General features: G+C 67.8%; 36 protein-coding genes (1 of these 36 running past the window's edge). 13 read left to right on the top strand and 23 right to left on the bottom strand.

Annotated elements, in window-relative coordinates; translation table 11 throughout:
* Nucleotides 1–302: 302 nt before the first annotated feature.
* Complete coding sequence (locus V2S85_RS18080) at nt 303–1205, bottom strand: LysR substrate-binding domain-containing protein (RefSeq protein WP_330704234.1); 903 nt, start codon at nt 1203–1205, stop codon at nt 303–305.
* A 135-nt stretch (nt 1206–1340) separates the two neighbouring features.
* Here V2S85_RS18080 and V2S85_RS18075 point away from each other — a divergent pair, with 135 nt between their 5' ends.
* A complete protein-coding gene (locus tag V2S85_RS18075) occupies nt 1341–2093 on the top strand; it encodes a glucose 1-dehydrogenase (RefSeq protein ID WP_330704233.1) in 753 nt (250 codons plus the stop codon).
* Between the two features lie 165 nt (nt 2094–2258).
* Here V2S85_RS18075 and V2S85_RS18070 read toward each other — a convergent pair whose 3' ends face one another.
* A complete protein-coding gene (locus V2S85_RS18070) occupies nt 2259–3185 on the bottom strand; it encodes an AraC family transcriptional regulator (protein ID WP_330704232.1) in 927 nt (308 codons plus the stop codon).
* 136 nt (nt 3186–3321) lie between these two features.
* Between V2S85_RS18070 and V2S85_RS18065 the strand changes: the two genes are divergently transcribed.
* The 4 genes from V2S85_RS18065 to V2S85_RS18050 are packed head-to-tail and all read left to right on the top strand — an operon-like array spanning nt 3322 to nt 6055.
* Nucleotides 3322–4065: an SDR family NAD(P)-dependent oxidoreductase gene (locus V2S85_RS18065; RefSeq protein WP_330704231.1), complete on the top strand. Its 744-nt coding sequence runs from the start codon at nt 3322–3324 to the stop codon at nt 4063–4065.
* Nucleotides 4066–4078: 13 nt separating this feature from the next.
* Nucleotides 4079–4474, top strand: coding sequence for a VOC family protein (locus tag V2S85_RS18060; protein WP_330704230.1), 396 nt, complete (start codon nt 4079–4081; stop codon nt 4472–4474).
* A gap of 1 nt (nt 4475) precedes the next feature.
* On the top strand, nt 4476–5465 hold the full coding sequence (locus V2S85_RS18055; protein WP_330704229.1) for a saccharopine dehydrogenase family protein: 990 nt from the start codon (nt 4476–4478) through the stop codon (nt 5463–5465).
* 20 nt (nt 5466–5485) lie between these two features.
* Nucleotides 5486–6055, top strand: a complete 570-nt coding sequence (locus V2S85_RS18050; RefSeq protein WP_330704228.1) for a DNA-3-methyladenine glycosylase I — start codon at nt 5486–5488, stop codon at nt 6053–6055.
* 4 nt (nt 6056–6059) lie between these two features.
* Here V2S85_RS18050 and V2S85_RS18045 read toward each other — a convergent pair whose 3' ends face one another.
* The 9 genes from V2S85_RS18045 to V2S85_RS18005 all read right to left on the bottom strand — a co-directional run bounded on the left by V2S85_RS18045 (nt 6060) and on the right by V2S85_RS18005 (nt 21524).
* The gene (locus V2S85_RS18045) at nt 6060–6806 is read right to left on the bottom strand and encodes a glucose 1-dehydrogenase (protein WP_330704227.1); all 747 of its coding nucleotides are present in this window, start codon (nt 6804–6806) and stop codon (nt 6060–6062) included.
* 35 nt (nt 6807–6841) lie between these two features.
* Complete coding sequence (locus V2S85_RS18040; RefSeq protein ID WP_330704226.1) at nt 6842–7318, bottom strand: nuclear transport factor 2 family protein; 477 nt, start codon at nt 7316–7318, stop codon at nt 6842–6844.
* Nucleotides 7319–7432: 114 nt separating this feature from the next.
* A complete protein-coding gene (locus V2S85_RS18035; RefSeq protein WP_330704225.1) occupies nt 7433–8320 on the bottom strand; it encodes a LysR family transcriptional regulator in 888 nt (295 codons plus the stop codon).
* A 212-nt stretch (nt 8321–8532) separates the two neighbouring features.
* Nucleotides 8533–14805: an Ig-like domain-containing protein gene (locus tag V2S85_RS18030; protein ID WP_330704224.1), complete on the bottom strand. Its 6273-nt coding sequence runs from the start codon at nt 14803–14805 to the stop codon at nt 8533–8535.
* A 42-nt stretch (nt 14806–14847) separates the two neighbouring features.
* The gene (locus V2S85_RS18025; protein ID WP_330704223.1) at nt 14848–16035 is read right to left on the bottom strand and encodes an HlyD family type I secretion periplasmic adaptor subunit; all 1188 of its coding nucleotides are present in this window, start codon (nt 16033–16035) and stop codon (nt 14848–14850) included.
* Nucleotides 16032–18116 (bottom strand): type I secretion system permease/ATPase, encoded by a 2085-nt coding sequence (locus V2S85_RS18020; protein ID WP_330704222.1) that lies wholly within the window; start codon nt 18114–18116, stop codon nt 16032–16034. The genes V2S85_RS18025 and V2S85_RS18020 overlap by 4 nt, the downstream gene beginning before the upstream one ends.
* Entirely contained in the window at nt 18113–19390 is a 1278-nt protein-coding gene (locus V2S85_RS18015) for a TolC family protein (RefSeq protein ID WP_330704221.1), read from the bottom strand. Before V2S85_RS18015 ends, V2S85_RS18020 begins: the two co-directional genes overlap by 4 nt.
* 251 nt (nt 19391–19641) lie before the next feature.
* The gene (locus V2S85_RS18010) at nt 19642–20661 is read right to left on the bottom strand and encodes an aldo/keto reductase (RefSeq protein ID WP_330704220.1); all 1020 of its coding nucleotides are present in this window, start codon (nt 20659–20661) and stop codon (nt 19642–19644) included.
* Complete coding sequence (locus V2S85_RS18005; protein WP_330704219.1) at nt 20658–21524, bottom strand: amidohydrolase family protein; 867 nt, start codon at nt 21522–21524, stop codon at nt 20658–20660. Before V2S85_RS18005 ends, V2S85_RS18010 begins: the two co-directional genes overlap by 4 nt.
* Nucleotides 21525–21592: 68 nt before the next feature.
* Between V2S85_RS18005 and V2S85_RS18000 the strand changes: the two genes are divergently transcribed.
* Genes V2S85_RS18000 through V2S85_RS17985 form a run of 4 tightly spaced genes read left to right on the top strand, consistent with a single transcriptional unit; the run spans nt 21593 to nt 28459 of the window.
* Nucleotides 21593–22441 carry a fumarylacetoacetate hydrolase family protein gene (locus V2S85_RS18000; protein ID WP_330704218.1) on the top strand — a complete coding sequence of 283 codons (849 nt, stop codon included), beginning with the start codon at nt 21593–21595 and terminating at the stop codon, nt 22439–22441.
* Nucleotides 22442–22500: 59 nt separating this feature from the next.
* A complete protein-coding gene (locus V2S85_RS17995) occupies nt 22501–23229 on the top strand; it encodes an SDR family oxidoreductase (RefSeq protein ID WP_330704217.1) in 729 nt (242 codons plus the stop codon).
* Between the two features lie 35 nt (nt 23230–23264).
* Nucleotides 23265–25274 carry a right-handed parallel beta-helix repeat-containing protein gene (locus tag V2S85_RS17990; protein WP_330704216.1) on the top strand — a complete coding sequence of 670 codons (2010 nt, stop codon included), beginning with the start codon at nt 23265–23267 and terminating at the stop codon, nt 25272–25274.
* Nucleotides 25271–28459 carry an alpha-L-rhamnosidase gene (locus V2S85_RS17985; RefSeq protein ID WP_330704215.1) on the top strand — a complete coding sequence of 1063 codons (3189 nt, stop codon included), beginning with the start codon at nt 25271–25273 and terminating at the stop codon, nt 28457–28459. Before V2S85_RS17990 ends, V2S85_RS17985 begins: the two co-directional genes overlap by 4 nt.
* A 186-nt stretch (nt 28460–28645) precedes the next feature.
* Here the strand turns inward: V2S85_RS17985 and V2S85_RS17980 are convergent, their stop codons facing one another.
* The 11 genes from V2S85_RS17980 to V2S85_RS17930 form a co-directional block, all read right to left on the bottom strand.
* Entirely contained in the window at nt 28646–30700 is a 2055-nt protein-coding gene (locus tag V2S85_RS17980) for a glycoside hydrolase family 2 protein (protein ID WP_330704214.1), read from the bottom strand.
* Between the two features lie 10 nt (nt 30701–30710).
* A complete protein-coding gene (locus tag V2S85_RS17975) occupies nt 30711–32336 on the bottom strand; it encodes a glycoside hydrolase family 28 protein (protein ID WP_330704213.1) in 1626 nt (541 codons plus the stop codon).
* 213 nt (nt 32337–32549) lie between these two features.
* Nucleotides 32550–33680, bottom strand: a complete 1131-nt coding sequence (gene lldD, locus V2S85_RS17970; protein WP_330704212.1) for an FMN-dependent L-lactate dehydrogenase LldD — start codon at nt 33678–33680, stop codon at nt 32550–32552.
* Entirely contained in the window at nt 33677–34477 is an 801-nt protein-coding gene (locus V2S85_RS17965) for a kinase (protein WP_330704211.1), read from the bottom strand. The genes lldD and V2S85_RS17965 overlap by 4 nt, the downstream gene beginning before the upstream one ends.
* On the bottom strand, nt 34461–35420 hold the full coding sequence (locus V2S85_RS17960; RefSeq protein WP_330704210.1) for a D-glycerate dehydrogenase: 960 nt from the start codon (nt 35418–35420) through the stop codon (nt 34461–34463). Before V2S85_RS17960 ends, V2S85_RS17965 begins: the two co-directional genes overlap by 17 nt.
* A complete protein-coding gene (locus V2S85_RS17955; protein WP_330704209.1) occupies nt 35417–36583 on the bottom strand; it encodes a fumarylacetoacetate hydrolase family protein in 1167 nt (388 codons plus the stop codon). The genes V2S85_RS17960 and V2S85_RS17955 overlap by 4 nt, the downstream gene beginning before the upstream one ends.
* Before the next feature lie 3 nt (nt 36584–36586).
* Entirely contained in the window at nt 36587–37357 is a 771-nt protein-coding gene (locus tag V2S85_RS17950) for an enoyl-CoA hydratase/isomerase family protein (protein ID WP_330704208.1), read from the bottom strand.
* A complete protein-coding gene (locus V2S85_RS17945; protein WP_330704207.1) occupies nt 37354–38475 on the bottom strand; it encodes an extracellular solute-binding protein in 1122 nt (373 codons plus the stop codon). Before V2S85_RS17945 ends, V2S85_RS17950 begins: the two co-directional genes overlap by 4 nt.
* A complete protein-coding gene (locus V2S85_RS17940) occupies nt 38472–39662 on the bottom strand; it encodes a CoA transferase (protein WP_330704206.1) in 1191 nt (396 codons plus the stop codon). Before V2S85_RS17940 ends, V2S85_RS17945 begins: the two co-directional genes overlap by 4 nt.
* 14 nt (nt 39663–39676) lie before the next feature.
* On the bottom strand, nt 39677–40423 hold the full coding sequence (locus tag V2S85_RS17935; RefSeq protein ID WP_330704205.1) for an SDR family NAD(P)-dependent oxidoreductase: 747 nt from the start codon (nt 40421–40423) through the stop codon (nt 39677–39679).
* Complete coding sequence (locus tag V2S85_RS17930) at nt 40420–41598, bottom strand: aldose 1-epimerase family protein (RefSeq protein WP_330704204.1); 1179 nt, start codon at nt 41596–41598, stop codon at nt 40420–40422. Before V2S85_RS17930 ends, V2S85_RS17935 begins: the two co-directional genes overlap by 4 nt.
* A gap of 73 nt (nt 41599–41671) precedes the next feature.
* Here V2S85_RS17930 and V2S85_RS17925 point away from each other — a divergent pair, with 73 nt between their 5' ends.
* Nucleotides 41672–42031: an L-rhamnose mutarotase gene (locus V2S85_RS17925; protein ID WP_330704203.1), complete on the top strand. Its 360-nt coding sequence runs from the start codon at nt 41672–41674 to the stop codon at nt 42029–42031.
* A gap of 4 nt (nt 42032–42035) precedes the next feature.
* Here V2S85_RS17925 and V2S85_RS17920 read toward each other — a convergent pair whose 3' ends face one another.
* The gene (locus V2S85_RS17920; RefSeq protein WP_330704202.1) at nt 42036–42773 is read right to left on the bottom strand and encodes a FadR/GntR family transcriptional regulator; all 738 of its coding nucleotides are present in this window, start codon (nt 42771–42773) and stop codon (nt 42036–42038) included.
* Nucleotides 42774–42925: 152 nt separating this feature from the next.
* Here V2S85_RS17920 and V2S85_RS17915 point away from each other — a divergent pair, with 152 nt between their 5' ends.
* From V2S85_RS17915 to V2S85_RS17905, 3 genes are all read left to right on the top strand, one after another.
* Entirely contained in the window at nt 42926–44080 is a 1155-nt protein-coding gene (locus tag V2S85_RS17915; protein ID WP_330704201.1) for a mandelate racemase/muconate lactonizing enzyme family protein, read from the top strand.
* Entirely contained in the window at nt 44080–45336 is a 1257-nt protein-coding gene (locus tag V2S85_RS17910; protein ID WP_330704200.1) for an MFS transporter, read from the top strand. Before V2S85_RS17915 ends, V2S85_RS17910 begins: the two co-directional genes overlap by 1 nt.
* Before the next feature lie 81 nt (nt 45337–45417).
* Nucleotides 45418–46933: the 5' portion of a TonB-dependent receptor gene (locus V2S85_RS17905; protein ID WP_330704199.1), read on the top strand. The gene runs 1226 nt beyond the window's last position; only the first 1516 of its 2742 coding nucleotides appear in the window; it begins with the start codon at nt 45418–45420; its stop codon lies beyond the right edge, outside the window.

Here is a 46933-nt window from a genome sequence, read left to right as displayed (position 1 = left end):
CGGGGCGTTCGTATCGAAACATGTTTCGAAATCAGTTTCATCTCTCACTGGTAACCTCGCCATTCATTGCGGCGAAACTTAACAACCTCGGAGCATCTGAAAATGTGGGGGATCTTTACCGCTTACGGTTCATCGACATCCGTTGACGTAAATCCGCATCAATAAATTCGAAATGTAGAACTTCGAAAGACCAGCATCGTTTCACTCCGGATTGCCGTTCCGCTCAATTCACCGGACCTGCCTGCGATCCGAAAACATCCTTGCGCATGTCTCGCGTAACATCCCAGCAGGAAGTCGTCCGGTCAGCGCGCGCTGTCGAGGGTGCGGAAGGTCGCGGCGATATGGTCGATGAACAAGCGGACGGCGGGGGGCAGGCCGCGCCGCGTGGTGAAGACCAGATGGACGATGCCCGTCTGCCCACCCCATTCAGGCAGGATGCGCACCAGCCTGCCTGCGGCGAGATCCTCGCGGCAGGAATGATCGGGCAGCAGGGCGACGCCGATGTTCGCCATGGCCGCTTCACGCAGGGCCGCGAAGTCCTCGCAGGTCATTCGCGGTTCGTGGCGATGATCGATGACCGTGTTGTCGGGCCCGGCAAGGTGCCATGTGATCTCGCCGATCTCGTCGCTCGACCCGAGCGTCGGCAACAGCTTCAAACCTTCCATCGTGGTGTCCTGCAGCCTTGCGGCCAGTGCTGGGCCGGTCACCAGAATACGCCGTGACTGCCCCAGCGTGCGCATCGTCAGCGAGGCGTCGCTGTCGAGCGTCACGCGTACCCGCAGGGCGACGTCGATACGCTGGGCGATGAGATCGACCGGCCGATCCGTCGCGATAAGTTGCAAGGCGACCTTGGGATAACGGGCCAGAAACGCGGGCAGGTGGGGCGAGAGCACTTCCACCAGGCCGCGCGGGCAACTGAAACGCACCCGTCCCTGCGGCTCGGCCTGTGCCTGCGCGACGAGCGCCTCGGCCTGCTCGGCTTCCTCCAGCATGGCGCGGCAGCGGGCATAGAACGCCTCGCCGACTTCGGTAACGCGAAAGCGCCGCGAGGAACGCTCGATCAGCCGAGTGCCGAGGCGCTCCTCCAATGCAGCGATACGGCGGCTGAGCTTCGATTTCGGCGTGCGCAACGCGCGCCCGGCCGGGGCGAAGCCGCCGTGCTTCACCACCTCGGCGAAATAGGCATAGTCGTTGAAGTCCGCCATGGAGCGCTACTCATCGTTCCTCTGATGGAACGATGAGTAGCGATTTTGCCGACTACAGCCAAGATCGTTCCGGATGCATTTGTCTCTCCAGCGGCAGGCAACGGTGCCAGCCGGACACGAGAATGGAGAAATGACATGGCTAACAGGTTCGAAAACAAGGTCGTCGTCGTCACCGGTGGAACGACCGGCATCGGTCTGGCGACGGCAAAGGCGTTTGCCGACGAAGGGGCATCGGTGTTCATCACCGGCCGCCGCCAGGAGGCGCTCGATGCAGCGGTGAAGGCCATTGGCGGCAAAGTCACCGGAGTGCGGGCCGACATGAGCAAGCTGGCCGATCTCGACCGCCTTTACGATGCCGTCCAGCAGCAGCATTCCGCCATCGACGTGGTCTTCGCCAATGCCGGCGGCGGCGAGTTCGCTCCGCTTGGCGCCATTACCGAGGAGCACTACGAAAAGACTTTCGACACCAATGTGAAGGGCGTGCTGTTCACCGTCCAGAAGGCGCTGCCGCTGCTGCGCGATGGCGCCTCGGTGGTGCTGACCGCATCGACTGTGAGCATTTCCGGCACGCCTGCGCTCAGCGTCTACAGCGCCAGCAAGGCGGCGGTGCGCAGCTTCGCCCGCAACTGGATCCTCGACCTCAAGGATCGCGGCATTCGCGTCAACGCGGTCAGCCCCGGCGTCACCGACACCCCCGGCGTCGATGACCTGTTCGGCGGCGGCGCGGATGCCCAGAACACCAAGGCCTATCTGGCCGGACTGATCCCTGCGGGGCGCATCGGCCAGCCTTCGGAGATCGCCAAGGCCGTGCTGTTCCTCAGTTCGCAAGAAGCCAGCTTCGTCAACGGCGTCGAACTCTTCGTCGATGGCGGGCAGGTCCAGATCTGAAGGCGGCTCTTCCCGAACCATCCGGTGCTCCAAGCGCCCGCCCGCCGGTCTCCGGCGGCGGGCCCCGGACCGGGCCCTCTGCTCGATCATACCTGCGGATGAGGCTGTCACCTGCACGCACGAGGTTATGCGCCGCGATGGCGGGCATCAGGAAGTTCCATGATCTTATTGGGCGAGCGAAGGCAGGGCCGATCGATGATTGAACTGCTGCGCCTGCCGCCGCCGCGCTGAAACCAGGGATTCCTTCGACGGCGGTACTCCGAAATAGCGGGAATACTCCCGGCTGAACTGGGTCGGGCTTTCGTAGCCGACGCCGAACGCAACCGAGGTCGCATTGCCTTCTCCCGCGATCAGCAGCGACCGGGCGTGAAGCAGCCGGATCCGCTTCTGATACTGAAGCGGACTGAGCGCCGTGACCGCCTTGAAGTGCCGGTGAAACGCGGAAACGCTGAGCGCCGCCATCGCGGCCAGGGTCTCGACCCTTAGCGGCCTGGTGAAATTCTCACGTATCCACTGGATGGCGATGCTGACGCGCGAGAGCGCAGTACCCGGCGCGGCGATGTCGCGCAGCATCCAGCCATGCGGCCCCTGGAGGACGCGGTAGAGGATTTCGCGCTCATAGGCGGGAGCCAGCGCGGCGATATCGGCGGGGCGCTCCATCAGGCGCAGCATGCGCACCCAGGCGTCGAGCAGTTCCTCCGTCACCGGCGCGATCGAGAAACCGGGGCTGTAGATATCCCCTCCGGCAGGTTTGGGCAGGTCGGCCAAGAGGTTTGCAACGATCGTCGGCTCCAGCGTGAGGCTCACTGCCAGATAGGGCTCGCCGGTCTCGGCCGGGTGAACAGAGCCCACGGCGGGCAGATCGATCGACATCACGAAGTAAGTGGCCGGATCGTAGCGCAGCGTGCGGTCTCCGACCGTCATCGTCTTCGATCCGGTGAGAATGAGGTTGATCATCGGATCATAGACCGCTGCAAGCTGATGTTCGGGAGTTTCGCCCTGCACCATCGCGACCCGAGGTATGCCTGTGTCGGTGCGCCGGTTTTCGGCATGCGCGGCCAGGCGGCGCAGTTCGGTGAGGTTCGCGTTCATGCGGATGACCATCTCACGCGCAGTTCACCCGGCCAAGTCAAAAGCAGAAATAGGCATGGATCGAAGAGGATCCGGTGAGCGCCGTCTGGCCCATCGGCGTAGTTCAAGGCTCGACAACATCGCGAGGAACTACCCAATGAAAATCGTCATCATCACCGGTGGGAGCCGGGGCATCGGTGCCAGCGCCGCCCGCCTCTGCGCCAGGGAAGGCATCGGGGTCATCCTCACCTACAATAGCAACCCCGCCTGTGCCGAAGCCGTCGTCGCCGGGATCGAGGCGGATGGCGGCAAGGCGGCCGCACTGAAGCTCGACGTCGCTGACACCTCCACGTTTCCCGCCTTCCGCGATGCCGTCGGCGCCGCGCTGAAGACCCATTGGGGCCGCGAGGATTTCGACGGCCTCGTCAACAACGCGGGTTACGGCGTCTTCAATCCGATCGCGATGGTCACGGAAGCGGAGTTTGACGGCCTGTTCGCCGTGCACCTCAAGGGACCGTTCTTCCTGACGCAGACGCTGCTGCCGCTCATGGCCGATGGCGGGCATATCGTGAATGTCGCCAGCGCCACCACGCGTGTCGCGACCGCCGGTGTTGCCCCTTACGCCAGCTTCAAGGGCGGGCTCGAAGTGCTTACCCGCTACATGGCGAAGGAGTTCGGGCATCGCGGCATCCGCGCGAATTCGATCGCACCGGGCGCGATCCGCACCGACCTGGGCGGCGGTCTCGATGACGAGTTCGAGGCCATGCTGGCCGGGCAGACCGCGCTCGGCCGGGTCGGCGAACCGGATGACGTCGGCGGCGCCATCGCGGGGCTGTTTTCCGATCACAATCGTTGGGTCAATGCGCAGTCGATCGAAATCGCCGGCGGCTACATCATCTGAACGGGAGAGCCACATGCTCGATCACGTCTTCCTGTCGGTCAGCGATCTCGATCGCTCGGTCGCCTTCTACACCGCCGCACTGACGCCGCTGGGGATCACGCAGCGGATCGATTACGATGGAAAGGACGGCCCTCCCGGGCATCCGGACCTCAAGGGGTTCGGCAAGGACAACCGGATGGCTTTCTGGCTGCGGCCGGGCACCGTCGAGGGCGGTGCCGCGCATGTCGGCTTCATCGCCGGTTCGCGGGCGGAGGTTGATGCGGCTTATGCCGCCGCCATCGCTGCGGGCGGGACCGACAACGGACCGCCCGGCCCCCGGCTCCATTACGACCCGCGCTATTACGCCGCGAACGTGCTCGATCCGGACGGATACAGCCTCGAATTCACCTACAAGAACTGGCAGCACTGACATGTCGAAACTGATCATATACGGCGCGGCCGGATACACCGGGCGCATGGTCTGCGCCAACGCGAAGGCGCACGGGCTTGACTTCGTCATCGCCGGAAGAGTGAAGGACGAAAGCAGGCTCGGCCTGCTCGCCGCGGAACTGGGGGTGGAGTACCGGTTGTTCGCGGCCGACGATCGCGCCGCTGCCAACGCGGCAATGGACGGCATCGGCGTGCTGGTGAACTGCGCCGGGCCTTTCATGCACACGGCTGAGCCGCTGATGCGTGCGTGCCTGGCGAGCGGAGTCCACTATCTCGACATCGCGGCCGAGATGGACAGCTACCGGCTTGCCGAGACGCTGGATGCTGAAGCCAGGGCGGCGGGCGTCATGCTGCTGCCCGGAAGCGGCGGCAGCGTGGCAATGCTCGGATCGCTGGCCGGACATGCGGCGAAGCGGGTGGCCGCTCCCATCAAGGTCAGCATCGCGCTGCATGTCACCGGCGGCTTCTCGCGCGGGTCGGCGGTCAGCGCCAGCGAGAACGTGACGGCGCAGACGCTCCACCGCGTCGACGGGGCGCTGGTCGGCCGCAATGCGGATGAGGTCCGCGCCTTCGATTTCGGCAAGGGCCCGGCCATGGCCTTCCCGGTGACGCTGCCCGATCTCATCGCGATCTGGCATGCGACGGGCATCCCGAACATCGAGACGTTCGTTCACGTGTCGGAGGGCGCCTTCCCCGAGGGCGATCTGGCGCAGATGCCGGATGGCCCGACGCTGGAACAGCGCGAAGCCAATCGCTATCAGGCGGCAGTGGAAGTGACGGGCGAGGACGGCACGGTGGTTCGGTCGCTGCTCGATACCGTAAACGGCTATACCTTCACGACGATCGCGGCGGCGGAAGCGGCGCGGCGGGTCTTGGGTGGCGAAGCCCGGCCGGGCTTCCAGACCCCGGCCACGCTGTTCGGCAACGGCTTTGCCGGGACGATCGCCGATACCCGGATCGTCGATCAGTGAGGCGACAGGAGGAACTGACTATGGACGACAAGCACCGCTGCGGCTGGGCGGGATCGAACCCGCTCATGCAGCAGTACCACGATACCGAATGGGGCTTGCCGGAACGCGATTCCCGCATGCTCTGGGAGACGCTGATGCTGGAAGGCTTCCAGGCGGGACTTTCCTGGGAGATCATCCTGCGCAAGCGCGAGGCGTTCCGCGCAGCCTTCGCCGGGTTCGATCCGCAGACAGTCGCCCGGTTCGACGGGCAGGATATCGAACGCCTCATGGGCGATCCCGGCATCGTCCGCGCCCGGGCCAAGATCGAGGCGACGATCCGGGGCGCGCAAATCTACAACGAGATGCAGGATCGCGGCGAGGATTTCGCGGCTTATTGCTGGTCCTTCACTTCGGGCAAGCCGATCGAAGGCAAGGTCACCGACGCGCAGACCGCGCTGTCGGCGACCATCTCGAAGGATCTGAAGACCCGGGGCTTCAAGTTCGTCGGACCGACGATCGTTTACGCCTGGATGCAGGCCGTCGGCATCACTAACGACCATGTCCCGGCCTGCTTCCGCAAGGCGCAGATTTCAGGCCGGGACCAGCCCTGACACTTCAGACGCCGCGCGCCCCGCCGGTGGCCCTGATCGACTCGCCGCTGATCCAGTGGGCGTCGTCCGATGCCAGGAACAGCACGGTCGGCGCGATGTCCTCCGGCTCGCCGAAGCGCCCCAGCGGCGTCTCGGCGAGCAGCCTTTCACCCAGTTCGCCCGCGAAATTGCCTTGGGTCGCGCGGGTGTTGGTATAGCCCGGCATCACGGCGTTCACCCGGATGCCGCGCGGGCCCAGTTCGCGCGCCAGCGCATAAGTCATGGTGTCGACCGCGCCTTTGGTCGCGGCATAGATGCTGGTGCCGGGAGACGGATGCGTGCTGAGGATCGAGCTGATGTTGACGATGCTGCCACCGTCCTCGCCGAAATGTCTGACCGCCTCGCGGATGGCCAGGAAATAGCCGAGCACGTTCACGTTGAACTGCTTGTGAAACGCGTCTTCGGTCAGGCTCTCCGCCGTCTCGAACTGTGCGACGCCGGCATTGTTGACCAGGATATCCAGCTTGCGGTGCCGGGCGATGACGTCCTTGAAGAGGCGCACGACGTCCGCCTCGCTGGACATGTCGGCCTGCATGGCCGTGGCGGTTCCGCCCTCGGCTTCGATCGAGGCCGCCACCGCTTCGGCCTCGTCCCTGCTGGCGGCGTAATTCACGATCACCGCCGCCCCCTCGGCGGCCAGGGCACGTGCAATGCCCGCGCCGATGCCGCTCGACGCGCCTGTGACGAGCGCGACTTTTCCATTCAGCTTCATGAGAATCTTTCTTTTTGGCGAAAGCCGCCCGGTATTCAGATGTCGGAGAGCACTGCGGGATCGCCGGAGCGCCAGAGGTTATCGATCGTGACGCGCTGAATAACCCACGCATCATCGTTTCGGACCAGTTCGACATCGTAGCGGTTCTTCATGAGATAGTGCCGCGAAGGGTCGGCCGCGGGCACATGCTGTGCCTCTACCAGTGCATCCAGCCGAGCCCGGTCGCCATCGACGGTGACGCGCGGGTTGCTGACCGAATGCGTGGTGGCGAGCGACTTGAGCGATCCGGACAGGGCGGCGACGATATTCTCCCGCCCCTGCAGCACCGGATATTCGAAACCGGCCTTGGCGGCGGCAGGCCCGAAGTCGGACACGGCATCCGCCGCGAAGGCCGATGCGAGAAGATCGGTATCCTTGAGGTCGATCCCGGCGGCGAAGCGGTAGAGAGCTTCGACCGCTGCGAGGCTGTCTGCGGTATAGCTCGGGTAGGTTGGCTGGTCGGTCTTCAACATGATGCGATCCTGATCCGGTTGGCGTCGCCTTGGCGACATCAAGCGAACTTATGCCCGGCACCCCGAACGCTGTAGGTGGCAAGCAAGCATGGCAATCAATCCCTGAAGGAATGCTTAGATCATCCGAAGGCCGGGTTCGCTGGCGAAGGTCGCCGCCAGAAAGTCGATGAAGACGCGCACGCGATACGGCATCTTGCGCCCGCCCGACGTGACCAGATGGATCGGATCGGCGTCCGCTTTATAGGCTTCGAGAACCCTGACGATCCTGCCGGCTTCCAGATCCGCATGGAATAGCGCGCTCGGGCCATGCAGGATGCCGAGCCCGGCGAGCACGGCGGCCCGCAAATCCTCGCCGTCGTTCGACCGGAATGCGCCCGTCGGCATGATCGCGGCAGTGCCGTCCTCGCCGCGCAACCGCCATTCGACGGCCCGCCCGCCGGTCTGGGCGGCAATGAGCTTATGGTGCGCCAGATCCTGCGGTTTCGCCGGAACGCCGTGCGCGGCGAGGTAGGCGGGTGAGGCGACAGTCATCATCTGCATCTCGCCGATCTTGCGGGCGATCAGCGCCGAAGAACCAAGTTCCCCGACGCGCAGTGCAACGTCCACGCCATCCCTGACCAGGTCGGCAAGTGGCTGGCCTGCGGTAAATTCGACCTCGATCTCCGAGAATTGTGCAAGGAAGGCGGGAAGGCGCGGAATGATGTACATGCGGCCAAGGGCCGGAGGTGTGGCAACGCGGACCAGGCCACTCGGCGCTGTGGAGCCATCGCGGATGCGTGCCTCGGTTTCTTCCAGGTCGCTCGTCAGGCGTAGCGCCGAATGATAGAGGTCCAGACCCGCTGCAGTCGGCCGGAGTCCGCGAGACGTGCGCTCCAGCAACCGCGTGCCCAGATGCGCCTCGAGGGCGGCGATCTGTTTGCTGACCGAGGGCTGCCCCAGGCCAAGCTCGTGCCCGGCCTGGGTGAAGCTGCCCAGTTCGACGACACGGGTAAGCAACTTCAAGGTTGATAGTCGATCCATATCATCATTCCCTTAGGGAATGTCAGTATGATCGTGGCTCGACGCCCGCACAAGCGGAGGTCGAATGTATCTTCCGGCAAAATGTCAGATTCCAGCTTCCGCGGGGGCGCGGCCGGCCTTGCGCGAGCCTGTGCAGCGATGGCCCTGAAGCAGTCGCCCCGCCGACCCGCATCTAGCGGGTCGGCGGGGGCAGATCAGGCGAAAGAGGCCTGGGTCAGCGCCTGGGCCTCGGTATTGGCGAGCACCGCGAGCACGTCGCCGCTGGCGGCATGGATGACCAGGCTGTCGCTTGCCGCAGCGCCGTTGCCTGCGGGATTGCCCTGGGCGATGGTCACGTCCTCGAAGCTGATGCCGCCCGGCAGGCGCAGATGGTCGGTGCCGATCTGGAAGTCGGTGACGAGATCCGTCATCGACAGCGTCTGTCCGTCCGGGGCGTCGAGGACGAAGAGGTCCGCGCCGTCGCCGCCGGTCAGCACGTCACGCCCCGCACCGCCGATCAGGGTGTCGTTGCCCGCAAGGCCGGAGAGGACATCGTTGCCCTCGCCGCCGATGAGCAGGTCGTGCCCGGCAGTGCCGGTGAGGTGCAGGCTGTCGCTGACGAGGTGCCCCTCGGCGTCGTAAGTCTGCACGAACAGGCCTTCCTGCGCGGGGGAGGGCACGCGCACGTCGATCGTCGCGTCCACCGTGTGGTTGGCCGGGATACCGCCCAGGATCAGCGAGATCTGCGCGTCGCGGCTGCCGAGCTGGTCGAGGATCGTCTCGGGCACGCGGTAGACGCCGTCCGCATCGGCGGTGAGGCCGGTGATGCGGATGATGCCGTTCACGGTCTCGGTGACGGTGACGCCCGGAATGTCGCCGAGGTAGAGCGAGTGCGGCTGTCCCGGGATGATCTGCAGCGTCACGCTGGTCGGGACGGCGCCATGGGTATCGACGTGGAACGCCTCTGCCCGCAGCCCGGTGGTGCCGTCGGGCAGGCGCCCGGCGTTGAGGCCGACGCCGGTGACGGTGTCCCCGGTGGTGATCGACCGCTCGATCTGCTGCAGCGCCGAGTCCGGATCGTAGACCACGTCCATGATCCCGTTCACATAGAACGAGAAGGTGCCCGGCAGGCCCGATGCGACCAGCGTGAAGCGGTTGTCGACCGCGAACTGGTCGAGCACGTCCTGCGTCACGGCGAACATTCCGTTCTCATCCGGGGTGATCGTGAGCTGATACAGGAACCCGTCGTTGCCGGTGCCCGAGAGCAGGAAGCTGGCATTGGCCGGAGCCCCGCCGAGGTAGATTTCAGTCGGCCGTCCGACGATGTTGTACAGGTTGCCCGCGCTGCCGCCGAGCATGATCGAGGCGCCGTACTGCTCGGCCGAGGTGCCGTAGCTCAGCACGTAGCCGCCGTTCTCCAGCGCTTGCAGGTCGAACGGCAAGTCCTCGTCCTGCAGCGCGACGGCGGGCAGGCCCTCCAGCAGGGTGACGCCGCCCTGCTTCGTGCCGTCCGCTGCGTAGCGCTGCACGGCCACACCGTCCACCTGGCCGTCCTTGTCGGCATCCACCGCCCAGTTGACGACATAGCCGCCATTGGTCAGCGGAGTGACGTGGACGGTGTTGTCGGTATCGTCGCCCGAGATCACGGCGCTGCCGGGGCCGTCGATGCGATCGCTCGAACCCGGCAGCATGACGCCGTTGGCATCGAAGGTGTGGACGAAAACGCCCTCCTGTGCGTCGGTGCCTGCGCGCACGCCGACGGTGCCGGTGAGGGTGCTGTTCGCGGCGAGACCGCCGACGATCAGCAGGGCCTGGAAGTCGTGGCCGTAAGTCTGCGCGAGGATGGCGTCCGGCACCGCATAGTCGCCGTTCGCGTCCGCCTGCAGGTTGGCGATCGTGATCGTGCCATTGGGCAGGCGCGTGGCGCCCGGTACGCCGGAGATGTCGACGTAGCTGCCGCCCGCGATCGTGATCTGCATGGTCACGAAAGTCGGCGTGCCGCTGGCGCTGTCGATGTGGAACACTTCCGAACGGGTGCTCGGCAGGTTGAGCACGCCCACGCCGCTCGATTGCACCGTGGCGGTTGCGGTCGTGTCCACGAGTGCGGCGTCGAGGTCGAAGATCCGGTCTGCCGACGACACCGCGAAAGCATAAGTCTGCTGACCCGAGGTGAAGCCGCTGGCCACGAGGGTCAGGCGGTTGTCGACCGCGAACTGGTCGAGGAGCGCCTGCGTGACCTCGATCCGCCCGTCGGACGAAGGCGTCACCGCGACGTTGATCAGCACGCCGCTCGCGTTGAGCCCGCGCAGCATGTAGCTCACGTTGCTGAGCGAGGCATCCACCTGGATGCTCGACGGAATGCCGATGATCAGCATCGTGGGCGCCGCCTGCGACAGCGAGACGTTGGTGCCGATCTGCTCCATCGACAGCGAATAGGTCAGCACGTGGCCGCCGTTCGCCAGCGCCTGCAGGTCGTAGGAGCCGACTTCGTCGATCTGGTCCAGCAACTGCTCGGTCACGCCCTGGAGCAGGGTGATGCCGCCGACCTTGGTGCCGTCCGCGCCGAAACGCTGGAAGGCAAGGCCGTCCGCATCGCCGTTGCCGTCGGCATCGACGACCCAGTTGACGGTATAGCCGCCACCGGGAAGCGCGGTGATCTTCGCCGCGCCGTCATCGTCGCCATCGCCGAGGAACGGGGCATTGCCGCCGTCCACGCGTTCACCCACCGGGCCGGTGGCGACGCCGTCGGGGCCGAAGGTCTGGACGAATACGCCCTCGACCGTGTCGATGCCCTCGCGCACGCCCGCCGTCGCGCTGACGGTGGTGCCGGCGGTCAGGCCGGTGACGACGAAGACCGACTGGAACGAGTCCTCGCCGAAGAACGTCAGCACCTCCTGGGGGATGCTGTACGTGCCGTCCGCCCCGGCGGTCAGGACCATGGTGAAGGTGCCGTTCGGCGTGGCCGTCAGCCCTTCGATCCCGGCGAAGTTGGGCACGGGCTGGGTATTGAAGGGCGCGATGTCGATCGTCGAGGTGATCGTGACCACGACGGCGCCCGGCGTGCCGGTCACGCTGTCGAGGTGCAGCGTCTCGACCCGGCCCTCGGGGCTGCCGAGCACGGCGATGCCGCCCTGCTGCACGGTCGCGGTGAGGGTGGTGCTCTCCAGCGACGCGGCGGGGTCGTAGAGTGCATCGATCTTCGCTTCGATCGCCACCATGACGGGCTGCTGCGGAGCCACGCCGCTCACGGTCAGTGCGAGGCGGTTGTCGAACGCGAACTGGTCGAGGATCGCCTGCGTGATCTGGATCCGGCCACCGTCAACGGTGAGCGCCACGGTACGAACCGCCCCGCTCGCATCAAGGCCCATCAGCGCGAACGTCGCACCGGTGGGGGCGTCGTAGACGTAGATGTCGGTCGGCTCACCGACGATCGGGGCCACCGGCGCCTGCGCCGAGAGCACGATGTTGCGATAGGACGTGTCCTGCGACAGTGTGAACGCCAGCGCATAGCCGCCGTTCGCGAGGGCGGTGAGGTCGTAGGCGGAATCGTCGCCCGCATCGGCTACCAGCTGCTCGGACAGGCCCTGCAGCAGGGTGATGCCGCCATCCTTGGCGCCGTCCGCCGCGAAGCGCTGCACGGCGATGGCGTCGGGCGTCTCGTCGTGGTCGAAATCGACCAGCCAGTGGACCACGAAGCCGCCGCCCGCGAGCGGGGTGATGCCGATCGTGCCGCCGTCGTCATCGTTCAGCACCGGCGCGCCGAGGCTGTCGATGCGCACATCGGGCGCGACGATGGGCTGGACCGAATAGACGTACTGGCCGGTGAGCGAGGGTGCGCTGGCATTCCCGGCGGCATCGGTGGCGACGGCCGAGTAATGCACCGCGCCTTCGCCCAACTGCGCGAGGTCGGCGGCGCTGAGCGCCACGGTGAAGGCGGTGCCGCTGACGGTCGCCACTTTCGTCAGGGTCACGTCGCCATTGGTCAGCGTAAGGGTGACGGTGCTGCCCGCCTCGGTCGTGCCGGTGATGGTCGTGCCGTCCGCCCCGCTGATCGCGGTGATCAGCGTACCCTCGGGCGTGGCGAGATCGCTCGGCGCGGCGGGCGCGATAGTGTCGGCGGTATCGAGGGTGATGACCGCAGGCAGGGAAGCCGGCCCGACCACGCCTGCAGCGCTGACGAACAGGGCCGTGAGCGACTTGGCGCCGTCCGCGCCGAGTTCAGCCGCCGAAAGCGTGAAAGTGATCGCGCCGGTTGCGCCTGCCGCCGGAATGTCGGCGGCGGTGAGGACGACGGATTTCACGTCGCTGCCGCCGATCATCAGCTTGAGCGTATCGCCCGCCTTGGCGCCGCCGACCGGATCGAAGGCGACGGTGACGGTGATGCCGTCCGCCACCTCGGCCGCCGTGACGCGCGCGCCGTCGTCGACGACGGGACGCTCGGGCGGCGCTATCCAGCCATCCGCGGGTGACTGGGGCTGGCCGACGGTGCCCACTTCACCGGCGGCGGTGTCGAGCTTGTCGGTGAGGGCGGCGCCTTCGTAGGCTGCCGGATCGACGGCCGCGCCGCCGCTGACCGCCGTGCCGGCCTGCGTGGCGAGGGTGTCCTGCGCGACGATCTGCGCGGCGGTGGCGGCGCCCAGCGTGCTGACCGCATCGCTGCCGCTGGCGCTCTGCACCGCGCCGTTGACGCTGGCCAGCGCCTCGCCGATCGCACTCGCCTGCGTGCCGAGGGCAGTGCTGCCGGTGGTGGTCGCCGCGCTCTGGATCACTGCGCTGACGACGGCGGCGTCGGACAGATCGGTATGGCCCGCTGCGATCTGGGCGGCGATGCCCTGGATTGCGGCCTGCGATCCCGTGTTGGCCCCGCCCGCTACGCCTGCCGCCTCGCTCGCCGAAGCGACTACGGAAAGAATATTGGCGACCTGGATCGCCGCCTTCTGCGCGGCCACGGCATTGGCCAGCGTCGCCGCGTCGGTGGAGGTGGTGATCGCGGCGAGGGGATCGAAGCTGGTGAGGTTCACCGAGGCATCGATGCCGAACGCGGCCTTCACTTGCGCCTCGGCGGCGGCAAGCTGCTGCGCGGTGGCATTGGCCGGGGTGAGCGCGGCGATGAGCGTGGTCAGCGGGGTCACGACGCTGGACCCGGCGGGCGCGACGAACATGCCCGTAAAGGCCTTGCCGGTCGCGATGTCGGTGGTGAGGTTGGTCCCGTCACCCGCGATCAGCGCAGTGGCGACGATCCGGCCGTTGCCGAGCAGGTCGTCGAAGTTGCCCAGGGAGTCCGTGGTGGTGTATTCCTCGGCGGTGAAGAAACCGTCGCCGTTGGCATCGACGAATGCCTCGCCGCTGTCGCGCACGCCGTTGTTGTTGGTGTCGGTAAAGCTTTCGTGGTCCCACACGCCGTTGCCGTCGGTGTCACGGAAGACGAGGGCATTGGCGAGGTAGCCGTCGACGACCTGTCCGCTCGTGCCCGGATCGAAGGCGATGGCGATCGGCGTCGCGGCACTCGAGGCGTTGCCCGCCGCATCGGTGAAGGCCGCGCCCGCGACCGCAACGTTGATCGTGCCGGGCAGGGTCGTGCGGTCCGGAGTAAGGGTGGCGGTATAGACCTTGGGGTCGCTGGCCGAGACGGCGAAATCACTGATGGCGCCGCCGGTTACGCTGACGTCGGCGGCGGTGAAGCCCGCGGGCGTTTCGCTGAACGTGAAGGTCAGCGTGGTCGTGAGGTAGCCGGTCAGGGAAGTGTCGGCGGCGGTGATCGCGACCGTTGGCGCCGTGGTATCCACCGTGATGCCGAGCGCCGAAGAGGCAGCGCCGACGTTGCCCGCCGCGTCGGTCGCGGTGGCGGTCAGGCTGTGCGCGCCTTGCGCCAGCGCCACGTCGATGCTGAAGGCACCGCTGGCGTTCGCCTTGCCGGTGCCGACGGTGGTGGCGCCGTCCTTGATGGTGACGGTCGCGTTGGCTTCGGCGGTGCCGGTGATGGTGAGGCCCGAGGTCTGGCTGGTCACGCGGTCGGAATTCGAGGTGCCGGTGTCATCGGCCGCCGCAAGCGCCAGCGCGGTCGGCGCGGCGGGCGGGGTGGTGTCGGTCGGCGTAGGGGTGGGCGTCGGGGTGGAACCACCGCCACTGCCGCCCGCAGCCGCCGCGACGATGCCGCCGAGTGCACCCGCACCGAGCAGGCCATAGAGCAGCCCGTTGCCGCCGCCCGTCTCCGCTGCGGGAGCCGCCGCCGCGTCGGTCGCAGCCGGAGCCGCCGCACCCGCTTCCGGCGCGTCCTGCATCGCCGCAAAGTAGGAATCGGGCGCCGAAACGCTCACTTCACCGTCCTTGTGGACGACCTTCGCATGATCGACGGTCAGTCCGGTCGCGTCATCGACCACGGTGACGACGGCGTCGGCATCGGCCGCCAGCACGTTGACGCCCTTGCGCAGCTTGATCGAGCGGATGGTCTTGCCGGACTTCGCGGAAATTCTCGCAACCAATGCCATCTGTAGTCACTCCATGGAAACGGGTTGTTCGGGATGCGCGGCTCAGTGCTCTCTGAAGGCTTCCTCGATCTTCAGGACGGGCCGCAGGAAATAGTCGAAGACGGTGCGCCGACCGGTCAGGATGTCGACGCTGCCGGTCATGCCGGGGATGATGGTGAGCGGCCTGCCCTGATGGACGAGCCGCGACTGCCCGGTGCTCACCAGCACGCGGTAGAAGGTTTCCTCGCCGCTCTTGCGGTCTTCGCGCAGGGTGTCGGGGCTGATGTTCTCGACCCGGCCCTTGAGCGATCCGTAGACGAGGTAATTGTACGCCGCGAGCTTGACCGTCGCGTCCTGTCCGGGGCGGATGAAGGCGACGTCGGCGGGGCGGATCTTAGCCTCCACCAGCAGCACGTCGCGGAACGGCACGATCTCCATGACCTGAGCGCCGGGCTGGACGACGCCGCCGATGGTGGTGACCTGCACGTTCTTGACGGTGCCCTGCATCGGCGCGCGCAGCACCGTGCGTTCCACCGCATCGCGGCGACCGGCGGCGACTTCGGAGACTTGCGCCAGTTCGCCTTCCATCTTGGACAGTTCGGTGCCGGCATCGGCGCGATAGCGGTTGGTACGCTCCGAGATCGCCGCCTGCGCCTCGTTGATCTGGCGGCGCAGGCGCAGCACGTCGACTTCGGGGACGAGGCCGCGCGCGCTCATCGGCTCGGTGATCGCCAGTTCGCGGCGCATCAGCGCGATCGAGGCGGTCAGCGCGGCGACCGCCTGATCCACCGCCTGACGGCGCACGTTGTAGGTGTCGGTCTCGTAGCGGACGAGTTCGGCGTCCCCCGATATTTCCCCGGGGAAACGCAGCGGCTGCGCGCTCGCCTCGGCCCGCAGGCGCGCGGCCGCGGCGATGAGCGAGCGGCGGCGCTTCTCCATCTCGTTGAACGAGGATTCGGCCCGCTTCGGATCGATCACGATCAGCGGCTGCCCGGCCTGCACGAGATCGCCTTCCCTGACCTTCACGGCCGAGACGATCCCGCCCTCGAGCGACTGGATGACCTGGATCTTGCCCGAGGGCACGATCTGCGCGGAGCCGGTGGTCACTTCCTCCAGCACCGCGAAGCGCGACCAGACGATGAGGCCGATCAGCGTCGTCAGCAGCACGACCGCGAAGATCAGCCATGCGGGGTGGCGATCATGGATCGTCGCCAGCGACAGAGGGGAGCGCAGGGCACGGGTATCGGTCATGACGCGGTCCTCACCTTGCCGTCGGAGAGCGCCTGCACCACCGCGTCGCGCGGTCCGTCGGCGACGATACGCCCGGCATCCATCACGATCAGGCGGTCCACCAGCGGCAGGATCGAGTGCTTGTGCGTGACGATGACGAAGCCCGCGCCCTTGTCTCCCAGCGCGGCAAGGGTGCGCAGCATCTCGGCCTCGGTCTGCTGGTCCATGGCCGAAGTCGGCTCGTCGAGCAGGTACATCGGCGCCCCGGCCATCAGCGCGCGGGCGAGGGCGACGGCCTGCCGCTGCCCGCCCGAAAGCGTGTCGCCCCGCTCGCCGACGCCCCGGTCGAAGCCGAGCGGATGCGCGGCGGCGAGTGCGGTGACGCCGGTGGCCTGCGCCACTTCCAGCATCCGTGCGTCGCCGGTGTCGGGCGCGGCCATCAGCATGTTCTCACGCAGCGAGCCATGGAACAGCCGCGCGTCCTGCCCGACGAGCAGCAGGGCGGCGCGGATGTCGGCAGGCTCGATCGCGGTCATGTCGACGCCGTCGAGGAAAGCCTGCCCCTCCTGCGGCCGATAGAGCGCGGCCAGCACGCGCAGCAGGGTGGACTTGCCACTGCCGATGCGGCCGAGAATGGCGATCTTCTCGCCCGGCGCGATCTTGAGCGAGACGCCGTCGAGCGCGGGCCTTGCGTCCTTCTCGTAGGCGAAGCTGACGCCGCGCAATTCGATTTCGCCGCGCCATGCATCGCTGGAAAGCAGGCGGCGCGCGGGATCGCGGTCCACCGGCAGGGCCATGATCCGGTTGAGGCTGGCGAGCGCCGAGCGCACCTGCTGGAAGCGCACCGCCAGCGAGGACAGCGTCACCAGCGGCGCCAGCGCGCGCGAATTGAGCTGCACGCAGGCGACCAGCGCGCCCGCCGTCGCCTCGCCGGTGCTGGCGAGGTAGACGCCCCAGGCCAGCATCAGCGCCGCCGCCGTCTGCTGCAGCGCCACGGTCACGTTGGTGACGAGGGTGGACCAGTGCTGGCTCGTCATCGCGCGTTCGGCGATGTAGCCGCTCGACATTTCGTGGCGGCGGCGCATCCGGCCTTCGGCGCGCAGGGCTTTCAGGGTTTCGAGGCCCTCGAGGCTCTCGATCACGGTGCCGTGGCGCACGGCGGCTTCGCGCAGGTTCTCGTTCGCGAGGCGCGACATGGGGATCTGCACGAAGAGTGAGAGCGCCATGACGACAAGGAAGGCGAGCAGCGGCACCGCCACCAGCTTGCCGCCGATCAGCGCGCAGACGCCAAGGAACAGCAGCGCGAAGGGCAGGTCGGCGATCGCGACCAATGTGCCCGAGGTGACGAAGCCGCGCACGGATTCGAATTCCTTGAGCACATTGGCGAAGGCGCCCGAGGACTGCGCCCGCGCCTCCATGCGGGTGGCGAGCACGCGGGAAAACACCGCGTCGCCCAGCACGAGGTCGATCTTCTTGCCCGCACTGTCGAGCGCCGCGCCGCGCACGCTGCGGGCGACGAACTCGAACACCAGCGCAAGGCCCACGCCCGCCAGCAGCGACCACAAGGTCACGAAGGCGAGGTTGGGCAGGATGCGGTCGTAGACGGTCATCATGAAGATGATCCCGCCCAGCGAGAGCAGGTTGATGACCGCCGAAAGCGCGGCGGCCTCATAGTAATAGCGCCGGTGTCGCCAGAGGACCGGCCAGAACCAGCCCTTACCCGAACCCTCGACGAGATCGTCCGCGCGCGAGTCTGCGGAGCGGGCCGGGGCGAAAGCGATGCAGCGGCCGAGGCTGTCAGCCGGCAGCCTTTGCCCGTCGGCTGTCGTGAAACCGCCATCAGTGAGGCCGGTCAGGACAACGGCACCGTCATCGGTCAGCGCCAGCGCGGGCAGCAGGTCGGTATCGAGCGCCGAGGAGGGCAACCAGCTTGCCTCGATGCCGAGTTCTGACAGTCCGCGCAGCACTTCGGCTTCCGCCTGAGCGCCGCGCAAGTGCGCCTTGAGCACCGCCTCGCTTGTGGCGATGCCGCGCAAGCGGAGGCATTCCGCCAAGGCGCGCGCCAGCGGCGTAGCGGTGGTGGTCTGGCTCATGTCGTTCATGGCTGCGGTCCCTGCGTTCCGGGCGGCAGCGGCTTGCCCCCATCACCCTCGACGACGGCGGGATAGATGCGGCCGAGCACGCCCATCAGCTGGTATTGCGTCTGGGCGATGTCGTAGCGTTCGTTGATGAGCTGGGCGCGCACGTTGAAGCGTTCGAGGTCATAGCTCAGCAGGTCGAGGATCGAGCGGCGCCCGATGCGGAACTGTTCGAAGACGACTTCGCGCGCTTGGTCAGCACGATCGACGAGGTTCTCCATAGAGGGCAGGCGCTCGGTGCGCTGGGCCTGGAAGGTCCACAGCCGCCGCGCCTGCTCGCCGAGCGACACGCGGGTCAGTTCGGCATTGGAGCGGGCGGATTCGAGCGTCGCCCTGGCGGATTCGTGCCGCGATCGCCCGCCGCCGCTGTCGAAGGGCACCATGCTGGCGTTGAGGCGGAAAGCGAAGGCGTTGAACAGCCGCGTATCGCCTTGCGAGGAAATGTCGGAAGTCCGCGCGCCTTCGAGCGCGAGGCTGGGCATCCACCAGTTCTTCGTGCCGCGCACGGTTTCGGCATTCTCGGCGACTTCGAGGTCGGCGATGCGCACCGCCGGGCTGACGGGAACGAGCCCTTGCGCATCCTCGGCATTGCGCGGGAGGAATGCGGCGATGTCCGGGATGCCGCCGGTGGGTTCGACCGGAAGCGCGGAAATCTCGCGGATGCGGGCGCGGGCTTCGGCCAGCGAAATCTCGCGGGTCTGCTGGGTGGTGACGGCCTGCTGCAGCCGCGATTCGACCATGACGACATCGGAAGCGCGGCCCCGGTCGTACTGCGCGATCTCCACCACCAGCTTGTCGAGCGTCTGCAGCGCCGACACCTGCTGCCAACTGACGAAAGCGAGATCGGACGCGCGGGCATAATCGATCCACGCCTGTGCAAGCTGAAATGAGATTTCGGCAAGGACGCTCTGTTCCTGCACCCCCAGAAGATCGACGCGCAGCTTGCGGCGGCGGATTTCCGCAGGCGTGCGGCCGCCGTCGAAGACCAGCTGGCTGACCTTGGCTTCGGGCAGGACGGTGAAGCCGCTGTTGCCGCCCACGGTCTGCCACCCGGCGTTCGTCTCCACGCCGACTTGCGGGCGATAAGCCGAGCGCGCTGCCGAGACATCCGCCCGGCCGCCACGCGACAGCTGCTGCGCCGCAACGATACGCGGGTGCCCCTGCGCCATGCGGCCGAGCACTTCGCCAAATGTTTCCGCATCGGCCGGACACGCCTGAAGCGCCAGTGCCGCCAGCACCAGACACCTCTGCCCCCGGCCCGGGATCCAAGATCCCGCACCCCCTGGTCGCACCCTAGAATTGGCCCCTTTGCCGCAAGAACCGCAGCCGGAACGCAAACGTCCGGCTTGGCCAAGTACTTAGATCGACGACAGGCTAAAGGTCGCCCCCGCGTCCTTCACCCCACGATCATGGTATATGGCCCGATATTTCTTCAAGCAATCCACATTCTTACGGCGATGAAGCGATGTTAATCGCCGTCTGCACCGCGTTACTCGGAAGGGCAGGCCGGGGCTGCGCAGCCCGCCGATGGCTCGATCAGTCCGGCGGCGGCGAGTGCGTCCCAGAACGCTTCCGGGATCGGGTGGGCCATCAAGGTGACGGCGCTGTGCAGTTCGGTGGTGGAGGCGATGCCCGGGATCACCGCGTCGATCACCGGATGGCGCACCGGGAACTGCAGCGCCGCGGCGGCGAGTGGCACGGCGAAGTCGGCGCACACGTCCTCGATCCGCCCGACCCGCTCGATCACGGCGGCGGGCGGCGCCCCGTACTCGTACGGGGCCGGCGCCGCGTGGCGCACCCCCCGCGCCAGGATACCGGAATTGAACGGCGCCCCGGCGATCACCCGCACCCCGCGCCGCGCGCAGAGGGGGAACAGCGTGGCGAGCGGCGACTGCTCCAGCAGCGTGTAGCGGCCTGCCAGCAGGATCACGTCGAGGTCGGCATGGCCCAGCACCTCCTCGCAGATCGCCGTTTCGTTGACGCCCAGCCCGATCGCGCCGACCGCGCCGCTGCCCCGCAGTTCGAGCATGGCGCGCAGGCCGCCGTCCAGGAACTCGCGCAGCCGCGCCTCGTGCGCCTCGCCATGGGCGTAGCGGCCGATGTCGTGGGCCAGCAGCACGTCGATTCGGCCCCGGCGCAGGCGCTTCAGGCTGTCCTCGTACGAGCGCATGACGGCGTCGTAGCCGTAGTCGAACACACTCTCGAAGGGCTCGGGCGAGACGAAGCCCTGCCTTGGGGCAGTCAGGTCGGCACCGGGCGCGGGTGCCAGGCGGCGGCCCACCTTGGTCGAGACCAGTGCCTCTCCGCCCGGATCGAGCCGCGCGAGCACCGTGCCGAGCCGCTTTTCGCTGAGGCCGAAGCCATAATGCGGGGCGGTGTCGAAATAGCGCAGGCCGGCCGCCCATGCCGCCTCGATCACCGCGAAGGCATCGGCTTCGGCGACCGGGCGGTAGAGATTGCCGACGGCCGCGCAGCCGAAGCCCAGGGTGCCGGGAAAAGTCGGTGTCATGCCTGTTTCAGTCCGTAGAATTCGCGCGCCGCGCCTTCGAACAGGCGGGGACGGTCGGCGTCGCCGATGAGCGCGAGGGTATCGGCGATCCAGTCGCCGTAGCGGTCGCCTGCATGGTGCAGCACCGGCCAGTCCGAACCCCACATCGCGCGCGCGCCGAAGCTTTCCAGCACATGCGCGACATAAGGCGCGAGCGCGGCGCCGTCCTGGCCCTGCGCCTGCTGCGTGCGCAGTCCGGAGAGCTTGCACCAGACGTTGGGCAGCGCGGCGAGCGCGGCCAGGTCCGCGCGCCACGGATCGAGCGTCAGGGTCGCGGCGTCCGGTTTCCCGGCGTGGTCGATGACGATCGGCAGGGCGGGCCAGCGCCGCGCGAAGCGGGCGAGGGCGGGCAGGTGGCGCAGTTCCACCAGCGCGTCGAAGCGCAGGCGGTGAGCGATTATGGCGTCGATGGCGGGCGCGAGGTCGCCGCGCAGGATCCATTCGGCATCGGCGATCGCCTGCAGCATCGGGCGCAGGCCGAGGCACTTGGGCCGGGCGGCCAGCGCGGCGATGCGCGCGGGCGCCTGCGGGGCATCGAGCGCGGCCCAGGCGACGACGCCGAGCACGCCCGGCTCGCCGGCGGCCAGCGCGAACAGCCAGTCGGTGTCGCGGTCGTCGGGCTGGGACTGGACGAGGACGGTGCCGACCAGGTCGATGTCCGCCGTTTCCGCCGCGAGGTCGACCGGCAGGAAATCGCGATGGAGCAGGGGCCAGTCGGCATCGGGCCATGCGCACTCGGGCGCGGTGATGCGCCAGAAGTGCTGGTGCGAATCGAGGACACGCTGCGCTGCTGCGCCTTCCCGGCTTGCTTCCTGCTTAAACATACTACATCATACAAATAGACGGACGGTTGTCCATGCCGTCCGTCGATCATGACGAAAGGATGCCACGAATGAAACTGTGCCGTGTCGGGGAACCCGGAAACGAGCGCCCCGCGATGATCGATGCCGAGGGCGGCATCCGCGACCTTTCCGGCCATGTCGCCGAGATCGGACCCGATGCGATCGGTGCCGAGGGGCTGGCGCGCCTTGCCGCGATCGATCCGGCCTCGCTGCCGCTGATCGACGGGGCGGTGCGCTATGGCCCCTGCGTCGGGGGCACGCGGCAGTTCGTGGCGATCGGCCTCAACTATGCCGACCACGCCGCCGAATCGAACCTGCCGATCCCCGAGGAGCCGGTGGTCTTCAACAAGTGGGTCAGTTGCATCCAGGGGCCGAACGATCCCGTCCCCGTCCCGCCCGGCTCGCGCAAGACCGACTGGGAAGTGGAACTCGGCGTCGTCATCGGCACCGAGGCCTATCAGGTGGACGAGGCCGCCGCGCTCGATCACGTCGCGGGCTACTGCGTCATCAACGACGTGTCGGAGCGCGAGTGGCAGCAGGAACGCGGCGCCACCTGGGACAAGGGCAAGGGCTTCCCCGGCTTCGGCCCGATCGGCCCGTGGCTGGTGACGGCCGACGAAGTGGGCGATCCGCAGGGGCTGGCGATGTGGCTGGAGGTCAACGGGAAGCGGGTACAGGACGGCAATTCCGCGACGATGATCTTCACCGTGGCGCAGATCGTCTCCTACCTCAGCCGGTTCATGCGCCTGCTGCCGGGCGACGTCATCACCACCGGCACGCCGCCGGGCGTCGGCCTCGGCCAGAAGCCGGAGCCCTGGTATCTGAAAAGCGGCGACCTGGTGACGCTCGGCATCGAGAAACTCGGGAGCCAGCGGCAGGAGTTCGTCTCCGCCAATTGACACCGTGCGCACCATGCGCTTAAATCATCATACGTATTATGTAATGATGGAGAGAGGGCATGGGGCGTTTGGCGGGGAAGACCGCGCTGGTCACGGCGGCCGGGCAGGGCATCGGCCGGGCCAGCGCGGAAGCGTTCCTGCGCGAAGGCGCGCGGGTGATCGCGACCGACATCCGCGAGGACGTGCTGGCGGACTTCGCCGGGGCCGAAACGCGGGTGCTCGACGTGACCGACCCGGCGGCGATCAGGGCGATCGCTGCCGCGCATCCCGAGATCGACGTGCTGTTCAACTGCGCGGGCTTCGTCCATGCGGGCACGATCCTCGACTGCGACGAGGAGGCGCTGGATTTCTCCACCGCGCTCAACGTCACCGCGCAGTACCGCATGATCCGCGCGCTGCTGCCGAACATGATCGCGCGGGGCTGCGGATCGATCATCAACATGTCCTCGGTCGCCTCCAGCGTGAAGGCGGTGCCCAACCGCTTCGCCTATTCGACCACCAAGGCCGCGGTGATCGGCCTGACCAAGTCGGTCGCGGTGGACTTCGTGACGCAGGGCGTGCGTTGCAATGCGATCTGCCCCGGTACGGTGGAGACGCCCTCGCTGATCCAGCGCCTGCACGACACCGGCGACTTCGAGCGGGCCTATGTCGATTTCACCGCGAGGCAGCCGATGGGCCGCTTCGGCAGGGTGGCGGAACTGGCGGCGCTGGCGGTCTACCTCGCATCCGACGAGTCCGCCTTCACCACCGGGGCGATCCACGTCATCGACGGTGGCTGGACGAGCTGAAAAAACGACGCTGAAAAAACGACAGGGAGAGTGACATGAACAAGGCCCGCCGCATCGCGCGCCATCTGGCCGTTCTGGCCGCGAGCGTCAGTGCCCTGCCGGCGATGGCGCAGGAGCGTGCCGTCGAGGTCCACGTCTCCCCCACGGGTGACGATCGCAACCCCGGCACCGAGGCGCGGCCCGTGCGCTCTCTCACCCGCGCGCAGGCGCTGGTAAGGCGCAGCAATGCGGGGGGCGACGTGACGGTCTTGCTGGGCGAGGGCACGTACCGGCTCGACGCGCCGCTGGCGTTCCGCCGCGCGGACGGCGGGCAGGGTGGCCACAGCGTGACGTGGAAGGCAGCGGCAGGAGCGCATCCGGTGATCTCGGGCGGGATGACGGTGACGGGTTTCAAGCCCTATGACGCTGAGCGGCGCGTGTTCGTGGCGGACGTTCCCAAGGGCCTCGACACCCGCCAGCTCTGGATCAACGGCACCTTGGGCGAACGGCCCTGGGTGGAACTGCGCGCTGGCGACGTTACCTTCGATGCGACCGGCTTCACGGTGGTGAACCCGAAGCTGGACTGGCTCTCCACGCTGGCGCGGCCCGACCGGGTGGAACTGGAAGCGACCGGCTTCTTCACTGACCGCGTCTCTCCGGTGAAGGGTATTGCGGGAAGCAAGGTCACGATGCAGCAGCCCGCCTGGGACAACAACACCTGGGGCTACGACACGATATCGAAGCCGATTTTCCCGGACGACAGCCGCCTGTTCCTCGTCGGCGCGCCGGAGTTCATCGGCAAGGCGAACGACTGGCATTCGCGCCCCTACCAGTGGGCGATCGACCCGCAGGCGGGCAAGCTCTACCTGCGCATCGGGCTGGACGAGGACATCGCAGGCCGCGAGGCCGTGGTGCCCCGGCTGGAGGCGCTCGTCTCCATCGCCGGCACGCCCGACGCCCCGGTGGAGCACCTGCACTTCGAGGGGCTGCGCTTCTCGCACACCAGCTGGCTCGGCCCTTCGCGCCCGACCGGCTACGCCAACCAGCAGAGCGGCGCGTTCCTCTACGAGACCTCGCCGATCCGTCCGGCGGACGCCTGGAAGACCTGCGGCTGGGGCTGCACCGAGTTCGAATCGATGCGCCAGAAGTGGCACCAGATGCCCGCCGCCGTGCAAGTGGCCGCCGCGCGCGACGTGACTTTCGCGGGCAATACCTTCTCGCAGCTGGGGCAGGTGGCGCTGGGCATCGGCAACGACGCCAACGCCAACCTTTCGGGCGTGGGGCTGGCGACGCAGGGGGTGCGGGTGACGCATAACCGCTTCGCCGTGCTTTCGGGCAGCGCGATCATGGCGGGCGGCGTGCGGATCGAGGCGCACCATCCGGATAACGCGAACCTCGTGAACCGCGACCTCGCGATCGAGGACAACACCGTCGCCACCGTTTCGCAGGACTACCGCGACAATGCCGCGATCCTGACGACCTACATCTCCGGCGCGCGCATCGCCCACAACGACATCACCGACGCGCCTTACGACGGCATCGCGGTGGGCTGGGGCTGGGGCTACAACGACGCGGGCGGCAACCCGAACTACGATGAGAACGCGAAGGGCTACGTCCACAACACCAGGTTCACCACGCCCACGACGCTGCGCGACACCGTGATCGAGGGTAACCGCATCCACGGCGTGAAGACCTGGTTCATGGACGGCGGGGCGATCTACAACCTCTCCGCCAATCCCGGCGCGGTGATCCGGGGCAACCACATCTTCGACATCGGCAACAAGATCGCGATCTATCTGGACGAGGGATCGAAGCACTTCCGCGTCACCGGTAACGTCGTCGAGACCGGGGGCAAGTGGCTGAACATCAACACGGCGGGCGCGATGTACAAGCGGCGCATCTCCACCGACAACGTGGCGAGCGGCAACTGGCACACGGTCAACACCACCGGCGGCCGCTGGCTGGAGGAGATCGGCAACACCGCGAAGGACAACACGCTGGTCCCCGATCGCAACTGGCCCGCAGCGGCGCAGGCGGTGATCGACAGCGCGGGGGTGCGCAAGTGACGGCGTTGGACCGCCGCGCGCTGCTCAAGGGCGCGGGTGCGCTGGGGGCAACCGTAGGCGTGCCGCTGCATGGCGCACTTGCACAGGATGTGGCGGCCTTGCGCATCGTCGATCTGCGCGCCGAGGGGCTGGTCGATCCCATCGGCCTCGACATGCAGGACGTGCGCTTGTCGTGGCGGCTGGAAAGCGAACGGCGCGGGGTGGAGCAAGTCCGCTGCGAAGTGCAGGCCGCTTCCACCCGCGCGTTGCTGGAAGCGGGAACACCGGACTTGTGGCACGCGGGCGAAGTGCTCACCCGGCGCAGCATGGACATGGGCTGGCTCGGCGCGCCGCTGAAGTCGCGCCAGAAGGTCTACTGGCGCGTGCTGGTGCGCGACGACGCGGGCAAGCGCGCCGCCAGCGCGGTCGCCAGCTTCGAGATGGGTCTTCTCGACAAGGCGGACTGGCAGGCGCAATGGATCGAGGCGCAGACCGACCTCGAACGCGCTGACCGCGCCGCCGGGCTCGTCTGGATGCGCGGGGACCGCACTGCGGACGACAGCCCGCGCTTCTTCCGCATGGTCTTCGACCTCGACAGAGCAGGGGAGGTGACGCTATTCACCGGGGCCAACTTCAAGTCCACGCTCTGGCTCGACGGGGAGCAGGTGCAGGTGCCGCTGGGCTTCAAGCGCTTCGGCATCGATCCGGTGGAGGCGACGACGCGCCAGCTTGCGGCAGGGCGCCACGTCCTCGGCTTCCGGGTGGAGAACCCGCGCGGCTTCAACGGCCCGAAGATCCACGAGATCGCCGCCACCGCCATGATCCGCAGCCCCGCGCGCCGCATCACCAGCGAAGGCATGCGCACCGCGCTTCATGCAGGCGAGGGCTGGTCGACGGTCGGCTTCGACGACAGCCGCTGGGACAAGGCCGCCCGCTCGGCGCAGCAGCCGCAGGGTTTTCCGCGCAGCGGCGCGTACATGCTGCGCCGCGAGTTCAGGCTGGGCAAGCCGGTGCGGCAGGCGCGCCTGCGCATGACCGCGCTGGGTGCCTACGTGGCCGAGATCAACGGGCAGCGGATCAGCGACGCGTGCCTCGCACCCGAAAGCAGCGACTTCCGGTTCACCGCGCTCTACCGTACGTATGACGTCACCGCGCTGCTGCGCCCGGGCGCCAACGCCATCGGCGCGATGCTGGGCGAGGGGTGGTACGGCAGCTATCACGCCCCCGCCGGTCGCTATGCCTTCGGCGACCCGCCGCTGCGCCTCTTCGCGCAGCTGGAGGTGGAGCACACCGACGGCACCCGCTCCATCGTGGCGACGGACAAGGACTGGCAACTGCGCCCCGAAAGCCCGGTGACGCAGGCCGAGATCTACTACGGCGAGGACTACGATGCGCGTCTCGATCAGCCGGGCTGGTCGCAGGCGGGTTTCCGGGGGGCGGGCTGGGTGCCCGCGCGTATCGGCAGGACACCGCCCTGTGCGCTCGTCTCCCATGTCGGACCGCCGCTCAGGCCGATCGAGCGGATGGTGGCGAAGTCGATCACCAGTCCGGGCGGGGACCGGCACGTCGTCGATTTCGGGCAGAATTTCGCGGGCTGGGTGGAGCTGAAGACCAGTGGCCGGGCGGGGCAGCAGGTCTCGCTCAAGTTCGCGGAGATCCTCGGGGCCGATGGCGCGGTCGATCAGGCCAACTTGCGATCGGCGCGCTGTGCCTGTCTCTACACCCTGCGCGGCGATCCGGCGGGCGAGACTTATCAGCCGCACTTCACCTACTTCGGCTTCCGCTATGTCGAGGTCAGCGGCCTTGGCCGGGCACCGACGGAGGAGGAGATCGCCGGGATCGTCGTCTCCAGCGCCTTGCCTGAAACCGGCCGCCCGCTGATCGGGAACCGGATCATCCAGGGCCTTTGGCAGAACAGCCGCTGGAGCCAGCGCTCCAACTTCTTCGGTGTCCCCACCGATTGCCCCCAGCGCGACGAGCGGCTGGGCTGGACCGGCGACGCCAACGTGTTCTGGGACGCGGCGGCCTTCACCATGGACGTCGGCCCCTTCACCCGTCGCTTCATGGGCGACATGCGCGATGCGCAGGGGCCGCGCGGGGAATTCCCTGATTATGCGCCCTCGGGCTGGCAGGACCAGTTGCTCGGCGCGTCTCCCGGTTGGGCGGATGCGGGGGTGATCCTGCCGTGGACGGTGTGGCAGCGCTATGGCGACACCGCGATCGTCGATCGCAACTGGTCGGCGATGACTCGCTACATGACGTTCATCGCGCAGAACAATCCCGACAAGGTCTGGCGGACCTTGCGCGGCTACGACTACGGCGACTGGGTGGCGCTCGACGCGAAGGAACCGGGCGACGAGACGACACCCAAGGATCTGATCGCCACCGCCATGTGGAAGCGCTCGGCGGACGCCATGGCGGACATGGCCAAAGGCTCGAAGCGCCAGCCCGAGGCGGAGCGCTACGTGCAGTTGTCGAAGGATATTGCTGCAGCATTCGGTGCAGCATTCGTCAGGCCGGACGGCAGCGTGGGCAACGGTTCGCAGTGCGGCTACATCCTTGCGCTGCGTTTCGGGCTGGTGCCGGAAGCCTTGCGCGCGGCGGCGACGGCCAGACTGGTGGCCGACATCCGGCGGCGCGGCACGCTGCTGTCCACGGGCTTCCTCGGCACCCCCTTCAGCCTCGACGCGCTGGCCGATCAGGGCGAGCATGCGCTGGTTTACGATCTGCTGTTGCGCACCGCGTTCCCCTCGTGGGGCTATATGATCGCGAAGGGCGCGACGACGATCTGGGAGCGCTGGAACGCCGACATGGCGGATGCCTCGATGAATTCGTACAACCATTATGCGCTGGGGGCGGTGACGGGCTTCGTGTTCCGCCGTATCGCCGGGATTGACCCGCTGGATGCGGGCTTCCTCAAGTGGCGCTTCGACCCGGTGCTGGACCCGCGCCTGCCGCGCGGCGGAGCGAGCTACGACAGCGTGCTGGGGCGCATCGTGACGGACTGGACTTATGCGCCGGAGCGATCCGAGGCGCGGTTCGAGGCGCGGATCGTGGTGCCCGCCAATTCGCGCGCCGAGGTATGTTTGCCCGCACGCTCGGTGGATGCCGTTCGCGAGGGCGGGCGGCCGGTTTCCGGGGTGCAGCGCGGGGACCGCGTGGTCGTGGAAGTGGGGTCGGGGGAGTATCGCTTCACGGTGGCGTGATTCCCGCACTCCATTTCGTCACCCTGAACTTGTTTCAGGGTCCATCGTGCGATGCCCCTGACGTTGCGTGTTCACGCCAGCCAAGCGGCTTAGTGGCTCTAGGCTCCGGCCCGTGCCGAGGGATGGACCCTGAAACAAGTTCAGGGTGACGGGAAGGGAGGTGGATTGCTCGCTGCCCCACTTTCCCTAAGGCTGCGTCTCCCACGTCCATTCCACCGTATCCGCCAGCGCCCCCGACCGGGCCTCCACCCGGTTCGCACCCGGCGCGAGGTCCAGCGGCCACGCCGCGATGTGGTCCGTCACCGGCACTTTCGTCCAGGCGCCGCCGTTGAGGCGCATCTCCACCTCGCTCTGGTTGGTGAAGGCCTGCGCCGTCACCCGCTGCGTCCGCTTGTGCAGGTCGCGGCGGCTGGCGATGTGCAGCATCGGCGTGTCCGACCAGTTGGCCTGATACCAGTACCAGGCGTCCTTGCGCACCTTGCGGTCCTCGGTGACGAGGCCCTTGTCGTTGATCGCGGGGCGGTCGCCCTCGTTGCGCTTGAACGAGGGAAAGTCGATCCCCACCCATACGAAAGTGGACCACAGGAACGGCCGCTTTTTCATTTCGCGCCAGTGCTTGACGTGGAAGTCGGTCTGCCACTGCTCGGGGTGCCAGTAGCCGTTCGATTCCGGGCGCTTGAGCACCGGGTCTTCCTGATGCAGCACGCTGGCCCCGGCGCCGTATTCGCTGACGCCGATGGGACGGCCGGGCAGTTTGGCGTGGAGTTCGTCGGCCCATGGCCCGATGTCTTCCGCCTGCGTCCAGTACCACCCGAAATAGCGGTTGTAGGACACCGTGTCGCTGTGCCGCGCGATGGGGTCGTCGTCCGCGAGGCAGCAGTGCGCGTATGTCGTCGGCCGGGTGGGATCGAGCGTCTTGGCGGTCGCCTGCAATTCGGCGAGGATGCGGTTGGATGCCGCGTCCGATTTGCGGATCTCGTTGCCGATGCCCCACAGCGCCACGGACGGATGGTTGCCGGTCTGCGCGATTAGCTCGCGCATCTGCTGGACGAGGTTCTCGCGGAAGGCGTCGGAAGGATCGTGGTCGTCGATCAGCGGCACTTCGGTCAGCACCAGCAGGCCCAGTTCGTCGGCACGTTCGTATACCCGCTGCGGATGTTGCATATGCGCGAGCCGCAGGCCGGTCGTGCCCATCTCGGCGAAGAGGTTCAGGTCTTCGTCAATTTCCGCCGAAGTCACCACCGGGCCGCGCCCGAAGCGGGTGGGCAGTTGCAGGTTCACCCCGCGCAAGGGATAAGGCGCGCCGTTGAGCAGGAACGTGCCGTCCGGCTTCACCGCGACCGTGCGGATGCCCAGCGGGGCGCTCTGGCTGTCGATGACTTTGCCGTCCTCGGCGATTTCGGTGACGACGCGGTAGAGGTAGGGGGCCTTGATGCCCTGCCACAGTCGCGCATTGTGCAGGGCCAACGACTGTTCGAGGTTCTGACGTGCGCCTGCGCCGAGCGCCACCGCGCGCGATGCTTTCGCCACCACTTTGCCGCCCGCGTCGAGCACGCGGCTGTTCAGGGTGAAGCGCGCGGGAGCGGTGCGGTCGTTGCGCAGCAGGACGGTGAGGCCGACACTCGCCTCGCGGCCCTTCAGCGCGGTGGTGCGCACGGCAAGGCCCGGCCCGCCATGGTCGAGCCGGTCGAAGGCCAGCGCGTCGCTCTCGATCAGCGTGACCGGGCGGGCGAGGCCGCCGAAGACGTTGAAATCGCCGTTAAGCGGCGCGATCGTGGTGTCTCGCGCGTTGTCTACGCGCACTGCCAGCACGTTGGCGCCGTCGCGCAGCGCTTCGGTCGCGTCGAGGCGGAAGGCGCCGTAGCCGCCCTTGTGCGCGCCCAGCCGCTTGCCGTTGAGCCAGACTTCGGCCTTGAGCGAAACGCCCGCGAACTCCAGCAGCGTGCGCTTGCCGGGCGTGGGCCGGGCCTCGAAGTTCAGGCGATACCAGGCGGGGCCGCGATAGTAGACGCCCTCGGGCTCGCCGCGCGCCTTGGCGCCGCCGATGCCGGAATCGCCCGCGTTGTAGGTGTGGGGGACGGAGACGGTCTGCCAGGCACGGTCGTCGAAGGCGGGCGCCTCGGCCCCGGCGGCGTCGGTCTTGAGGAAGTGCCAGCCCTCGGCCAGCGGGCGCTCGCTGGCGGCGAGGACCGGCAATGGCGCGGAAGCGAGCAGGGCGGTGAGAAGAGGGCGCAGAAGCATCGTCGGTCCTTCAGGAGAGTTTCGCCACATCGCCGATCGCGATGTCGCTGCTGGCGGCGCTGCGCACCGCGCGGGCGCGCTCGTGCGGGGAGCGCAGGCCATCCACCAGCGCGCCCGCCACGTCGTCGAACACCACGGCGGGCCGCGCGTCGGGCGCGTCCACCGCGAAGGTCACGTCCTTGAGCATCACGTTGCGGGCATGGCGCACATAGAGGCCGTGCGCGGGGAACGTCCCCATGAAGCTGGGTTCCAGGCTGGAGGCGGGCCGCTCGGGAATGGTCCGGCCTGCATCCTCGCCCGTGCCGCCGCCGGCCGAGCGGACGTGGACATCCACGAAAGTCACATCCTCTATCGGCGCGCCGGGATTGCCGACTACGCCGCAGGCGTAAGGACCGGGCGCGCCCGAGACGTTGATGCCGGAAAACCGCACGCGCCGCACTTTCGAGGGGCCATTGCCCAGAGGCGCGCGGTTGCGGGCGGCTAGGCGCACGAAGATCGGGTGGTTCACCGGATTGCGCAAGTTGATGTCGCGGAAGGTCACGTCCTCCAGAACGCCGCCGTCGATCGCGCCCAGTTGCAGTCCGCGCGTGTTCTCGCAGGTGCAGTCGGCGATCAGGATATTGCGGAAGCCCGTGGCGGAATCGGTGCCCAGCTTGATCCGGCCGAGCACACCGACGTCGTCCACGGAACGGTAGGTGGAGGGCCGATAGCTGCCGTCCACCAGCGCGCCCAGATCGTAGCCGCTGGTCTTGCAGCCGATCACCGAGACCTCCTCGCAGAACACCGGCTCGTTCAGGGCATAGCTGCTCTTGAGGACGATGGCGTCGTCCTTGGGGGCGTTCACCACGCAGTTGGTGACGCGCACGTCGCGGCAGCAGTCGATGTCGATGCCGTCGCGGTCGGTGTCGACGGTCAGGTTGTCGATGGTGACATTGCGCGATCCCAGCACGTAGCAGGCGAAGTGGCCGCCCTGCAGGATCGTGAAGTCGCGCATCAGGACACCCCGGCAACGCTTGAGCGCCACCGCCTTGTTGCCGCGCCCTTCGTAGGCCATCTCGCGCGGGATGGCGCGGCGCGCGGCATCGGGCGAGAGGCCGAGTTCCTTCGGCGACTTCCACCCCTCGATCCCGTGCCAGCGCGGGGCGGGGCCCTCGCGGTCGAGGCCGAGGCCGTGGATCAGCCCGCGCCCGATGATCGCCACGTCGGTCAGGTCGATGCCCGAGATCAGCGCATTGCGGAAATGGGCGACGCCGTAATCGACGTATTGTTCCTCGTAGACGCCCTCGGGCAAGTCGTAGGCGCCCTTGTGGCGGCGCGGGTCGGCGGCCTCGATCACGCTGCCGGGCATCAGCAGCAGGGTGACATGGCTGCGCAGGCGGATCGAGAAGCACAGGTAATGGCCCGGAGGGACGACCACGGTGCCGCCGCCCGCATCGCTCGCGGCGGCGATGGCGCGGTTGAAGGCATCGGAATCGATCGCGGCGCCGTCGCCCTTCGCGCCGTGGTCGCGAACGTCGTGGAAGCCGGACAAGGCCCCTGTGGCGCGCACCGGCGCCGCGCTCATCGCGAAGGCCGCGCCCATGCCTAGCGTCACGGCGCGGCGGCTGAACTCCGCCCGTTCGATCACGCGGTTCACGTCCTGCTCCCTCAAAATTATGTTGTATGATGTATTACATAATGGATGAGGGATGCCAAGCCGTTGCGAAGGGAATTTACTCGCGGAAGGGCGCGCGAACCGCCGAATTTGAGATCAACACCTTGCCGTCATTGCGAGCGCAGCGAAGCAATCCAGGGCAGTCTAGTGCGCCCTGGATTGCTTCGCTGCGCTCGCAATGACGAGGTGGGGGGCTTATACCAGCATGTCGCGCCCGATCGCATCCACCGAGGTTACCCCGCTCAGCGCCATGGTCAGCTTCATGCCCTGCGCGATAAGGTCGAGCAGCTTGGCCACCCCGGCCTCTCCGCCTGCCGCCAAGGCGTAGATGTACGCCCGGCCCAGCAGCACGCCGTCCGCGCCCAGCGCCAGCATCCGCACCACGTCGAGCCCGGTGCGCACGCCGCCGTCGACCAGAACGGTCAGCTTGTCGCCCACCGCGTCGGCGATGGCGGGCAGGGCCTCGGCGGTGGAGAGGGCGCCGTCGAGCTGGCGGCCGCCGTGGTTGGAGACGATCACCCCGTCCGCACCCAGCCGCACCGCGTCGCGCGCATCCTCGGGGTCGAGCACGCCCTTGACGATCATCTCGCCCTGCCAGAACTCGCGAATCCATTCGAGGTCGGACCAGGTGATCGACGGGTCGAAATTGGCGCCCAGCCAGCCGATGTAGTCGGCAAGGTCGGTCGGCTTGCCGCGATAGTCGGAGACGTTGCCGAGGTCATGCGGGCGGCCGAGCAGCCCCACGTCCCAGGCCCAGCGAGGGTGGGTGACGGCCTGCAGCATCCGCCGCAGCGGGGCGGCCGGGCCGCTCATGCCCGAGTGGGCATCGCGGTAGCGCGCGCCGGGCAGCGGCATGTCGACGGTGAAGACCAGCTTGGTCACCCCCATCGCCTGCGCCCGCTCCAGCGCATGCCGCATGAAGCCCCGGTCCTTGAGCACGTAGAGCTGGAACCAGATCGGCGCGCCGCTGGCGGCGATCACGTCGGCCAGCGGGCAGACGCTGACGGTGGAGAGGATGTAGGGCACGTTCGCGGCGCGGGCGGCGCGCGCCACCTGCAACTCGCCGCGCCGCCGCATCATGCCGCCAAGGCCGATCGGCGCGAGCAGCACCGGCATGTCCAGCTTCTCGCCCAGCAGCGTGGTTTCGAGGCTGAGCGCGGACACATCGCGCAGCACGCGCTGGCGCGGGCGCACGGATTTCAGCGCGGTGCGGTTGGCCTCCATCGTCTCTTCCGAGAAGGCCCCGCCGTCGAGGTAATGGAACAGGAACGGCGGCAGGCGGCGGCGCGCGGCTTCGCGGAAGTCGAGCGGGGAGGAGACGATCATGCGGGTTCCCTCAGGGATCGGTCGGGTGCGAGGTGCAGCACGAGGTCGGCGCGGCCGGGCATCTCGGCAAGGATGTGGCGGGTCAGGCGCTCGTAATACTGCACGAAACGGTCGAGCTGCGGGGCGTCCATGACGCGTGCCGCGCTGTCGCAAGTGCGGGCGCGCAACGCGTCTTCCTGCTGGCCGCGCCAGCCGCGCACGACCTCGAAGCCCGGCGCGGCGAGCAGGACGAGGCGGTCGATCCGGGCGAACAGGTCTGCGTAAGGTCCGGACAGCGCGGCATTGACGGCGGTGCGCCAGACGGCCTGCGGGTCTTCCTCGCGTTCGAGGGCGTTGACCGGGGCGGCCAGCGCGGCGCTGTCCTGCGGGCGGGCGCCGACGCACCAGCCCTCGAAGATCAGCAGGTCGAGGGCGGCGGGCACGCTCTGGCCTTCGGGGGCAGGCTCGTCGTGCGCCTTGTCGAAGCGGGGGAGGGTTACGGGCGCGGCGGCCAGCACCGCATCGAGCAGGGCGATCCCTTGCGCCACGTCATGCGTGCCGGGCACCCCGCGCGTCGCGAACAGCGGATGAACGTCACGCGCCAATTGCGCGCGCGCCGCGCGGCCGAGGTAGAGATCGTCGAGCGAGAGGATCGCCACGCGATGCCCTTGCGCGTCCAGCGCGGCTTTCAGCGCCTCGGCCGCCGTCGATTTGCCCGACCCTTGCGAACCGCACAGGCCGAGGATCAGCGGGCCGTCGCGGCGTTCCTCCAGCCATTCGCGGACGGCGGCCAGGATGCGCTCAGAGGACGGGGTCAAGCAGCGGTTCCCCGGCGAAGAAGCGGTCGAGGTTGTCGGCGACTTTCATGCCCATCGCCGTGCGCGCCTCGATCGTGGCGCTGCCCAGATGGGGCAGCAGCACGACGTTGGGCAGATCGACCAGCGCGGGATGCACGTTCGGCTCGGCCTCGTAGACGTCGAGCCCGGCGGCGGCGATGCGGCGGGCGGCCAGAGCCTCGGCCAGCGCCGCCTCGTCGATCAGGGTGCCGCGCCCGGTGTTCACCAGCACCGCATGGGCGGGCATCCGGGCGAGCAGCGCGGCATCGACCATATGCCGCGTCTCCGGCCCGCCGGGCGCATGGAGCGAGAGCATGTCGGCCTGCGCCGCAAGCTCGCCGAGGTCCGCGAAGTAGGCTTCGGGCGGCATGTCGGGCGCGGGGCGGCGGCTGTGGTAGGCGATGCGCATGCCGAACGCCTCGGCCCGCTTCGCAGTGGCCCGCGCGATCCGCCCGAAGCCGACGAGGCCGAGCAGCTTGCCCGAAAGCGATTGCCCGACAAGGTGCGTCGGCCGCCAGCCGGTCCATGCCCCGCTGCGCAATTCGCGCTCGCCTTCGCCCGCGCGGCGGCTGGCCATGAGGAGCAGGGTCAGGGCGATGTCGGCGGTGGCCTCGGTCAGCACGTCGGGGGTGTTGGTGACGGCGATACCCTGCTCGCGCGCGGCGGCAAGGTCGATGTGTTCGAAGCCGGCGCCGTAGTTGCCGATGATCGCCGCGCGGCGTCCCTCGACGGTCAGCACCGCGCGCGTCACCTTGTCCGTCACGGTGGGGCATACCGCGTCGTAGTCGCGCATCGCCTGTGCCAGTTCGGCTTCGCTAAGGGGCGTGTCGGTGCCGTTGAGTGCCGTTGTGTACCGCGCCTGCAACCGTGCCTCGACGACTTCGGGCCAGCGGCGGGTAAGCAGGATCCTGGGCCTGTCGCTCACAGCAGTCCGCGCCTCGCAAGATTGCGCATCAGCGCGCCGGGGCCGAAAGTCCAGGGTTCGCAGGCACTTGTGGACGCCACACGATTGACCAGCGTGCCCAGCTGCGCACAGCCGATCCGCACCACGTCGCCGGGCTTGTGCGTGAACCCGCGCCCCGGCTCGTCACGGTCCTGAGTCGGCGCGAACAGGGTGCCGAGGAACAGCACCAGCCCGTCCGGATAGCGGTGGTGCGCGTTGAGCGCCTGCGCCGCGAGATCCGCCGGAGGGCGGCTGATCTCGCGCATTTCCGAGCGTCCCTGCATGTCGAAGCCGTCTTCTCCGGTTACCGTGAGCGTGAGGCTTAGGGTCTCCACCGATGCGAGGTCAAACCCCCCGTCGAACAGGCGCACGAAAGGCCCCAGCGCAGCGGCGGCGTTGTTGTCCTTGGCCTTGCCGAGCAGCAGCGCGGAACGCCCCTCGAGGTCGCGCAAGTTGACGTCGTTGCCCAGCGTAGCCCCCAGAATCCGGCCGTTCGAGGCGATAACGAGGACGACTTCGGGCTCGGGATTGTTCCAGGTGGAGGCGGGGTGGACGCCGATCTCGGAGCCCGCGCCGACGCTGGCCATGGGCTGCGCCTTGGTGAAGATCTCGGCGTCCGGCCCGATGCCGACTTCGAGATACTGGCTCCATGCCCCCGCCGCGATCAGCGCCTGCTTGAGCGTCTCGGCCTCGGCCGAACCGGGGCGCAGGGCGCGCAAGTCGTCGCCGACGAGGTCGCGGACTTGCGCGCGGATACCGGCGGCGGCCTCGGGATTTCCGCGCGCGCGCTCCTCGATCACCCGCTCCAGCATCGAGGTGACGAACGTGACGCCCGCCGCCTTCACGGCCTGCAGGTCGACCGGCTCGAGCAGCCAGGGCCGCGCGGGATCGCGCACCGCCGGGTCGGTGTTGGCGAGGATCGCGGCGAGCGGGCCAATGTCCTCGCCCTCGGCGGCGCGCAGGGCTGCTGCGGGATCGGGTGCCTCGCACAAGTCGCGGGCGGTGGGGAAGGCGCGGGTCACGTCGGTCAGGCGCTCGCCATCGACACGGACCAGCGAAGGGCCGCTCACATCGGGGCGCCAGACGCGGCCGAACAGCAGGGCTTCGGGATCGGCGGGAAGGATCGCGGCGGGGGAGAGGTCCATGGCTCAGCGCCTCCGGAACACGGGCGCGCGGCGCTCGGCGAAGGCGGCGCGGCCCTCTGCGGCGTCGGCGGTGGCGAAGCAGATGGCCTGCAGGTCGCGCTCGTACTCGATGGCCTTTTCGTAGGGCATCTGGTGCGCGGCGCGCAAGTTGAGCTTGGCGGTTTCCGCCGCGATCGGGGCGCGGGCGGCGATCTGTGAGGCGATCTCACGGGCGCGGGGGAGCAGCGCGGCGGGCTCGGTAACCTCGCTGACGAGGCCCCAGGCGGCGGCCTGCGCGGCGTCGATCATCTCGCCGGTGTAGAGCATCAGCGCGGCGTTCGACATGCCGATGGAATGCGACAGGCCCACCGCCATGCCGCCGCCGCCGATCCAGCCCAGCTTGATCTCGGGCGCGGCGAAGCGGGCGTTGGCGGAGGCTATGCGGATGTCGCAGGCCATCGCCGTCTCCAGCCCGCCGCCCAGCGCATAACCGTTGATCGCGGCGATCACCGGCTTGCGGCAGGCGCGCAGGGCGTCGCAATAGTCCTGCCGGTTGCGGAAGTCCCAGGGCGTCGCGTAGGCATCGAGCCCCGAGATGTCGGAGCCTGCGCTGAACGCTTTCTCGCCCGCGCCGGTCACGATGACCACGCGCACGTCGTCCGAGGTGTTGCAGGTGGCAACGGCGGCGACCAGCGCCTCGGCCATGTCCGGGGTCATGGCGTTGAGCTTTTCCGGGCGGTCCAGCACGATGGTGGCGACGTGGGCGGCGATGTCGAAGCGCAAGTTGGCGCTCATGTCTCGGTTCCTCGGGTGAGATGGCGGGTATAGGCGGCCTCGATCCCGGCGAGGACGGTGGCGGCGGGTTCCTGGGCAAGGAGACCTTCGCGCAGGCGGGCGGAAGCCTCGGTCTGGAAGGCGATGGCGCCGTCGTGGCGCGGGCGCAGTGAGGCCGCTTCCAGCGTGGCGCGGGTGCTGGAGTAGAACCCGTTCCACGCGGCATCGACTTGCCTGTCGGCCCAGGCTGCGCGCAGGGCGGGCTGGCCTTCGTGAGCGGGGATGAACGCCGTCTGCGCCTCTTTGCTCATGAGCCAAAGCAGATGCGCGCGCAGTTCGTCGGTCACCGCGCAGCGGCGCGAGACGGCGACGCCGGTGCCGCCGAGGATCGAACCGATCCCTGCCGCTCCGCGCGGCGCATCGGCGAAGGCGACACCGGACCTCGCATAGTTCACATAGCCGTAGACCAGCGGCACCAGCGCGAGGTCTTCCCCGTTCGACAATGCTTCGAGCAGCGCGATGGGGTTCTGGTCGATGCGGACGCGCGTGGCATCGCCGGTCAGCCGGGCCATGAGTTCATAAGCCTCGCGGCCCGTGTGGGGATCGACGAAGCGTTCTTCCGGCCTGCCTCCCGCGTGCAGCGAGGCGACGATGGACTGGAAGGTCAGCGCCGCATGCGGGCCGGAGAGCGAAAGCGCCACCGGCTCGCGGCGGGCGAGAGCGATCACTTCCTCCCAGGTCTGGGGCGGGGTTCCCACGCGCGCCGGGGCATAGGCCATGACCTGGCTGGCCGCGTCGAGCGGCAAGGCCCAGTGCTGCCCCGCATAGCGATAGCTGACCAATGATGGGCCGATGGCTGCCGGTTCCAGCGCCGCCACGGCATCCGCCCCGATCACCTGTTCCATCGGAAGCAGGCAATCGTGCGCCACCGCCTCGCCGACGTGGGGATGGTCGAGGACGATGAGGTCGTAGCGCTGCGCAAGGTCGGCGATCGGGTGGGACTCGAAGCCTTCCAGCGGATGGCGATCCCACGCGATCGACAGGCCATGCGTAGGCGCGACGATGGCGGCGGCGGCCTCCAATGCGCGGTAGCCGCGCGGGTGGTCCCAGGTGAGGCCGCGATAGGCGGGCGTGCTCATGCGTGCTGGCGCACTACGCCCGATGCGATGAGCCGGGCGATGTCCTCCGGGCCGAGGCCCGCTTCGCGCAGTATGGCCTCGCTGTGCTCGCCAACCAGCGGTGCGCCGCGTGTGATGGCGCTGGGCGTGCGGGAGAAGCGGATGGGGAAGCCGGGCACTTTCACGCGGCCTTCGGTGGGGTGGTCGTACTCGACGAAGGTGCCGTTATGCTTGATCTGCGGGTCGTCGACGAGGTCGGCGTAGCCATAGACCGGGCCGCACCAGATGTCGGCGGCGCGGAACTTGTCCAGCCAGTGGGCGGTGGGCTGGCGGATCAGGTGTTCGCGCAGGCGGGCGAAGATCTCGTCGCGCCGGGTCCAGCCTTCGCGTTCCTCCTCCATGTCGGCAAAGAACGGGTCGTCGAGTTCGCGCGCCAGCGTGTCGAAGCGGGCCATTGCCAGCGTCATGTAGCCGTCCGCCGTCTGGAACACGCCGTAGGGCGAGCGGATGTAGCTGTGCGCGTGAGGCTCGGCCGAGCGGGCCTGCGGCTTGTTGCCGACGGTGAAGACCGATAGTTCCTGCATCTGGATGGTGGTGATCGCGTCAAGCATGTTGACTTGCACCAGCTGCCCCTCGCCGGTGCGCTCGCGGTGGAACAGTGCGGCCAGTGCGCCCTCGAAGGCGCTGTAGGCGGCGATCGCATCCACCAGATACTGCCCGGCGGGGGAGGGCGGCGTGCCCTCGCTTCCGGCCGAGAGCATCGCGCCCGACATGCCCTGCAGCAGCAGGTCCTGCCCCGGCAGCATGCGGTAAGGACCGTCCTCTCCGTAGCCGGACATCGAGACGTAGACGAGGCGCGGGTTGATCGCGGAAAGCGTCGCGTAGTCCACGCCGAGGCGCTCGGCCACGCCGGGGCGGTAGTTCTGGAGGAAGACGTCCGCGTCCTTCACCAGATCGAGCAGCACCGCCTTGCCCTCGGGTGCCTTGAGGTCGATCGCCAGCGAGCGCTTGTTTCGGTTGAGCGAGAGGAACGAGACGTTGATCTTGTTACCGGTCGCTCCGCCCGCCGAGGCATGGCGCTGCCATTCGCCGCTGGTGGGCTCCACCTTGACCACGTCGGCGCCCATGTCGCCGAGGCGCTGGGCGGCGAAGGGACCGGCCATGGCGATCGAGCAGTCAAGAACGCGGATACCTTTGAGGATTGTCATGTCGATCGTGTCCTTCAGGACATGGTCCAGCCGCCGTTGACGTGCAGCGTCTGTCCGGTGATGAAGCCCGCCTCGTCGGCGGCGAAGAAGGCGATGGCGTGGGCGATGTCGGACGCGGTGCCGCGCCGCTTGATCGCCTGGGCGTCCAGCACCATGCGGTTGTAGCCCTCGGGATCGGGGTGGATCGTCTCGGCGTCGGTGGGGAAGGCGCCGGGCGCGATGGCATTGACGGTGACGCCCCATTCGCCGAACTCGCGCGCCCATGCCCGCGTCAGGCCGACCAGCGCGGCCTTGGAGGCGACGTAGGGAGACAGGTTCGCCCACCCGCCCGAGATGGTGATGCTCGATACGTTGACGATCCGCCCGAAGCCCTTCGCGCGCATCCCCGGCAATGCGGCCTGCACCGCGACGATCCCGGCGTCGACGTTGATGCGCTGGACCCGCTGGTGCTCCTCGATGGTGTAGTCCTCGAAGGGTTTGGAGGGGTAGATCGCGGCGTTGTTGATGACGACGTCGATGCCGCCATGCTCCTGCGCCAGAGCATCCAATGTGCTGCGCAGGGCGGCGAGATCGGACAGGTCGGTGCGCGAGACGGTGAGCTGTCCCGGCCCCTTGCCGGCAGCGGCGGCGGAGAGGCGGGCGATCTTCGCATCGTCGTTGTCGAGCGCGATGACATGCGCGCCGCGCTCGATCAGCAGCAGCGTGGTATCGAGCCCGAGCCCGCCCGCTGCGCCGGTGTAAAGGACGGTGCGGCCCTTCATGCGCGGCTTCCGATCGCGGGGTAATTGCCGGTGGGCGCGGGATATTCTTCCTGCGGCTGCAGCATGACGCCCTCGATCCGCGCCACGGCGGCCGAGACGGCGGCGCTGTCCGGCAAGACCTGCAGCACCGTGTCGTAGTGGCGCTCCTCGCCGTGTTCGAGCAGGATCAGCTCGCCGCGTTCACGGGCGAAATCCTTGCCAAGGACGTGGTTGGTCGAAGGCTCGATCCCCACCGCATAGTGGCCCGCGTGGAGGTTCTGCCACTCGAACATGCAGGGAAACTGGTCCTTGCGGGTGGTGACGGAGAAGCCGAAGCCCAGCGCCTCGTTCACCAGCGCGACCTCGACGCGGCCCCCTCCATCAGGGGCCATGTCGTGCTGCCAGACCTGTTCGTGGAAGTTGACGATCGGCGCGGGTAGGGTGCGATAACCGACGCCCTGCTTCTGATAGTCGTCCGCATGGGCGGCCCAGAGCACCTCGCGCACCGGGGCGACGTAGCGCGCGCCTTCTGCCACTACCGGATGCCCAACGTTGATGTGGTAGCAGTACATGTGCGGCGTCGTGTAGAAGCCGTGGTTCACCACCCGGTCGGTCATGCGGATTTCGTCGCCGCCGAGGTCCGCCTCGATGCGGCGGATGAGGTGCAGGTCTTCGCCGAAGACGGTGGACTGGCGCACGATGCCCTCGGCCCAGAAAATGCAGGCATCGCCCTCCCAGCGCTCGCCGTAGCCGGTCAGTTGCGCCGGGATCGTGCCGACGCGCCCGTGGAGCGAGGAGGAGACGACTTCGCGCGGGCCGTAGTTGTAATGGCACGCCGGGTCGTCATGCATGAACAGGATGTGGTCGAGGCCGCAGGTGATGTTCAGCCCCGACATCGAGCGGAACCAGCCGAGCCCGCCTTCGCCCTCGTAATCGTGCAGCGCCGGGTTGCGGAAGCCGGACGGCGAGTGCCAGCCCACCGCACGCCCGGCGTGGTCGCACTCGGCGATGTCCATGGCGCGGTCCACCAGCACGGTAAAGCGCAGGCCCGAGCCGGTGCGGAATTCCAGCAGGCGCACCCCGCGCTCGACGCCGTCGCCCAGCGTCATCAACCGGACCCCGGCGAACTGTGACAATGATCCGGTGCGCTCGGCGATGTGTCTTTTCGACCGCTCGGCGCCATACAGCAAGGCCATGCCTGCCCTCTCCATCTTGTAAGACGTATGATGAATACGTAAGGAGAGGATGGGCGTCAACCGGGAGAGTGGAATGACTGAAATCGTGCGCCGATGCTTTGCCGTGGACCTTGTCGATGAGCCGGAGATGATCGCGCGCTACCGGGAATGGCACGCACCGGGCGGCCCTCCGGCGGCGGTGACCGAAGCGATTCGCGCCGATGGTGTGCGCGATCTCCAGATATGGCTGGTGGGAGACCGCCTGTTCATGATGATGGAGCAGGACGCAGGGCTGGCCGCCGATCCGCAAGGCAAGGCGGCGCGCGATGCGGCCAACCCGGAGGTGCAGGCGTGGGACGCGCTGATGCGCACGTTCCAGCGCCCGCTACCCTTCGCGCCGGATACGACGTGGGTGGAGATGGAACGGATCTACGCGCTGTCGGAACAGGGCTAGGGGATCATGCCCCGTTCGCCCGGCGGCGCGCCCACGACGATTCGATATGGTCGCGCATTGCCTTGGCCGCGCCTTCGGCATCGCCGTCGACGATGGCCTGATAGACCTTGCGATGGGCGGCATGCGTCTGGCGTACGTGCTCGACGTTGAGCGTCCCCGAATAGCCGTGGGTGTTGAGCGCGCGCGACTGGATGCTGTCGATGATCGCCTTGCTCAGCCGTGCGCCCGACATGCGCATGATGACGTCATGGAAGTTCACGTCCTCATGCACGTAGGCGGCAGGCATCTCGACCAGCGCCTCCAGCTTGTCGATCTGGGTCTTCAGTTCCGCGCGGGTTTCCGGTGTCGCGCGCCGGGCGGCCTTGGCGGCCATCGAGGCCTCCAGCGAGGAGCGGATTTCCAGCAGGTTGTCGAGATAGGCCAGCCCGTCCTCGCGCCGGAACAGCGCCGCCAGAATCATCGGGTCGAGCAGGTTCCAGTCACCCTGCTCGCGCACGATGGTGCCGCGCCCCTGCAGCGAGACGACGAGGCCCTTTTCGGTGAGTGCGGTGGTCGCCTCGCGCACGACGGTGCGGCTGACGCCGAAGTGGTCGCACAGCATGTTCTCGGGAGGAAGTGCGCTGCCGGCCGGATAGACTTCGGTGACGATGGCGTTCACCAGTTCCTCCACCACCGCTTCGGCCAGGCGCGGACGCCGCCGTGTCTTAGCGGGCGCTCCGAGGCCGACTACCTTGTCCTGCATGCTTTTTGACGCCTTGTGAAATCATGGTGACGCGCATCGTTCGCGCCTGATTCACGCTGAACCGACTTGACGGAGCACGTCAAGGCTTGTCAAACGACATAGATCATACATAATACGAATTACAAACAGGGCTTGGGGCAGAGGAAACCCGGATGAAGATCACAGGCTACCGCAGCCTTACCGCCTTTCACGACTGGCAGCGGCCTGTCGGCGACGTCAACGGGATCGTCGAATCGGGCATTACCGAAGTGCCGGTGTTGCTGCTGGAGACGGACGGCGGGCTCACCGGCATCGGCCTGGGCTCGCACCGCGAGATCGACCGGTTGTTCCCCGCCGTCGAGGGCGCGGACCCGCGCGGCGTTGCGACGCTCTATGACACGATGCTCTCGCATGTGTTCAAGAGCGGTCATGCCGGGGCTACTTTCGGGACGATCGCGGCGATCGACATGGCTCTATGGGATCTGAAGGCGAAGATGGCCGAGGAACCGCTGTGGCGTACGCTGGGCGCGGGCGACCGGTTCGTATCGGGCTATGCCTCGGGCCTGTGCTACGGCCTCGACGATGCCGCCTTCGCCGAGCATTACGGCCAGTGGGCGGAGCGCGGCTTTACCGCCGCCAAGATCAAGGGCGGGCGCGATCTCGACCGCGACATCGCGCGGCTGGAAACGGCGCGCGAGATTCTCTCGCGCAATACCAGCCGGCCCGCGCTGATGCTCGACGTCAACGAGGCGTGGAACACCAAGCAGGCGATCCGCCACCTTGCCGAGATCGCGAAGCGCGTGGACCTGACCTGGATCGAGGAACCGGTCCGTCGGTGGGATTCGGCGGGCCATGCCCGCATCGCCCGCGCCGCGAAGACAGCGGTGGCGACCGGCGAGAACCTGACCGGGCTGGAGCAGTACGCGCCGTTGTTCGATGCGGGCGCGGTCGATATCGTGCAGGCGGGCAGCGTCTGGGGGATCACCCATTTCCTGCGCGTGGCCATGGCCGCGCATTCGCGGGGGCTGCCGGTCTCGCCGGTCGCCTACAACGCCAACCCGGTGGCGCACGCGGCGGCGGCGGTGCCGAACATGATCGGGATCGAGGTGCAGGACTTCGCCTTTCCCGCCGGGTTCGACGTGGACCAGCAGATCGCCGAGGGCGGCATCGTGCTGGGCGACCGTCCGGGCCTCGGCATAGAGATCGACGAGGCCGCGGTCGCCAGTGCAGTCGCCGCCATCGGCTGGGGTGAGCGCGGCGGCCCGCATCGCCGCCCGGCGGACGCGGGGCTGCGGCTGGTGCCGGAAATGCGGCGGGCTGCAGAGTGATGCACGGCGGCGTTTCCGAACCTGCCTGGGTTGAGGGTCGCGCGCGCTGGCGGCTGCAACTCTCGCTGATGGTCAACTTCTTCCTGCTGATGGCGCTCTACAGCGGCGTTCTGGGGGTCTTGCTGCCCAACCAGATCGCCGAGCTTTCGCCGGGCTCGAAGGAGAACAACCTGGCGCTGCTCTTTGCGATCACTTCCATCTTCTCGACTCTGGCGACGCCCATCGCGGGCGCCTTGTCGGACCGTACGCGCAGCCGCTGGGGGCGGCGCTCGCCGTGGATCGCGATCGGTTCGCTGGTCGGATCGGCGTGCCTGTTCGGGGTGTCGTGGACGACCGGGTTCTGGTCGCTGATGGTCCTGTGGGTCATGGCGGCGGTTGCCTACAATTCGATGCAGCCTGCGATGACGACGCTGATCGCCGACCGCTTCGCACCAGAGACGCGCGGCGGTGTCTCCGGCATCGTCGGCGCGGGGATGACCGCCGGGCTGACTGCGGGCACTGTCGTCGCGGGCTACCTCGCGTCGGAGCGGCTGCTGGCCTATGGCCTGTTCGCGGGCGCCATCGCCGCGTCGTGCGTGGCTTTCGTGGCGCTCAACCGCGAGCCGCCCAGCGACACCCAGCCGCACCGTCCGGTGCACTGGGGCGCGTTCCTGAAGAGCTTCTGGATCAGTCCGCGCGAACATCCCGACTTCGCCTGGGCCTTCGCCAGCCGCTTCACGATCTACATGGGCTATCAGGCGGTCGCCGCCTATCTGCTCTACATCCTGCGCGATTACATAGGGCTGGCAGATGGCGCCTCCAACCTCGCGATCGCCAATATGGCGATGGTGACGCTGGTGTGCCTGGTGGTCTCCTCGCTCGTCTCGGGCTGGCTGTCGGACCGCTGGCAGCGGCGCAAGCCCTTCGTCATCGGTGGCAGCCTTATCATGGGCGCGGCGATGGTGGCGCCGCTGGTCGCGCCCTCGATGACGGGGATGTGGGTCTACGCCGCCGTCATCGGGGTGGGCTACGGCATGTTCATGTCGATCGACATGGCTCTGATGACGCAAGTGTTGCCCAAGGCCGCCCTGGGCGACGAGGGCAAGGATCTCGGCGTGCTCACTACCGCCGTCAACATCCCCCAGATCATCAGCCCGGTCATGGCGGCGGCGCTGCTCGGCGTGTTCGGCGGAGACTACCGCGCGATCTTCATCGCCGCCGTCGTCTTCGTGTTTGCCTCGGCGCTCTGCGTACTGCCGATCCGCTCGGTGCGATAATTCATAATACGTATGATGTAGTTTGACACATGATCTTTGGCAGGTCATAACGCCTGCAAAGAATTTCGAGGGAGAGTCGAAATGTCCAAGGAGGGAAGGCTTCGCAGCGCGGCCACGACGGCGCTGCTTTTTTCAGCTGCATCGGTGCTAGCGCTGGCAACAAGCGCGCAGGCTCAAGAAGCTGCGGCTGATGCCGGGGCATCGGAGGCAGTCGATGCGGAGAACGTCATCATCGTCGCGGGCATCCGCGCCAGCCAGAAGGCTTCGATCGACATCAAGCGCGATTCCATCGCGGTGGTGGACTCGATCGTCGCCGAGGATCTGGGCAAGCTGCCGGACCAGAACGTCGCGGAATCGCTCCAGCGCATCGCCGGCGTCACCATCGAGCGCAACCGGGGCGAGGGCCGCTACATCACCGTTCGCGGCTTCGGGCCGAAGTTCAACGCGGTGACCGTCAACGGCCGCACGCTGGCGACCGACAACAACGGCCGCGAGTTCTCGTTCGACGTCATGCCGTCCGAGATCATCGCCGGGGCCGACGTGTACAAGTCACCGCAGGCCAACATCAACGGCGCCTCGATCGGCGCAACGGTGGACGTCAAGACCCTGCGCGCGATCGACCAGAAGGACGAATTCTCGTTCGCCGGATCGGCCGGGCAGATGTGGGCGGAACTGGCCGACAAGTTCAACCCGGAAATCTCGGGCGTCGCCTCCTGGCGCAATGCCGAGAAGACGCTCGGCATCTCGCTCTCGGCGGTCTACACCGAGCGCCAGACCCGCAACGACGAATTCACCATCGGCGCGGGTCACGTCTATCGTTCCAGCACCGATTCCTACTACAATGCAGGCGGCGTTCCCGGCGCGCGCATCGGACCGGACGTGGCACCGTTCACGCGGGTCTCGATGCCTTCGAACTTGTCGCCGTTCTTCTTCGAGCGCAACCTGAAGCGCTACGGCTTCTCCGGTTCGCTGCAGTTCCGCCCGACCGAGACGCTGACCGTCTCACTCGACGGGCTCTATTCGAAGGCTGACTTTAAGGAGCAGCAGACCGGTCTCGCCTACGACTTCTCCGGCGGTACTCTGGTGGAGCAGGTGGTCGAAGGCCAGGAGGCGGTCTACCAGCGTTATCAGGGCGGCTTCGTCGACCAGATCCTGCAGTACGACCACCGCAAGGTCATGACCAACCAGTTCGGTGCCAACGTCGAATGGAAGCCGACCGAGACGCTCAAGATGCGCTTCGATGCCTCGCGCTCGAAGGCGGAACGGCGCGGCAAGGAGGACAACCTCTTCACCACGATCCGGCGCAAGAACATAGACCTCTGGTTCGATCGCCGGTCCGGCAGCCCGATCTACGAATATGGCTTCTCAAGTCCGACCTACCCCAACGCCGCGACCAGCCCGGACGGCATCACCGCGCATTATTACATCTGGGGCGGCGGCACCGACGTAGACGACAAGATCGAGGAATATCGCTTCGACAACGAATGGGAGGCGACGTCCAACCTGACCCTCTTCGCCGGCGGCATGTACTCGCGCCGCACCAAGACGCTGACCGGGGACGAGATGCCCTTCGGTGAGCAGTGCGCCTACTGCGGCT

Source organism: Novosphingobium resinovorum (assembly GCF_036352595.1).
In the GTDB taxonomy this organism is placed as follows: domain Bacteria; phylum Pseudomonadota; class Alphaproteobacteria; order Sphingomonadales; family Sphingomonadaceae; genus Novosphingobium; species Novosphingobium resinovorum_B.
The sequence above is the reverse complement of the archived record's forward strand: the minus strand, read 5'-3'. Positions and strand labels throughout refer to the sequence as shown.

Bases quoted from the DNA above. Each gene is read 5' to 3' on its own strand.
- V2S85_RS18020 (WP_330704222.1), bottom strand. From the start codon at position 18,116: ATGAACGACATGAGCCAGACCACCACCGCTACGCCGCTGGCGCGCGCC.
- V2S85_RS18055 (WP_330704229.1), top strand. From the start codon at position 4,476: ATGTCGAAACTGATCATATACGGCGCGGCCGGATACACCGGGCGCATG.
- V2S85_RS18050 (WP_330704228.1), top strand. From the start codon at position 5,486: ATGGACGACAAGCACCGCTGCGGCTGGGCGGGATCGAACCCGCTCATG.
- V2S85_RS18010 (WP_330704220.1), bottom strand. From the start codon at position 20,661: ATGACACCGACTTTTCCCGGCACCCTGGGCTTCGGCTGCGCGGCCGTC.
- V2S85_RS18030 (WP_330704224.1), bottom strand. From the start codon at position 14,805: ATGGCATTGGTTGCGAGAATTTCCGCGAAGTCCGGCAAGACCATCCGC.
- V2S85_RS18025 (WP_330704223.1), bottom strand. From the start codon at position 16,035: ATGACCGATACCCGTGCCCTGCGCTCCCCTCTGTCGCTGGCGACGATC.
- V2S85_RS18060 (WP_330704230.1), top strand. From the start codon at position 4,079: ATGCTCGATCACGTCTTCCTGTCGGTCAGCGATCTCGATCGCTCGGTC.
- V2S85_RS17940 (WP_330704206.1), bottom strand. From the start codon at position 39,662: ATGACAATCCTCAAAGGTATCCGCGTTCTTGACTGCTCGATCGCCATG.
- V2S85_RS18005 (WP_330704219.1), bottom strand. From the start codon at position 21,524: ATGTTTAAGCAGGAAGCAAGCCGGGAAGGCGCAGCAGCGCAGCGTGTC.
- V2S85_RS17910 (WP_330704200.1), top strand. From the start codon at position 44,080: ATGCACGGCGGCGTTTCCGAACCTGCCTGGGTTGAGGGTCGCGCGCGC.
- V2S85_RS18080 (WP_330704234.1), bottom strand. From the start codon at position 1,205: ATGGCGGACTTCAACGACTATGCCTATTTCGCCGAGGTGGTGAAGCAC.
- V2S85_RS17955 (WP_330704209.1), bottom strand. From the start codon at position 36,583: ATGGACCTCTCCCCCGCCGCGATCCTTCCCGCCGATCCCGAAGCCCTG.
- V2S85_RS17990 (WP_330704216.1), top strand. From the start codon at position 23,265: ATGAACAAGGCCCGCCGCATCGCGCGCCATCTGGCCGTTCTGGCCGCG.
- V2S85_RS17945 (WP_330704207.1), bottom strand. From the start codon at position 38,475: ATGAGCACGCCCGCCTATCGCGGCCTCACCTGGGACCACCCGCGCGGC.
- V2S85_RS17950 (WP_330704208.1), bottom strand. From the start codon at position 37,357: ATGAGCGCCAACTTGCGCTTCGACATCGCCGCCCACGTCGCCACCATC.
- V2S85_RS18040 (WP_330704226.1), bottom strand. From the start codon at position 7,318: ATGTTGAAGACCGACCAGCCAACCTACCCGAGCTATACCGCAGACAGC.
- V2S85_RS17920 (WP_330704202.1), bottom strand. From the start codon at position 42,773: ATGCAGGACAAGGTAGTCGGCCTCGGAGCGCCCGCTAAGACACGGCGG.
- V2S85_RS17980 (WP_330704214.1), bottom strand. From the start codon at position 30,700: ATGCTTCTGCGCCCTCTTCTCACCGCCCTGCTCGCTTCCGCGCCATTG.
- V2S85_RS17935 (WP_330704205.1), bottom strand. From the start codon at position 40,423: ATGAAGGGCCGCACCGTCCTTTACACCGGCGCAGCGGGCGGGCTCGGG.
- V2S85_RS17995 (WP_330704217.1), top strand. From the start codon at position 22,501: ATGGGGCGTTTGGCGGGGAAGACCGCGCTGGTCACGGCGGCCGGGCAG.
- V2S85_RS17925 (WP_330704203.1), top strand. From the start codon at position 41,672: ATGACTGAAATCGTGCGCCGATGCTTTGCCGTGGACCTTGTCGATGAG.
- V2S85_RS18070 (WP_330704232.1), bottom strand. From the start codon at position 3,185: ATGAACGCGAACCTCACCGAACTGCGCCGCCTGGCCGCGCATGCCGAA.
- V2S85_RS17915 (WP_330704201.1), top strand. From the start codon at position 42,926: ATGAAGATCACAGGCTACCGCAGCCTTACCGCCTTTCACGACTGGCAG.
- V2S85_RS18065 (WP_330704231.1), top strand. From the start codon at position 3,322: ATGAAAATCGTCATCATCACCGGTGGGAGCCGGGGCATCGGTGCCAGC.
- lldD (WP_330704212.1), bottom strand. From the start codon at position 33,680: ATGATCGTCTCCTCCCCGCTCGACTTCCGCGAAGCCGCGCGCCGCCGC.
- V2S85_RS17930 (WP_330704204.1), bottom strand. From the start codon at position 41,598: ATGGCCTTGCTGTATGGCGCCGAGCGGTCGAAAAGACACATCGCCGAG.
- V2S85_RS18000 (WP_330704218.1), top strand. From the start codon at position 21,593: ATGAAACTGTGCCGTGTCGGGGAACCCGGAAACGAGCGCCCCGCGATG.
- V2S85_RS18045 (WP_330704227.1), bottom strand. From the start codon at position 6,806: ATGAAGCTGAATGGAAAAGTCGCGCTCGTCACAGGCGCGTCGAGCGGC.
- V2S85_RS18075 (WP_330704233.1), top strand. From the start codon at position 1,341: ATGGCTAACAGGTTCGAAAACAAGGTCGTCGTCGTCACCGGTGGAACG.